The sequence below is a fragment of the Paraburkholderia sp. IW21 genome (assembly GCF_041321145.1).
In the GTDB taxonomy this organism is placed as follows: domain Bacteria; phylum Pseudomonadota; class Gammaproteobacteria; order Burkholderiales; family Burkholderiaceae; genus Paraburkholderia.
Genome location: NZ_JBGGWA010000010.1, coordinates 1 through 57671 on the forward strand (window position 1 = coordinate 1; position 57671 = coordinate 57671).

General features: G+C 59.5%; 50 protein-coding genes and 1 pseudogene (1 of these 51 running past the window's edge). 24 read left to right on the plus strand and 27 right to left on the minus strand.

Annotated features, from left to right (window positions below):
* From ACAX43_RS22565 to ACAX43_RS22575, 3 genes and pseudogenes are all read left to right on the plus strand, one after another.
* Positions 1-594 (plus strand): annotated as a pseudogene (locus ACAX43_RS22565) (hypothetical protein); the annotation flags it as partial.
* Positions 595-1259: 665 nt separating this feature from the next.
* Positions 1260-1895 (plus strand): hypothetical protein, encoded by a 636-nt coding sequence (locus tag ACAX43_RS22570; protein ID WP_370710636.1) that lies wholly within the window; start codon positions 1260-1262, stop codon positions 1893-1895.
* 772 nt (positions 1896-2667) lie between these two features.
* Positions 2668-3156: a hypothetical protein gene (locus ACAX43_RS22575; protein WP_370710637.1), complete on the plus strand. Its 489-nt coding sequence runs from the start codon at positions 2668-2670 to the stop codon at positions 3154-3156.
* Positions 3157-3384: 228 nt separating this feature from the next.
* Here the strand turns inward: ACAX43_RS22575 and ACAX43_RS22580 are convergent, their stop codons facing one another.
* Complete coding sequence (locus ACAX43_RS22580) at positions 3385-4608, minus strand: hypothetical protein (RefSeq protein WP_370710638.1); 1224 nt, start codon at positions 4606-4608, stop codon at positions 3385-3387.
* Positions 4609-4920: 312 nt separating this feature from the next.
* Between ACAX43_RS22580 and ACAX43_RS22585 the strand changes: the two genes are divergently transcribed.
* A complete protein-coding gene (locus ACAX43_RS22585; protein WP_370710639.1) occupies positions 4921-5169 on the plus strand; it encodes a hypothetical protein in 249 nt (82 codons plus the stop codon).
* A 574-nt stretch (positions 5170-5743) separates the two neighbouring features.
* Here ACAX43_RS22585 and ACAX43_RS22590 read toward each other — a convergent pair.
* From ACAX43_RS22590 to ACAX43_RS22620, 7 genes are all read right to left on the minus strand, one after another.
* The gene (locus ACAX43_RS22590; protein ID WP_370710640.1) at positions 5744-7216 is read right to left on the minus strand and encodes an alpha/beta hydrolase; all 1473 of its coding nucleotides are present in this window, start codon (positions 7214-7216) and stop codon (positions 5744-5746) included.
* A gap of 6 nt (positions 7217-7222) precedes the next feature.
* Positions 7223-7720, minus strand: a complete 498-nt coding sequence (locus tag ACAX43_RS22595; protein ID WP_370710641.1) for an ATP-dependent endonuclease — start codon at positions 7718-7720, stop codon at positions 7223-7225.
* A gap of 17 nt (positions 7721-7737) precedes the next feature.
* Entirely contained in the window at positions 7738-8886 is a 1149-nt protein-coding gene (locus ACAX43_RS22600) for a hypothetical protein (protein WP_370710642.1), read from the minus strand.
* A 41-nt stretch (positions 8887-8927) separates the two neighbouring features.
* A complete protein-coding gene (locus ACAX43_RS22605; protein WP_370710643.1) occupies positions 8928-9440 on the minus strand; it encodes a hypothetical protein in 513 nt (170 codons plus the stop codon).
* Positions 9441-9874: 434 nt separating this feature from the next.
* On the minus strand, positions 9875-10222 hold the full coding sequence (locus ACAX43_RS22610) for a hypothetical protein (protein WP_370710890.1): 348 nt from the start codon (positions 10220-10222) through the stop codon (positions 9875-9877).
* A gap of 53 nt (positions 10223-10275) precedes the next feature.
* Positions 10276-12837 carry a S8 family peptidase gene (locus ACAX43_RS22615; RefSeq protein WP_370710644.1) on the minus strand — a complete coding sequence of 854 codons (2562 nt, stop codon included), beginning with the start codon at positions 12835-12837 and terminating at the stop codon, positions 10276-10278.
* Positions 12838-12903: 66 nt separating this feature from the next.
* On the minus strand, positions 12904-13902 hold the full coding sequence (locus tag ACAX43_RS22620; protein ID WP_370710645.1) for an AAA family ATPase: 999 nt from the start codon (positions 13900-13902) through the stop codon (positions 12904-12906).
* 124 nt (positions 13903-14026) lie between these two features.
* On the opposite strand from ACAX43_RS22620, the gene ACAX43_RS22625 reads away from it, so the two are divergent.
* Positions 14027-14278, plus strand: a complete 252-nt coding sequence (locus ACAX43_RS22625; RefSeq protein WP_370710646.1) for an XRE family transcriptional regulator — start codon at positions 14027-14029, stop codon at positions 14276-14278.
* Between the two features lie 516 nt (positions 14279-14794).
* Here ACAX43_RS22625 and ACAX43_RS22630 read toward each other — a convergent pair.
* From ACAX43_RS22630 to dnaA, 6 genes are all read right to left on the minus strand, one after another.
* Positions 14795-15133: a hypothetical protein gene (locus ACAX43_RS22630; RefSeq protein ID WP_370710647.1), complete on the minus strand. Its 339-nt coding sequence runs from the start codon at positions 15131-15133 to the stop codon at positions 14795-14797.
* Positions 15134-15289: 156 nt separating this feature from the next.
* A complete protein-coding gene (locus ACAX43_RS22635) occupies positions 15290-16237 on the minus strand; it encodes a hypothetical protein (protein ID WP_370710648.1) in 948 nt (315 codons plus the stop codon).
* On the minus strand, positions 16237-17034 hold the full coding sequence (locus ACAX43_RS22640) for a hypothetical protein (RefSeq protein ID WP_370710649.1): 798 nt from the start codon (positions 17032-17034) through the stop codon (positions 16237-16239). Before ACAX43_RS22640 ends, ACAX43_RS22635 begins: the two co-directional genes overlap by 1 nt.
* Before the next feature lie 1070 nt (positions 17035-18104).
* Positions 18105-20576: a DNA topoisomerase (ATP-hydrolyzing) subunit B gene (gene gyrB, locus ACAX43_RS22645; RefSeq protein WP_370710650.1), complete on the minus strand. Its 2472-nt coding sequence runs from the start codon at positions 20574-20576 to the stop codon at positions 18105-18107.
* 113 nt (positions 20577-20689) lie between these two features.
* Positions 20690-21793: a DNA polymerase III subunit beta gene (gene dnaN, locus ACAX43_RS22650; RefSeq protein WP_172162131.1), complete on the minus strand. Its 1104-nt coding sequence runs from the start codon at positions 21791-21793 to the stop codon at positions 20690-20692.
* A gap of 219 nt (positions 21794-22012) precedes the next feature.
* A complete protein-coding gene (gene dnaA, locus ACAX43_RS22655; protein ID WP_370710651.1) occupies positions 22013-23620 on the minus strand; it encodes a chromosomal replication initiator protein DnaA in 1608 nt (535 codons plus the stop codon).
* A 384-nt stretch (positions 23621-24004) separates the two neighbouring features.
* On the opposite strand from dnaA, the gene rpmH reads away from it, so the two are divergent.
* From rpmH to yidC, 4 genes are all read left to right on the plus strand, one after another.
* A complete protein-coding gene (gene rpmH, locus ACAX43_RS22660) occupies positions 24005-24139 on the plus strand; it encodes a 50S ribosomal protein L34 (RefSeq protein ID WP_004198824.1) in 135 nt (44 codons plus the stop codon).
* A 29-nt stretch (positions 24140-24168) separates the two neighbouring features.
* Entirely contained in the window at positions 24169-24654 is a 486-nt protein-coding gene (rnpA, locus tag ACAX43_RS22665; protein WP_370710891.1) for a ribonuclease P protein component, read from the plus strand.
* An 88-nt stretch (positions 24655-24742) separates the two neighbouring features.
* Positions 24743-24973, plus strand: a complete 231-nt coding sequence (yidD, locus tag ACAX43_RS22670; RefSeq protein ID WP_370710653.1) for a membrane protein insertion efficiency factor YidD — start codon at positions 24743-24745, stop codon at positions 24971-24973.
* 30 nt (positions 24974-25003) lie between these two features.
* Positions 25004-26662: a membrane protein insertase YidC gene (gene yidC / locus ACAX43_RS22675; protein ID WP_370710654.1), complete on the plus strand. Its 1659-nt coding sequence runs from the start codon at positions 25004-25006 to the stop codon at positions 26660-26662.
* Positions 26663-26765: 103 nt separating this feature from the next.
* Here the strand turns inward: yidC and ACAX43_RS22680 are convergent, their stop codons facing one another.
* Positions 26766-27230: an XRE family transcriptional regulator gene (locus ACAX43_RS22680; RefSeq protein WP_370710655.1), complete on the minus strand. Its 465-nt coding sequence runs from the start codon at positions 27228-27230 to the stop codon at positions 26766-26768.
* Between the two features lie 346 nt (positions 27231-27576).
* Between ACAX43_RS22680 and mnmE the strand changes: the two genes are divergently transcribed.
* The 3 genes from mnmE (at position 27577) to ACAX43_RS22695 (ending at position 30640) form a co-directional block, all read left to right on the plus strand.
* On the plus strand, positions 27577-28971 hold the full coding sequence (mnmE, locus tag ACAX43_RS22685) for a tRNA uridine-5-carboxymethylaminomethyl(34) synthesis GTPase MnmE (protein ID WP_370710656.1): 1395 nt from the start codon (positions 27577-27579) through the stop codon (positions 28969-28971).
* A gap of 174 nt (positions 28972-29145) precedes the next feature.
* Positions 29146-30357 (plus strand): tyrosine-type recombinase/integrase, encoded by a 1212-nt coding sequence (locus ACAX43_RS22690; RefSeq protein ID WP_370710657.1) that lies wholly within the window; start codon positions 29146-29148, stop codon positions 30355-30357.
* 121 nt (positions 30358-30478) lie between these two features.
* Complete coding sequence (locus ACAX43_RS22695; protein WP_370710658.1) at positions 30479-30640, plus strand: hypothetical protein; 162 nt, start codon at positions 30479-30481, stop codon at positions 30638-30640.
* A 99-nt stretch (positions 30641-30739) separates the two neighbouring features.
* Here ACAX43_RS22695 and ACAX43_RS22700 read toward each other — a convergent pair whose 3' ends face one another.
* Together ACAX43_RS22700 and mdeB are read right to left on the minus strand one after the other, a co-directional pair.
* A complete protein-coding gene (locus tag ACAX43_RS22700) occupies positions 30740-31066 on the minus strand; it encodes an ecotin precursor (protein WP_370710659.1) in 327 nt (108 codons plus the stop codon).
* A 223-nt stretch (positions 31067-31289) separates the two neighbouring features.
* Positions 31290-34040: an alpha-ketoglutarate dehydrogenase gene (mdeB, locus tag ACAX43_RS22705; RefSeq protein ID WP_370710660.1), complete on the minus strand. Its 2751-nt coding sequence runs from the start codon at positions 34038-34040 to the stop codon at positions 31290-31292.
* Between the two features lie 152 nt (positions 34041-34192).
* On the opposite strand from mdeB, the gene ACAX43_RS22710 reads away from it, so the two are divergent.
* The gene (locus ACAX43_RS22710; RefSeq protein WP_370710661.1) at positions 34193-34720 is read left to right on the plus strand and encodes an Lrp/AsnC family transcriptional regulator; all 528 of its coding nucleotides are present in this window, start codon (positions 34193-34195) and stop codon (positions 34718-34720) included.
* 87 nt (positions 34721-34807) lie between these two features.
* Positions 34808-35233, plus strand: coding sequence for an HIT family protein (locus ACAX43_RS22715; RefSeq protein WP_370710662.1), 426 nt, complete (start codon positions 34808-34810; stop codon positions 35231-35233).
* 69 nt (positions 35234-35302) lie between these two features.
* Here ACAX43_RS22715 and ACAX43_RS22720 read toward each other — a convergent pair whose 3' ends face one another.
* Positions 35303-35506, minus strand: coding sequence for a hypothetical protein (locus ACAX43_RS22720; RefSeq protein WP_370710663.1), 204 nt, complete (start codon positions 35504-35506; stop codon positions 35303-35305).
* Between the two features lie 254 nt (positions 35507-35760).
* Between ACAX43_RS22720 and speG the strand changes: the two genes are divergently transcribed.
* Together speG and sap1 are read left to right on the plus strand one after the other, a co-directional pair.
* Positions 35761-36303, plus strand: coding sequence for a spermidine N1-acetyltransferase (gene speG / locus ACAX43_RS22725; RefSeq protein ID WP_370710664.1), 543 nt, complete (start codon positions 35761-35763; stop codon positions 36301-36303).
* Positions 36304-36755: 452 nt separating this feature from the next.
* Positions 36756-37097, plus strand: a complete 342-nt coding sequence (gene sap1 / locus ACAX43_RS22730) for a surface attachment protein Sap1 (RefSeq protein ID WP_370710665.1) — start codon at positions 36756-36758, stop codon at positions 37095-37097.
* A gap of 250 nt (positions 37098-37347) precedes the next feature.
* Here the strand turns inward: sap1 and ACAX43_RS22735 are convergent, their stop codons facing one another.
* From ACAX43_RS22735 to ACAX43_RS22755, 5 genes are all read right to left on the minus strand, one after another.
* On the minus strand, positions 37348-39081 hold the full coding sequence (locus ACAX43_RS22735) for an IlvD/Edd family dehydratase (RefSeq protein ID WP_370710666.1): 1734 nt from the start codon (positions 39079-39081) through the stop codon (positions 37348-37350).
* Positions 39082-39141: 60 nt separating this feature from the next.
* Positions 39142-40146 (minus strand): L-arabinose ABC transporter permease AraH, encoded by a 1005-nt coding sequence (araH, locus tag ACAX43_RS22740; protein WP_370710667.1) that lies wholly within the window; start codon positions 40144-40146, stop codon positions 39142-39144.
* 48 nt (positions 40147-40194) lie between these two features.
* A complete protein-coding gene (gene araG / locus ACAX43_RS22745) occupies positions 40195-41727 on the minus strand; it encodes an L-arabinose ABC transporter ATP-binding protein AraG (RefSeq protein ID WP_370710668.1) in 1533 nt (510 codons plus the stop codon).
* A gap of 86 nt (positions 41728-41813) precedes the next feature.
* Positions 41814-42818, minus strand: a complete 1005-nt coding sequence (locus ACAX43_RS22750; protein WP_370710669.1) for an arabinose ABC transporter substrate-binding protein — start codon at positions 42816-42818, stop codon at positions 41814-41816.
* A gap of 179 nt (positions 42819-42997) precedes the next feature.
* The gene (locus ACAX43_RS22755) at positions 42998-44446 is read right to left on the minus strand and encodes an aldehyde dehydrogenase family protein (RefSeq protein ID WP_370710670.1); all 1449 of its coding nucleotides are present in this window, start codon (positions 44444-44446) and stop codon (positions 42998-43000) included.
* A 178-nt stretch (positions 44447-44624) separates the two neighbouring features.
* On the opposite strand from ACAX43_RS22755, the gene ACAX43_RS22760 reads away from it, so the two are divergent.
* Entirely contained in the window at positions 44625-45602 is a 978-nt protein-coding gene (locus tag ACAX43_RS22760; RefSeq protein WP_370710671.1) for a LysR family transcriptional regulator, read from the plus strand.
* 151 nt (positions 45603-45753) lie between these two features.
* Positions 45754-46308, plus strand: a complete 555-nt coding sequence (locus tag ACAX43_RS22765; protein ID WP_370710672.1) for a YaeQ family protein — start codon at positions 45754-45756, stop codon at positions 46306-46308.
* A 3-nt stretch (positions 46309-46311) separates the two neighbouring features.
* On the opposite strand, the gene ACAX43_RS22770 is transcribed toward ACAX43_RS22765, so the two are convergent.
* Complete coding sequence (locus tag ACAX43_RS22770; RefSeq protein ID WP_370710673.1) at positions 46312-46737, minus strand: VOC family protein; 426 nt, start codon at positions 46735-46737, stop codon at positions 46312-46314.
* Positions 46738-47132: 395 nt separating this feature from the next.
* On the opposite strand from ACAX43_RS22770, the gene ada reads away from it, so the two are divergent.
* The 4 genes from ada to ACAX43_RS22790 all read left to right on the plus strand — a co-directional run bounded on the left by ada (position 47133) and on the right by ACAX43_RS22790 (position 51879).
* On the plus strand, positions 47133-48311 hold the full coding sequence (gene ada / locus ACAX43_RS22775) for a bifunctional DNA-binding transcriptional regulator/O6-methylguanine-DNA methyltransferase Ada (protein ID WP_370710674.1): 1179 nt from the start codon (positions 47133-47135) through the stop codon (positions 48309-48311).
* Positions 48308-49225, plus strand: coding sequence for a DNA-3-methyladenine glycosylase (locus ACAX43_RS22780; protein WP_370710675.1), 918 nt, complete (start codon positions 48308-48310; stop codon positions 49223-49225). Before ada ends, ACAX43_RS22780 begins: the two co-directional genes overlap by 4 nt.
* A 327-nt stretch (positions 49226-49552) precedes the next feature.
* On the plus strand, positions 49553-51169 hold the full coding sequence (gshA, locus tag ACAX43_RS22785; RefSeq protein ID WP_370710676.1) for a glutamate--cysteine ligase: 1617 nt from the start codon (positions 49553-49555) through the stop codon (positions 51167-51169).
* A gap of 209 nt (positions 51170-51378) precedes the next feature.
* Positions 51379-51879 (plus strand): hypothetical protein, encoded by a 501-nt coding sequence (locus ACAX43_RS22790; RefSeq protein ID WP_370710677.1) that lies wholly within the window; start codon positions 51379-51381, stop codon positions 51877-51879.
* 370 nt (positions 51880-52249) lie between these two features.
* On the opposite strand, the gene ACAX43_RS22795 is transcribed toward ACAX43_RS22790, so the two are convergent.
* On the minus strand, positions 52250-53812 hold the full coding sequence (locus ACAX43_RS22795; RefSeq protein ID WP_370710678.1) for a DHA2 family efflux MFS transporter permease subunit: 1563 nt from the start codon (positions 53810-53812) through the stop codon (positions 52250-52252).
* Positions 53813-53946: 134 nt separating this feature from the next.
* Positions 53947-54489 carry a MarR family winged helix-turn-helix transcriptional regulator gene (locus tag ACAX43_RS22800; RefSeq protein ID WP_370710679.1) on the minus strand — a complete coding sequence of 181 codons (543 nt, stop codon included), beginning with the start codon at positions 54487-54489 and terminating at the stop codon, positions 53947-53949.
* 252 nt (positions 54490-54741) lie between these two features.
* Between ACAX43_RS22800 and ACAX43_RS22805 the strand changes: the two genes are divergently transcribed.
* Both ACAX43_RS22805 and ACAX43_RS22810 read left to right on the plus strand, forming a co-directional pair.
* A complete protein-coding gene (locus ACAX43_RS22805; protein WP_370710680.1) occupies positions 54742-55104 on the plus strand; it encodes a hypothetical protein in 363 nt (120 codons plus the stop codon).
* Positions 55105-55361: 257 nt separating this feature from the next.
* Positions 55362-56930, plus strand: a complete 1569-nt coding sequence (locus ACAX43_RS22810; RefSeq protein ID WP_370710681.1) for an efflux transporter outer membrane subunit — start codon at positions 55362-55364, stop codon at positions 56928-56930.
* A 107-nt stretch (positions 56931-57037) separates the two neighbouring features.
* Here ACAX43_RS22810 and ACAX43_RS22815 read toward each other — a convergent pair whose 3' ends face one another.
* Positions 57038-57671, minus strand: the 3' portion of a protein-coding gene (locus ACAX43_RS22815; protein ID WP_370710682.1) for a type II secretion system protein N. It continues 146 nt past the right edge of the window; only the last 634 of its 780 coding nucleotides appear in the window; its start codon lies beyond the right edge, outside the window — the gene reads right to left on this strand; it ends in the stop codon at positions 57038-57040.

The window sequence follows — 57671 nt, forward strand, 5'->3', positions numbered from 1 at the left end:
AAAGGCGGGACAAACGAGCACGCGGGCAAGCGCGAAAGCGGCCGCGTGATACAGGACCCAGGTGGGTCAGATTTACTTCGGCGAAACCACGAAATGTGGGTCAGGTTTCAGTCGGCGTTGACAACTCACCACAACCTGCGAAATACAGGACGGCAGCCGCTGAATCTCGGGCATGGCGATACACCGAAATTGCCGCCGATGGATGCTGTCGGAAGCGGCTCCGTCCAGGACAAACAACAGGCGTTTCTCGATGAAATCATCGAGAAGGTTAATGGACTGTTCGAAGGTGAGCTCACGGACGATGACCAGCTCGTGTACGTCAACGGCGTCATCAAGGGCAAGCTGCTCGAAAACGCTACCTTGGTGCAACAAGCGATGAGCAACAGCAAGGAGCAGTTCGCCAGCTCGCCAGACCTGAAAAACGCGCTGCTTCACGCCATCATGGATGCATTCGAGGCGCACAGTGCAATGAGCACTCAAGCGCTTGGCTCTGAGCCAGTGCGCGAAGGGCTCAAGGATATTCTCCTTGGACCAGCGCAGCTGTATGAAGCGTTGAGAGCGCGTCACGACGGGGCACCGCCGGTTGCGCCTTGATGTGAAGGTAGGTCACGGCCACTGCGATACTTAAGTTACTCGACGCCCGATTATAAGTTGCCCGTCAAGAGCAATGACTCGCGACTTGGCATTCCTGACCGGGTATAAACGGTCTAACAGCAATCATACAAAGCACGGACTCGGTCTCAATTTGGCGGCGCACAGCGCGAATGCGCATCGGCACTGTCCGATGACGGTCTAGGCGCTTTGGCGCTTGGCACGGGTCCGCTATTGGTACTGGTCGTGGATGCCTCACAGATGCCTGCTGGCGGGTGCCACTGGCGGTGGCTGAGAAATAGACGGACGCCGGAACCACTGTGGCTCTTAGGTTTCACCAATTACCGAACAGTTTTTCGGAGATGATTTGGCGTTCACCCTCAGGCCGCACGCGCAACGCGGTTCGACAGGGCTGCGACATGGACGGTGGCAGCTCGCTTCTGTATTGAACAGAGCTCGGGCATCAGCGTCTCGCCCTCACTTAGCTCAAACCTTCGAACTGCAGTCGGAGCATCGATAATTTACCTAGGCCGATTTTTTAGTCGTGACTTCACGGCAACGTGTCACTTAAGAATCTAGTGGCATTTGCCGTTAAGGCTAAGGGTTGTCTCATTCCGAAAAATCGCCAATCGCGCGAGCACAGACGCACACTACATAAGTCGAAGAATATGAACTGGAAACCGTTTCTGACCCCTGCTGTAATCACATGTGTACTTGGTGGGCTTTTCGCATGGTCGAGCTACAACATCAAAAACACGCAAGCAATCGCGGACCAAAGGGTGCAGGTGGCCGACCAAAGAACTCAACTTGAGAAAGAGAAAGCACAATTCGCTGAGATGAGGTCGAAAACACATGACGGTGATGTCGAAGCGAATAGCCAACGTAGCATCGAACTGAACAAGCAAGCCGCAGAGCTCGACGAAAAGTCGAAGGAGTTGGCAAACCGCGAAGCAGAAATGACCGCAAAGTCCGCCGCGCTGCAAGCCGAGCAGGATGCGCTCGTCAAACGAGAGGCCAGCCTCGAGGCTCGCGAGTCATCCGTTTCTGCAAGTACTCAGCGGTCAGCCGCAGAAGAGCACATCCGGCAACGTATGACAGAATTCGACCATCTAGGAGTTAACGTAACCGGACCAGCCCCATGCGACACCCAACACCTGGCGCTATACAACCAAGCGACGAGTATCGTGGCCGAAATCGAGACGATATCGCGGACGTGGCACCTTGACGAATACATCCAATGGGCAGCTGACCACCAGCATTGGTCTCCGTCCACATGCAACAAGCAACAACATGCGATGGAATAGTACCCCGCAATAGATGAGCCCTTCTCGACGAGAGTGTTCGGTCAGTTAACTCATTGTGAACCTTGACTTCCTGATTCCACGGACTTATCAACACCTTGATTGAGCCACGCCGAGAAGGCCATCGCCAAGCACAGCGATGCAGGCCCGCTAACGCACAGAACAATGCGATTAGACCATCGCGCATTGACTCTCGCCACTGCGATGACGCCGGCGGACTGTCCCGTGAAGAGCGAACAGGAGAAAAGTGACATCGCGGTACCCCGAGCGGTCGGCGCCATCTGTGTCGCCTTCGTCATCACAACACTATGCAGCGCGTAAAACCCAAAACCCGCCGTCAGGCACGCAGGCAACGTCAGCCACCAGACCGGAGTCAACGCGAGCGCCACGAAAGCAATCGCGAGCAGTACACCGCGCAAGTTGCGCAAAGTCCGATTCGGCGAAGCTTCGCTACAAACTTGGGGCCGAACGGCTGTAAAGCAATCCGCCAATAGCGGAGAGGACGCTGCGAGGTACGCGCCGTGGTCTTCCTGGTGGCGGACTACCTGTCATTGCCATCCAATTCGGCGTCGCATGCTACTTTCGTCAGGAGCAGTCAGAGTATCCCAAATCGCTTTGAGCTAGCCAACCAACTGGGTAATTCAGTCCGCTTTCGTCCGTCCATTTTGAGCTCGCTCCTTGAAGCTGGCCGTAACAGACAACGACCGCAGGGCGAATAGACCGGAGATGCGCTATCCTCGCTTCTCTCCCGTAAAACGCAGTCCTTCAGCCATTCATGCCGATTCAACCCAAGTTGCATGGCCCAATCGAACTCGGGCCGGAGACGGTTCTGTACCGTGGAGTCAGTCGCGCGATGCACAAGCAAGGCATCGGCCTGCGGCCGAGAGATGCTGGCAAGCCGTTCGCGCGTAATGTTTGCCACGACGGGACATGGAAATTCGATGGTTCGGTCACTTATGGCCCTCCGCGCAGCCAAGCTGTGCACGCTCACCAGTGGAACAGCGAAGGGTTCAGCGGCCCCGCTCTGTCGTTTAGTACGCTCGAGGCAGTCGCAAGACGATTTGCGACAATGGACGGACTCGAAGACGGCGTAATCTATGCGGTGACCGTCGGAGAGTTGGTCGCGGCCGGCTGCACATTGGAGGACCCGCGTCGGCACACGTCGACGTTGCAAAACCCAGAAGAGCACGAAATAATCGTGGTGCCACAGGCGGGGCGAGAACTAGGAATTCACTCAGTGACCGTGGTTCTCGTCGAGCCGTGACCACTGACCGCGTGGCGCCGCTAACGCGTTGCGGGAATCGACAATTCGGCAGGTGCCGATTACCCGACAATGTCATCGTGAAATGGGCATGTTTCTGACTTGCCTTACCAATTGAAATGCTCTATCGACGTCGTCGCGCAACGGTGTACGCGACGAGGTGCACCTCCTGCATTGAGCGAATACCACAGATGCGCGGAGCGCATCGAATGAGTGGCGGCGCATCAATTATCACTTTATCTCGTTTTCCAAGTAGTGGAAGAACGAAACTTCGCGGCCAGGTGCTTTCATCTCTGCTTCGGAAAGCGACGCTGGCGTTACGACAAGCGAAAAAAATCTTCCAAGTACGTTTCCCGCATTCATTTTTAGACCGTCTGCCGCTAAATGGAAAAGCGAACTCACTCCAGACAGACCATATTTAACCTTAATCTTACGCAGATAAGTCTCGTACTGATTTCTTAAACTCAAAAGCTCCTCTTCGATTTCAGGCACGGACGCCGACCCTGAGGTCGCCTTATTCGCCCAAACGCGTAGCCCACCTTGTCTCTGTTTAAACTCATCTTCGTCGCGTAGAGAGAGAAGGTCCTGAAACGATATGGTTTGGTCAATTTGCGGAAACTGTGCAATGAGCAGCTTGCCAACTTGGACACGCTTCATTTCACGCGCCTCATGTTCCCAGGCGGCGGGACTGAACATTGCAAACGCTCTCGAACTGCTCGTAGCTCGCATGACAGCTGCCGATGCTCGAGACAGATGAACTCGAGCATCATGATAATGGTCGAAGGAATTCTCAGCGGGCTTTCGGCCTGCTTGTTCTCGTTCGCGCCATTGTGTAAGGTCGCTTGGATGTTCGTAGTCAAATCGCTTTTGGGCGTCGTCTGCCTGTTTCAAATGCTCTGATATCCCCGGGTAGCGTTCCGAGTCAAACGTGTTGTCGGGTTCGAAAACAACTCCAATTTCCTGGAGTGCCTCGTACGTATCCGCTCGCTCAGCCTTCACCGAGCTATAGCCGCGTAACATATGTTTTGCGGCCTCTAGCGTGAGAAGTCCAATCTTGTCGTATAGCATCAGATACTGTTTCAACCAGTCCGTTCCGCCCATGTGAAGCGAGGCGTCGGAAATACCGATATACTCAACTGAACGGACATTTGTTGGATTATCCATATTCGCCCCCGGGGAAAATCGTTTTGGTTGAAATTTTCTCATCGGTCGTCGCCCCGAAAAATGTTGCATGGTCTGCGACGGTAATCGCGACTGACCGTGAGATTTCTTACTGCGGCATATTTTAACAACAGCGCGCCAATCAGAATGCAGTTTTCTGCCGAACATTTCAACAAACTTAGGGTGGCGGGCTGCTCCCAACGCTTCGCAATCGCGTTTCGCCCACTTATACGTGTATTCATCGCCTATTGACGGAGCGGCTGTCTGGCAGAGATTTAGGTCCGGCGCGCCCATGCGCCAGAGAACCTCAGGCCTGGCGCAAACTGTGCTTCACACGCGTCGCAACGTCGCGCCGTTCAGCCCGAACGGGAACCATTATTCTCGTCTGAGCCACGGGACTGCCCATGAACGATACTGGACTGCATCCAAGTATCGTAACGGGCCGCGAAAGATTCAATGTAGGACATATTTGAATGACAAGTTTTCTGAAAACTTTTTGCGAAGAGAAGTGAACATGAAAAACAAAAGAATAGGCAGACCATCTTTTATCCGCAATTGAATGATTTTTGTCGAAACCACCTTGACTCATCGAGGTCCGTCAGCGAGATGGATAATAATTTGTTTGCTCAACGATTGGGCGATGTCAAAAAATCCATTTTTGAACATTTTTTACTGTTCGACCGAGTCTCCTTCGGCGTGCATGGAGAAAATATTCCACTGGCAGTGCTAATCAACTTTTTTGGGCGAAAAGGTTTCGAAGCTTTGGTCGTACAGGGAGCGGTCGGCTTCCTTCTGCGCACGCAAAATATTTTGCACTTCGTCGATGACTTGAACGGAATTAATCCGTTGGGCTGAGTGCCCTGCACATCGGAGAAAGGGAGGCCGTCAAAATCTTGGACGAAGTCCTTGTGTCCAGCCAGCGCGTAACCATGTCAGATTCGACTGAACGCGACGAAATTCAGGAATTCAGTTTCGCGCTTCGGGAGATGCTCGACGAACACCGCGAGGCGGCGCACGCATGGGATGCGCCTCCTGCGAAGCCCGTTGTAACCTACAAGAAGCGGCATAGGATGGCTCCCGATGTCGTGCCACCCGGGGTTCACTAGCGACTTGCTTCCCTGTCAACTGCGTCTCGCGAGAAGGCGAAAGTCCATCAACCCTCGCGGGTTTGGCCTCACGTCGCGAAGACATGGTGCAGCGCCCGCGGGCGCTGCACCTCCCTCTCAGTGAGCAACCGTATGGTTGGATGAGAACGCGACCAGGATATACAAGCTCCGGTCTTTGGAAAACTGCCCAGTGCGTGCTAACACCGTTTCATACTCCACCTGCGAGCGTCCAATTGGGATTGGACAGGGCCTTGGCGGTCTATGCTCAATATAGACGGTGAAGCGCGAAAGTAGCGAAGTCGTCGTGCAAGACAAACCATACTTCAAACGCGGAATTTCCAGTACGGCAAATGACTTTTTATTGCTTCATCGAGGCCATTACGCTGCTTCACAGGTGTCGAAGTGCGAATCACATAGTGAAGGTCAGAAAGCACGGGCCTCTGGTCAAAGGTATAAGCGTGACACGCGTCAAACGCTGCAATAGAAACGTCCGATGCGTCTAATGTCTCGACACCGTGCGTCACATAAATGTTTTCTCCCCCATCACCCAGACGGGGACGGTCGCCGCGCAGCGTCTTTGAAAGTAGCAAAGCTTTATCCTTATCGGACCCATAGAGTGTATAGCGCTTCGCTTTGGACTTTATTTTAGGAAACATTTGTTCGAATGCGTCACAGTCGACGTCGGGCGCGGCCATCACTACTTCACGCAAGTGTCGAGAATCCGCACGACTCAATTCTTTCAGCGCACCAAGTAAAACACGATTCCCCATACTATGAGCGATTATGTGCGCTGAGCTGACCCGAAGCTCGGATGTAAGTGTCCGCAGGAATTCCGCTAGACGAGGAGCACTTTGGTCAGCATTGTCCAGGTCGGCTAGGTAACGACTCGGTTGATGGTCCGAAGACCAACTAAAGCACGTGAGGAGCCCTTCAAAACCTATGTCGAACCCGATTTGCGCAGTGCGTCGAATCGCCTCATCGAAGCCTACGTTGTACCCGTGAATGAAGATAAGCGCATTCCGATTCTCAGCTTCCTCAAATCGAGATTCGGCCGATTGCTTCCACATTGACAGAGAATCTACTTTGCAGGACTTGATTGTGACATGCTTCCGGTCGTCCTCGCTTAACTGTAGTTTCCATACGGATGGCCTCTCTATTTTTCCGATTTGATGATTTGCGGGGAACGAGACCTGCGCCTGGCCATACGATAAGGTGTTTGAGCCACGGCCATCGTCGAATCGTGCAATGTGTTTCGCGGCTTTGCCTTTCTGACTCTTCGCGGGGTATCGGTCAGTTGCGAACCAGACAGTCGTCACCCCCCTCTGCACTTGTTCCCTTTCAGGTGCAAGCAAACGAGCGACCACGAATTGCTGCTCATGTGGCGGTGACACCTCAAGTTTAACGATGAGTTCCTGCGGGCTGGAAGCGAGAGCCCTAATTTCCGCAACGTTAATTTCGCTTCTTAGCTCTTTCAATTGCTCGATGATACCGGTCGAGAGCAGCTTTCCAGACGGCGAATTCAGATAGGCGTGTAAAAGCTGGACGTCTGTCCGCGCAATTGTGTCGGCCGCCTCCTTGAACTTGACCAGTGCCTGGCGTGCAAATGCTCTATCAATATCGCTCGCCGCAGCCTCATGGACCGGATTTGATAGCAGGTCAAACGCGTCATCGCAGAGGGCCCGCATACGTTGAAGTTCAAGTCTGAAATTTTCTACGTCGCGAGCTAGCAGAAGCTGCTGTACGCGGGCAGACAGGCTCTCAAGTTCGCGAATGATATCTGCAAGTATTTTGCTCATATACCGTTATCCTTGGGGAAAGGTATGTTCTGCGAGAGCACCGATGCGAGTGGGCGAGAGCCGCTGCCGGTCTCTCCACGACAGGCCGCGTTCCACACCCTGCGCTGTTGCACGGTCCGACCGCAAAGTCCAAACCGGCTCCAGGTCGCTTTGGATGCATAGGTTCAGCGAAAGCACCGTTTCTAATCCACGGCGTGGTTCATCCTCGATTACCCCGCTGGTAGGGGTGATGCTACGGTGGAAGATGCCATATGCATCGAGACTCAGTAGCTCGTCATCTAGGTTGCCCAGCGTTAGCGTGACGCTAATGGGGTGCTCTACGTCCAACTTATTGAAGTCGGAATCCGCAATTCCGATATTCCGGCGGGCGCCGAGGCGTAGGTCGATAGCGTCAAGCACCGTCGACTTCCCCGTGTCGCCCGGGCCTATCAGGCAGTTGATACCGGAATCGAGCTCACGAATGCCTCGGAAGTTTCTGATTTCAATCTTTCTAATTTTCGTCATATCCGCTCGTTTTTTCGTCAGCGTTGTCCGAATTTCGGCATGACCGCTTGAGCCTTGGCGATTGATGCCAACAGGATGTGCATGAGGACTTTCGTTTCTTTCCGAACGTCACCTCGCGTGGCGTTAACCAAAACGGTCGTCAACGAGCCATACGGCAGGAACTCGTCTTGTGCCAAGGACACGACCTGGCCGTCCGTCAGCCGTTGCTCGAGAGCGGCACCCAGCCATCCGCTAGGTAATGGATGCAAAGCGTGCGGGTTATGAATCAACACGGTACCCTCGCCCCACGTTTCAGGGGCTTCGTTCGGGTCACCTACTTCATATACAAATGGGCGCGGCATGCTTGCATTGGGCGTGTGGTCATAGCACGTCCCCCATCTGAGCATGCGGACCCCTTTTGTCTTGTATCTTCCCTGATGCCCCATTCTGTTGAATTTCGGGATGGTCCCGGTGTTGCAGAAAAGCACGGCAGATATGTTTTCGGCACCATCCTGACGGAAAAATCCCGAAGGGATTTCCTTGTCACCGAGTTTGTGCGACGTCAATTCGTGGTTCTCAATCGTGAGGTTGCCTTCCTCGTCGTGCCACCAGCGCTGACCGAGACCGAACAAATAACGCATTAGCGGCGTATTCGTCGAGCCTAGCGCTCCTGCGACGTGAAAGTCCTGAATCGCGAGGACCAGCGGACGGCCTTTCACGTGGGGCAACTTCCAGTACTCCTTCCGCAGTTTGGAAAAAAGCGGGCTGCCCAGTCGGATTGGTAGCGTATGTTCAATATCCAGTTGCGTCTGCTCTAACGCCTGTTCTTTGGAGAAAATATCGTAAGGCTGAATATCTTTTCGCGGGGGTGGGTTTGCGGTGACTGCTTCGATTGCTGCTGTGATGCCATTCTTGGCGACAAGGAAATCAGGGCGGTCAGCACTTCTGTCAATTTCGTGCCCCACGTTGGACAGCATGGTGGACAGAAACAGTTCGAAGGTTCTCGAGTCAAACCCGAAGGTCTGGAACTGCTCAACGAAATTACCATCAGGGTCGACAAAGCTTTCTTGCAACTCGCGAAGCAACCCGCGAGCGGGAGCATAGCCTGGGAGGTCACGAAGGTGCTTGAATTGCGGGTGCAGTTCTTCGTCTTGCTTGCCAGTGTCTGCAAAGAGGTCGATGGCCATTGATATGTTCGAGCGGTCAAGACGTCGAATGGACGCGAGGGTTACCATTCCATTGCGGCGGCGACGAGCGTGCAGGTGGTCGTGAGAATCATCGATGCTTCTCGTCGGCTGTAAATTTCGGGACGCCCGAGTTCGTCGACGTGATGTGCGAGGTGGCTGTAGTTGCGAACGGACTCAAAGAGTGCGAGCGCTCTCTGAAGTTTCGAGTGCTCCCGAGCCCGTGCGGGTTTGCTCGCGCGAGCCGTAGTCACCGAGTCTCGACTTTCGACTACGACTGCAAGGCTGTCCAACGCCTGGCGGCAGACGCTCACTACTGCATCGTATTCTCCCGCAGCTAGGTTACGTCGCGCAGCTCGAAGAAACTGAAGAGCGGGAGTGAATTCGGGAGCTGAATTGGCCGGAATCTCGACACCAACCACGAACGCGTCGCGAAACTCGAGTTGTCCCATAACCTCGGTCCAGTGGCTGAGGTTGAGCCGGTATTGCAATACGTCCTCGACTGCGTGCGAGTCTTGCGGCGAATGTGCCATCCCCTTGAGGGTGACCTGGAACACTATGCCGCCCCCGCCGCTAAATTCGTCGAGCGATACCAGCTGATTTTCGCTAAGGTCAAGCCGAAGCAGGGAGGTTAGTTTCCCACTGTACGGTAGTCGACGCAAAATGTGCGGCCCCTCGAACTCACCGGCTCCAAGGTAGCGGGCCCCCCCCGATGCGGGGAGAACAGAGACCGTAGCTCGTAGCCCGTCGATGTACATAGCGGGGTCACCCTCAGTGCTATTGACCAACGTAAACATGACACTAAATCTGAGCGAACCAATGCCGAGGCCCCGCTCTCCGAAGAGTCCGACGATTTGTGGTTCCGCTATTACATATGAGTGAAAGTTCAGGCTCATGCGCATCTTGCCCCGTAGTCGGGTACAACAGGGATGTTGAGGAGTAAGGCACGATTCGCTGCTTAGATACACCTTTGCCGAATGTCGGGCGTGAATCAGGAGCGCTTTGTCCGAAGTTGCTTTGGTAGCATGTATGTCTTGCGGATTGAGTTCTTGACGAGTGCCAGCAATGCGGACTGACCGTTTCCAGCACGTCCGTGGTATTGCTGATAGAGCTCGTACGGCAACTCGTACAGAAGGTCGACATCGCTAACGCTTGGTATGGCAGTACTGCGGCCGTACGAGCCAACGTAGAAACGGTACGCGGTCTTGGAGTCCAATTTTCGAAGGTCCGAATTCAACTGGCCTACGATGCGTCCGGTCCGGTATCCGATTGATGTTCGTTTCTCGCCGGTAATCCGAAGCGAAGTGCAAAAATCTGAAAACCATTCCCCGACACTCATGTTCAATCGCCCCTGCTTGTAGTTTTGTCGAATTTCCCTGAGCTTCCCACCCGCTAGAGCGCGCGCCCGCCACCGTTGATGTCGATGTCTACGATTGCCGGCAGTCCAATTGCCACTGCGACTGGGGTGTAGATGTCGGCATCGACTTCTTCGCTTACGCGCAAAGAGACGACCAAAGCGTATCTCGCTTCGGTGGCATGTTGCTTTGCCTCTTTCCAGTATTTCCACCAACCCCCAACGGGAATGACCGCAATCTGCGACTTCAGTGCGAGCTGTTCGGCTGTGCCCGTCCAGACATCCGAGTGGATTGAGCCTCGGGCGCGAATTTGAGGACCAAACCGCCAGTTCTTTACGTCTGGGTCAGGAAATTTCTCCTCGCTTTCCTCGTCCACTTCCTCATCGTCGGAGGTTTCACGTTCGAGTTTGTTAATTCGTTGCAGGAACTGTTCCTCATCTTCGGATGCGGCCTTAACGGCGAAACGAAGTCCGAACGACTGGTAACGGAATTTGCTCTGCCAGCCACGAGCGCTGGGATTTGGCTCTACAAAATATGAGAGCGTGACGCGCAATTCAACCTGAGTCTCACTCAGTCGGTGGAGCTCATCCGCGGGCCACGGAAGGTCGTGGAGTTGCATCGCACCAAACCCGATGTAGCCGCCGGGCTTCCGCAGATATGGGTTGAATCGTCGTTGCACGACGAGCGTCGGTCGATGCGCCGTGGAAAAGTGGGCGGTATCGGCGTTCACCAGACCGTAGCCATAGGTCCGCAACAGATTGTTCTTTTCGTCTCGCTTGAGTTCGTCGGGGAAGTGCGCACGCATCGCAGACGTGTGGTCCGCCCCATGCACGATTAACGCGCGAATGGTCTCCGGCCAGTAATCAGGATATTGAGACCGCGCGTGAGCACACAATCGGGCAATCTCCGCAGCTGCAGCGCTTGTATCTCCCGATGCCGACAGCAAGGTCGCCATCGGCGTGCTGGAAGTTGTCAACACACGCAGCGATTCCGGACCGATGTTGACCGAAAAGGCGTCTCGAGTTGCATTTCCGCCTTCCGCGACAACGTCCGGTTTTAGCGGCCATGATGACCTTGCCCAGAGTACCGAAGTCGTGGAGGCTGGCGACAGGTCGCCGGCCTCCGCTATGGGCGACAGGTCCGGATGCTGCCGCGCGTCGACCTGCGCTAAGGACGTTGTGGCCCCAACCGTTAGGGCGTTCCACGCTTGGCCCGGATTTTGTATCGGGCTCCGGCTATTTGACCTTGGGTAATCGGCCCAGTCAGGCCATGGCACGTTGCCGGCCGAAAGAACAAATAGACGAGGAACTCGGACGGCTTCCTCTTCGTCTTCTAGTTCATTCTCGGCGATACAGAGTCCGGAGCGACCGAATGCCAGTTGGTCAATAGTTGCCGACCACTCGGAGGGGGCGCCGAGGAGGTGACCGACAGATGTGGTCATCATTGCAAAAACGCGTGACCGCCTCGCAGCTGTCACCTCGACCCTGTTTACCGACTCAGATGTGACGGTGCCCCACAACTTGGGAGATGTTGCCCCATCGGGCGGAAGTACTTTGACCGATTCCAGGCGATGCGGAACGTGAAGCTCTTCGGCCGAGCTGAGCGGTGCTACCAGGTCACCGTATAGCGCAATGCCAGCCATTTCGCTTCCGTGGCCGGCATGGTCATTTTTATGCCACGACGGGTCATACGTGTGCAGGTCGTCGTCATGCAGTGCCGGCGCGAGAAGCGGATGCCCGTGATTCACACCTGTGTCTAGCAGGCATATGTGCGGGGCTTCACCGTCTGCAAAGCTCGTGCGGGCGAGCAGGTCATTTACCCACTGGGCCTGCTCGGCGGGTGTGAGGTCGCTCAGGAAAAATTCTGCGTTGGGCTCGATAGGCCGAACTTCAGCAATGAGGTCGAGCAGTTCGATTGCCTGTTCAAAGGCCGTTCTTGCGCCATAGGCTGCGATGACTATTCGCCCCGGAAATACCAGGTGTCCGGGTTCAATTTCAATGCCGACAATCTCAGCTTGCCTAGCGAATTCCGCAACGACTTCTGCAGCCCGCCCGCTAGAGTGACGCAGCCATATCTGAAACCAGTGAGGTTCAGTGTCGCCCGGTGGGTCGCCGGGCCCGAACCACATCTGCTCGAAGGCGGCGCGGCGAATATTCTCAATAGCATTCACCAATGCGGCTTGCTTAACCGCACCCTCGTTTTCGCTTTCAACGTATTCCTTAATCCGATTAACGAAGGCAGAAAGCCTCCCGTCTGGAACATGAAGAACGGCGATGTCGGAGTTTGTGTGAACTTGGACAGTCAACAATTCGATACCGTCGCGTTTCCATTCGACTTTGCTGCAATCGAAAGCACCGTGTGGAGCGAATTCGACAGCGATGGACATGCCTCGACGTAGGGGAAGGTCCAAAGCTTCTCTGGCTGCCTCAAGCTCATCAATCGTGTCGGCTAGCTCTTGCAATTGAGCGAGCAGCCGCTGACCGTGAGCGCCGATGTCTCTCTTTGGAGTCTTATTTTTGCGACCAGCTACAGGTGCCTGAAACGGAAGTCCCGTGACATGCCCATTGATGAACAGGTGGCTAACGAGTTGGTCTGCCATTCTCTCAAGTTCTTCATGTAGATTTTGCTTGAGAGTCTACAGCAAGATTTCCAGTTTTTACCTGTGTTAGTTGTGACCCTGCGCTCGTTCTTCCAAATGGCGTGCGACGCTTGATTCACTCACAGTTTTCTGGCCTTCCATAATCGCATCCTTCAATGCGTCGAGACAGGCTTTAACGATATCTGCATGCGATTCACCCCTCCCGGTGAGGGCGAGTCGGTGAAAATCGATATCCGCTGTCGCGAACACACCAAGGCTGTTCTTCAATAGCGACTCAATCTGCCGTTCGTCCGGCGCCTCGTACTTGATGACGTCATCGAATCGGCGGAACAAAGCTGTGTCGAGGTCCTTGCCGTGGTTTGTGGCTGCAATCAGGAGGCTGTCGGAGGCGTCTTGCTCAATAAGCTGCAAGAACATGTTCAGCGTCCGGCGCATCTCGGCTACGTCGTGCTGGCTGCCGCGCTGGAGCCCCAGCGAATCGAACTCATCGAAGAAATAGACGCCGCGGGTCGACTTTAGCGCTTCGAACACCAGGCGCAGCTTTGACGCGCTCTCGCCCATGAACTTGGTGATTAGGCTGTCGAACCGTGCCGTGAATAGCGGCAAACGCAGTTCGCCGGCCAGGGCGGCGGCTGACATGGTCTTGCCTGTGCCGGGCGGCCCCGTGAGGAGGAGTTTCCTGCGCGGGCTCAATCCGTGCGCGCGCAATTGTTCATGGTGGCGTTGTTCGCGGAGTACGCGATTTAGCTTCCAGCGAACAGCGTCTGACAACACCATCTGCTGCAGGTGCTCGTGCGGGTACTGCACTGTCAGCAATTCCGACAGTTCGCCCTTCGGCTGCGCAAGTGGAATCGGACGCTGTGCCACTTTGCTGCGCACCGTCGAGAGGCCCGGTTTCTTTCCAGCCTTCGCTGCGTCAACGAGGTCGCGCAGTTCTGCCGCCAACTTGGTGTGGCCGCGATGCGCTTCGTCCGCCGCCATTTGCATGGCGACCGCGTAGAAATGCTCGTGATTGTCACCAGCATATGCGCGCAGTAGTGCCTTCACTTGGTCGGAACGGGCCATCAGGAACCTCAAAAAGTCTCGAAACGAAGTATAGACTTCATACCGATTTGATGGTGCTATTATAGCAACTCGATGCGATTACAGCACCAAAACTAGGATGATTCCACCCAGAACCCAAGGCGAGTTGATTCGGTGGGCGCGCGGCAAAAGTACTCAGGCCGAATTCGCCGCCGCTCACGGCGTCAACAAGTCCTCCCTATCCAGGTTCGAAGCCGAGAAGGCAGGAGCACCGACGCACCTGATTAACGACTGCCTTTCGCAGCTCGCCGACTTCCTGATGGCCAACCCCGGCGCGACCGATGGAATCAAAGGCGCCTTGGATAACGCGCGGAAGACGGTCACGTTGCTCGAAGGCCTTGCGGGCGGTGACGCGTAAGAACGGCGGGATACTGTATGTATATACAGTAAAAATTGAATTTGCTAGTCAGGTAGGCCAGACGTCCTCACAAAACGGGCGTGGCGCCCGAGGTCAGTTGCGCGCCGGTGCCGGGCGCCGTGCGCCGGTGCCGTTTAGACAAGGTCGCTTTGCGGGCAATGGATTGCTCCAATATTCTCTCGTCTCCGTTCCCGACCATGTTAGTGTTCACCGACTTCGACGGCCGAGCGGTCGAACTGCTGTCGATTCTGCTAGCAGACGTTGCCAACGGCGTGGAAGTTGAGGCTCAAGACGCGGGATTTCTGATGCGAGCTTTGTCCGCAGTCGACGGGCGATGGACCGGCTTGCTGACGCTCAAGGCTGACGGAAGCTTAAGGAGCATCCGAATGAGCAACGCGACTGCGGAAAGCGAAGCTTGGCTAAATGCATATCAACCGAATCTCCGCTGGCCCGGTTGGTTGTATCTGGCGGCGGCTATCGCCCCTGCGCTTCGGCGAGTCGTGGAAGAGCGCAGCGTTATTCGACCGTCTCGACACGCGGCCCATCCACAACATCCCATCGGCGCACTACCGTCGGGTCCAGCCAGTCTGCCGCGCGGCGAATCCATTCGGCATCAATTACCCCATCGGTTGAAGACAGGCCATTGCTTTCAAATTCGTCGGCCAGGCTCCTAAGGCGAGTTGCTCGCTCCAACTTCACAGCCCGGTCTTCCACGTACTTGAATCGTTCGAGCGCTTGCCGCCGCAGTTTAGCCTGTCGTTGCTGCTCTGCAGCCTTGGCTTCGGCGATGACCCGACGCTCCGCATTCAACTCGGTTTGTACCTGACGTCGTATCGCCGGCTCACGGAGACGCACGAGAAATGCGGGTAACCGAAACTAATGGCACGCGTTAACCGAAACTAATAGCGCTCCCCACGCGGCTCAAAAGAACGGCGGTACGTGCCGAGAGCCGCATCAAGCCCTACGTCCCTGACACAGGAATCGGTCAACGCTCCTCTCGAAACTAGCTGCCTACAGCTGCCTGCGACTCAGAATAGGCGCAATTCCTTTTCTCTCTATCGATTCTTTGAGGCCAAAAAGTCGAGCAACATAGGCTCTGTCTGCATCGACCTCACCTTCTTTCGGACGTAACCGACGCATCCAGTCCCTGAGTGAAGAAACCGAACGAAATAGCTCCATTTCTACTTTCCTATTTCGCGTTGCGGCAAATACCAAGCCCAGATAGTCTAGCTCTCGAGCAGCGTTCGGCTCTCCCACTACAGCAACGTGCGAGACAGTCTCAAAGCGGTCCTCCATGGCCCGCCAAAACCACCTCTCACGATTCTCTGATGGCATCGTGTCAGCCCACTGCATCAACTGGGAAAGCGGAATAATATTGACGTTCCCATGTTCTTTTGAGAGTTTTCGAATATAGGCGCTGTCTGCCTGACTCAGTTCGCCAGCAACAATCACGTCTATGCGCCATGCACCTCGAATCTTCTCGGGGATTTGCATCAGCTCCGCCCGAGCTGCTCGAGCGCTCCGAGCAACCAGGTCATCCGTGAATCCATGGAAAGAATCGTCAACTTCAGAGCCTCGAATAAAGTCCAAATAAAAATCTGCGGCCTCGATTAACACGTACGGAGTCTTTTCCAGGCGCTTCTTGTTATCAAGCAGATAAGCGGCCATTGAGATTTCCCTATCACAATGCCAATCTTTTTCCGCAAATGCAAAACCGAATAATTCCGGTGAGCCAACCCAAGCGTCCCTCTCTATACGAGACTCGGATTTAACCAGTTCGTTGACTGCTCCCTCGTCGTCTTCACACACTTGATAAAAATCGCTAATCTTCGAGTGTTCGATAAGTTGCGCCCAGACTCCGTCCCGTCCTAGCAGCTGAAATGCAGGGACAACGAATGCTGGATATGAGGGCACGGTTCTGAAAAATCCGACAACGCGAGCAACGATTTTAGTTTTCATCACAGCGCTCCCACAAGGGCGTGGTATTCTTCAATTTTAAATTCTAATAACGCTTGATATTCGATTGCCGGTTTATTCTTACTTGCACGGTACTGCATAACATGCAGACCCACCTCGTTTTTGAATTTCCTAACAAAATCGGCATCGGCCAAGGTCGTTGGTATCAACATCGCCTCGACGTAGTCGGACGTCATCGGAATTTCATCTTTTATTATGAGTTCAATGGATAGACGACGGTCGTCCGCGTCTCCTTCCGATGGCGCAGCTTGAATCATAGATTTGACAACTTCGACCTCGAACTCACCCGCGATGCCTTTTATCTCAATTCCATCTCCGTGCCAGTAATTAGAGTTCTCCCCGTAGAACGCTGTCACGTGCCGACCTTGCATATCGTTGTTCGTTGGATACTCGAAAGAGTCGAGCTTCATCTGCTCGTCAAGCCACTTCTTGTAGCGACCACCGTCAAAGGCCCCGGTGTCGAACGGAAATAGTCGTGAACTAAGCGCAAGCACCTCTTCCTTGAACACCAGGACCACAGGCGACGCAAAGCTCTGCTGCATGTAAACATGGCCCTTGAATCGATAGGCCGGTCTTCCGTAAAACATATATGTCAACGGCGCTTTGAAGACCGGGCATTGTTGAGGCGAGAGGACCCCCGATTTCAAGATGGTACGCAGTGCAAGTGCGTTGGTCGTATGCACCCACCGTAGACTCTTGCCCTGCGGGGGAAACTGCTTCACCCAGTCGTTGAGTGGATAGTCCGGCAGCGTTGATGGTCCTGCGATGACAGAAGACACGCGTCAGTCTCGTTGTATTAGGTAACGCCGCTAGGGCGGCGCTGAAAGCAATTTTGGCGATGGGTCCCCTAATTTTATCAAGAATTTTGACGCTTAGACCTGCACGGTTTCCGCACGACGAGGCGTCTAGATTGGGACGCGAGGAACCCCGGCTACTGCGACTAAAGCGGGTGGAGAGCATTGAACAACTTTGCTGCATCGTTGCGCGGCCACAAGTTATCAAAAAACTATCTACAGCTAACGCCCTCGTTCTACCGAAGCTCTCCAAAGGAAGCTGTGGACAAAGCGAAGTCGCGGTGTTCACATCGACGATGTTGTCGAGACTTCGACCTTCAAGGAGCCTTCACTATTGACGAGCCGCCAACGAGGCACCGCCTTCCAAGAGCGAGCAAACTGCGAAGGGGAAATCGAGAGTGCGGGCGCAAAAAAAAGCGCTGGAAAAAGCTCCAGCGCCCTTCGGACATTAATTCTGGTTGCGCCTTGTCAGATACGGCTCAGCGGCAGGTAAGAGCCCCGTAACCGAAACAAATTCGAGCTCTCGTAACCGAAACTAATGCAACTCAGCAAACACACCTGCCCCAGCCGTCCACTCACTCCACCATCACCGACTTCGCCAGATTCCACGTTTTTGCCGGCGTCCGATAGGAGCGCATCAACGGCCACCGCCGCTTGTCGTCTTTGGGAGGCAGTGAGCACCGTGCGCCTTCAAGAGGCGCATTCGCTAGAGCAGCAAATAAGGGCACCCCGACTACGATGCTTGGCGGTCAACGAAGCCGCTGTGCGTGAACTGGACGATGCTGTCGCAGTTTGAATCGCTTTCAGTACATTGGGCTGGAGCACAGGCGAGAAGCGCGGACCAGCGAAGGCAGCAGAAGTCGGGCTGAAAAGCCACCCTATGATTGTTGCCCAGACCGAGAAAACGACGGCCATCTCAAACGCTGTGGCCGTCGTTCCTGCGGCTGTGACGTCCGCTGGGTGCCGTCATGTGAACTATCGGAGCGCATCCATCAATAAATGTCTCAATGGATGCTTCCCAAAATCTCAGGTTATGGCTCCCGCTACACAGCTCCTCAAACATCAATATTCCCCGCCCGCAACGCATTCGACTCAATGAAAGCTCTCCGCGGCTCCACATCATCCCCCATGAGCGTCGTAAAGATGCCATCAGCCGCGATAGCATCCTCAATCTGCACACGAAGCAAGCGACGCACGGTCGGATCCATCGTAGTCTCCCAAAGCTGCCCAGGATTCATCTCACCGAGACCCTTATAGCGCTGCTTCGAAATATTCCGTTCAGCATCAGCCAGCAACCACTTCATAGCGCTCTTGAAGTCGGTAACAGCCATACTCCGCTCACCACGCTTGATCACCGCACCAACCCCAATCAACCCCTTAAACGTATTAGCGGTATTGATCAGCTGTTGGTAATCAGCGGTCAGCTGAAAATCCTGATCCAGCACAGAAATCTTCTGGTTGCCGTGATGAGTCCGCGCAACGCGCAGCGAGCGCAGCTCACGCACCGGGTCATACATCGTCGTGACCTTAACCTCAGGCTTCAACGCATCATCACGCAACTTGGCTTCGAGAGCCGCCGCCGACACTGCAGCCGCTTCCTCACTGGTGAGGTCAATCACAACCCCATCCATCACAGCCTCAAGCGCCCCAGCGTCATACAACCGGCTCAAACGGTTAACCACACCTTGCGCAAGCAAATAAGCCCGAGCCAACTCCCCCAACGCATCCCCAGTAATCGGCGTAGCACCTTCAGAAGCCAACAACTCCGACCCCTGCAACGCCAGCTTCAAAATGTGAGCATTAACCTCAGCCTCATCCTTCAAATACCGCTCATCCTTACCCGCCTTGATCTTGAACAGCGGCGGCTGCGCGATATAGATATACCCACGTTCGATCATGTCCGGCATCTGACGATAGAAGAACGTCAGCAGCAGCGTGCGAATGTGCGCGCCGTCCACGTCAGCATCGGTCATGATGATGATGCGGTGATACCGCAGCTTATCGAGGTTGTAATCCTCTTTGCCAATGCCGCAGCCTAAAGCCGTAATCAGCGTCACAATCTGCTCCGAAGAAAGCAGCTTGTCATACCGCGCCTTCTCGACGTTAAGCACTTTACCCCGCAGCGGCAAGATCGCCTGAAACTTCCGATCCCGCCCCTGCTTCGCCGACCCACCTGCCGAATCACCCTCGACGATATAAATCTCTGACTTCGCCGGATCCTTCTCCTGGCAATCCGCCAGCTTCCCAGGCAACCCAACACCATCCAGCACACCCTTCCGCCGCGTCATTTCACGCGCCTTCCGAGCCGCATCCCTTGCCCGCGCAGCATCAACAATCTTGCCGCAAATGATCTTCGCGTCGTTCGGCGTTTCCTGCAGGAATTCTTCGAGCGCCTTCGCGACCACATCTTCCACCGGCGCGCGCACTTCCGACGACACCAGCTTGTCCTTGGTCTGCGCGCTGAACTTCGGCTCCGGCACCTTCACCGACAGCACGCACGAGAGCCCTTCGCGCATGTCGTCGCCGGCGGTCTCGACCTTCGCTTTCTTCGCGACGTCGTGATCGGTGATGTACTTGTTCAACACGCGCGTCATCGCCGCACGCAAACCGGTCAAGTGCGAGCCGCCGTCGCGCTGCGGAATGTTGTTCGTGAAGCACAGCACGTTTTCGTTGTAGCTGTCGTTCCACTGCATCGCGACTTCGACGCCAATGCCGTCTTTCTCGCCGCTGACGTGGAAAATGTTCGGGTGCAGCACGGCCTTGTTCTTGTTGATGTACTCGACAAAACCCTTCACGCCGCCCACGAACGCGAAATCTTCTTCCTTGCCCGAGCGCTGATCGGTCAGGCGAATCCGCACGCCGTTATTCAGGAACGACAATTCGCGAATTCGCTTGGCCAGAATGTCGTAGTGATATTCGACATTGCCGAAGATCGTTTCGTCAGCCAGGAAGTGGACTTCGGTGCCGCGGTTTTCGGTATTGCCGATCAACTGAATCGGCGAGACAGCCACGCCGTCGACCTCTTCGATGATGCGGTTCTGCGGCACGCCACGGTGGAATTCCATGAAGTGCTTCTTGCCGTCGCGGCGAATCGTGAGGCGCAGCCACGCCGAAAGCGCGTTCACGCACGACACGCCCACGCCGTGCAGGCCGCCGGACACCTTGTAGCTGTTCTGGTCGAACTTGCCGCCGGCGTGCAACTCGGTCATCACGATTTCAGCGGCGCTGCGCTTCGGATCGTGCTTGTCGTCCATCTTCAGGCCGGTGGGCACACCGCGGCCATTGTCGGTGATCGAAATCGAGTTGTCCGCGTGGATGATCACCTGGATATCGTTGCAGTGCCCGGCCAACGCTTCGTCGATCGAGTTGTCCAGCACTTCGAATACGAGGTGATGCAAACCGGTCCCGTCTGACGTATCCCCGATGTACATCCCTGGCCGCTTGCGCACCGCCTCCAGACCTTCGAGGATCTGAATCGAGGAGGCGCCGTAGCTGTTGTCGGGTTGCGAATTGTTCGTTTCAGTCATGGATTTTTTCCGGTTCTGCGTTACTGCTGGGTTGCTGCTCGGGACTTTTCAAAACACCATAAAAACGCCAAAGGGGCGCTGCGCCCCTTGGTGTGTTCTAGGTATTGGACGCGTTAGATGCGCATCGGCATCACCACGTATTTGAATTCGTCGTTCTCGGGAATCGTGATCAACGCGCTGGAGCTGGCGTCGCCCAGGCTCACTTGCAACATGTCGACCTTCAGGTTCGCGAGCACGTCGAGCAGATACGTGACGTTGAACCCGATATCGACGCTGTCGCCGTCGTACGCGATTTCCAGTTCTTCTTGCGCCTCTTCCTGATCGGCGTTCGTCGACATGATCTTCAACTGGCCCGGCTCGATGATGCAGCGCACGCCCTTGAATTTGTCCGACGTCAGAATCGCGGCGCGTTGCAGCGAACGCTGCAGTTCTTCACGGCCGATCAAAAATTGATTCTTGTGCGACTTCGGAATCACGCGCTGGAAGTCGGGGAATTTGCCTTCCACCAGCTTCGACACCAGTTCCACCTGGCCGAACGTGAACTTCACCTGCGTCGGCGCGATGTCGATCTTCAGCGTGTCGTCGATGTCTTCCAGCAGACGCTGCAGTTCGAGAATCGTCTTGCGCGGAATGATCACTTCCTGACGCGCGAACGAGCCTTCAATCTTCATCGACGAGAACGCGAGGCGGTGGCCGTCTGTCGCGACCGCCATCAGCTGGTCGCCGTCCACCACCAGCAGCATGCCGTTCAGGTAGTAGCGAATATCTTGCTGGGCCATCGAAAAATGGACCATGCCGAGCAACTGGCGGAACGTCTTCTGGGGAACCACCAGATTCGCGCCGTAGTCTTTAGCTTGAGCGACGGTCGGGAACTCGTCGGCCGCCAGCGTTTGCAGCGCAAAGCGGCTCTTGCCGGATTGCACGGTCAAACGCTTGTCGTTCAGCGTGAGCGTGACCTGACCGTCGGGCATGGCGCGCAGAATGTCGAGGAGCTTTCTTGCTGCCACCGTGGTCGCGACCGAATCGCCGCCCACGCCGAAATCGGCACGCGTGGCGATTTGCAACTCGAGGTCGGTCGACAGGAACGACACGTCCGGGCCGTTCTTGGTAATCAGCAAATTGGCGAGGATCGGCAACGTATGGCGGCGTTCGACGATGCCGCTCACGGTTTGCAGCGGCCTGAGGAGGTTATCGCGTTCGGTCTTGACCAGTTGCATAGAGTTCCTTCGTTGATATGACGGCCCGCGCGCCTTGTCTGGCAGCTTTCCCGCGCGCACCCGCGACTCCCCGCCGGCGCCACGCAGCGCCTGTCACGGCGTGAATTCCGCCCGCGGCCGCCGGGCGGTTAAACCTGTATTGTGCCTGAAAACAGAACCGCTCCCCTAAAATGGGGGCGAGTTCCGAAATAAACAGGTCGATTTTTCCGTCCGGGCGGCTTAGCCCTTCAGTGTCTGCTCCAGCACGTGCAGTTCGTGGTTCAACTGCGCATCCGTGCTGCGCTCAGCGGCAATCTTGCGCACCGCGTGCAACACCGTGGTGTGATCGCGCCCCCCGAACAACTCGCCGATTTCCGGCAAACTTTTCTGCGTCAACTCTTTCGCCAGATACATCGCGATTTGCCGCGGCCGCGCGATATTCGCCGGACGCTTCTTCGAATACATGTCCGCGACCTTGATGCTGTAGAAGTCAGCGACGGTCTTCTGGATGTTTTCCACCGAAATCTGCCGGTTCTGCACGGTCAGCAGGTCTTTCAGCGCTTCTTTCGTCAGCTCGATCGTGATTTCGCGGCCGTGGAACTTCGAATACGCGAGGATCTTGCGCAGCGCGCCTTCCAGTTCACGCACGTTCGAGCGCAGGTGTTTCGCGACGAAGAACGCGACGTCCTCATTCAGGCTCACGAACTCCGATTGCGCCTTGCGCATCAGAATCGCGACGCGCATTTCCAGCTCGGGCGGCTCGATCGCCACCGTCAGACCGGAGTCGAAGCGCGAGATCAGGCGATCGTCGATGCCGGAAATTTCCTTCGGATACGTGTCGCTGGTGATGATCACCTGCGCCTTGTTCGCGACCAGCGCCTCGAACGCGTAGAAGAATTCCTCTTGCGTGCGGGACTTGCCGGAGAAAAACTGAATATCGTCGATCAGCAGCAGGTCAAGCGAGTGGTAGTAACGCTTGAATTCGTCGAACGCCTTGCGCTGGTAGGCCTTCACCACATCGGACACGTACTGTTCCGCGTGGATGTAGCGAATCCGCGCGCCGGCCTTGTCCATCAGAAGCTGGTTGCCGATCGCGTGGATCAGGTGGGTCTTGCCCAAGCCCACGCCGCCATACAGAAACAGCGGGTTGTATGAGATGCCCGGATTGTCCGCGACCTGAATCGCCGCAGCGCGCGCCAACTGGTTGGCCTTACCGGTCACGAAGTTGTCGAAGGTCAGCACGGGGTTGAGCTTCGAACGTTCGTACATCGAGTCGTTTTCGCCGTTGCCGTTCGAACTCGCGCTTTGACCCGGACGCCAGGTGCGGCGTGCAGCGGCGGCTTCGTTCGCGTCGAGGCTGGGGAGATCGAGATCGGCAGCTTCTTCAGCCGCAGCGCGTGCGTTCGCGTTGAGGGTCGCCATCGCGCCGTTGGCGCTGTTCGCGCGCGCAGCGTGTGCCGATTGCACGGCGCCAACGGCCGCGTCCACTGCAGCACCGCCGCCGTTCGAACCCGATGAATGGCCGCCGCCCATGGCGCCTGGTGCGGAAGAAGGGCGCGACGGGGCTGGCGACGAAGACGCTGCCGGCGCGCGCATGCCGGCTTTCGGGTCCAATACAAATTGCACATCGACCGGGGCCTGCCAGAAATCGCGAGCCATATCGGAAATGCGGCCGGAGAACTGGCTCTTGACCCAGTCGAGCTTGAAACGGTTCGGCGCCGCGATGCTCAGCGTGTTCGCAGCGGCGTCGAAGGCGACCGGGGCCAACGGTTTGATCCACGTCACGTACTGCTGGGGCGTGAGCTCACGCTCCAGCAAGGCGGAACAGTGTTGCCAGAAATCGTTCATCGAGTTGCTGTCGTTATGATTGCACGGCGGTCTGCCGCTGCCCCTGTCGCGCGCACGCAACAAGGCCCTGAGCAGCCAGGCGGAACGGCTCCAGGCGCTTGTGCCACAAGGGATTGCGGGGCAAGCGAGCCGGAGCGGCGTGCAGGATTTTTGGGAAGTAAGGCGAGATTCTAACGCCAAAACGGTAGCGCAAGGGAGTTATCCACAGGGACGGATCATCTCGCAAAGCGTGCGCGGGGCGCCCCCGAACCAGGCTAAACTATTGACGACCAAAAGAAAACGGGTTTAAATAGCGGGTTCCGCGAAAACCAATTCTGCACGACCTCCGGCCATTGCGCTTTCAGCGATGATCGCGCGGTTATTTTTCGATCAAGTGAGAGCAACATGAAACGTACTTACCAACCTTCCGTTACCCGTCGCAAGCGCACCCACGGCTTTCGCGTTCGCATGAAGACCGCTGGTGGCCGCAAGGTCATCAACGCACGTCGCGCGAAGGGCCGCAAGCGCCTCGCCATCTAAGGCAGGCGAGCGGATTGCGCGCTCCGTCTGTGCCTACAAGCGAAGCTCGCGGTGAAGCGGGAGCGGCTGGGGCGCCGCAACAGGGCTCGGTTCCGTTGCGAGCACAAGCCGCCTTCCCCAAAGCCGCAAGGCTACTGAAAACGGATGAATTTTCATCCGTTTTTCGTTTGCGCCCGTGGCGCCGCACCCCGCACTTCGTGGTGTACGGGCGGCCCACCGGCAAGGACGCTCGCCTGGGTCTCGTGATCGGCAAGAAGTATGCGCCGCGCGCGGCCACGCGTAATCTGGTTCGTCGAATCGCGCGTGAAGCCTTCCGGCTGCGTCGCGCGGAATTCGGCGGTTGGGATGTGCTGCTGCGTCTGCACACGCGCTTCGACAAGAAGGCTTTGCCGAGCGCCTCGTCGCCCCCGTTGAGGGCGCTGTGCCGTAGCGAGATAGAAGCGCTGCTCGACAAGGCAGCGCGCGAAATTGTCCGTCGCGAGGCGCCGCCCGCGGAAGCGCCCAAGACGGAATGACGCTCAAGTGACCGCCCGCCTTGCAGCCATGCTGCGCGGGCGTCGCCCGGTACTCCACGTTGCGCGGCGCCGTCCGGCCGCACCAGCCATGCAAACGGTACTCATCGCTTTATTGCGTTTCTACAAGGTTGCTGTGAGCCCCATGCTCGGCAACCGGTGCCGTTTTTACCCTTCCTGTTCTGATTACGCGCGCGAAGCAATCCAGTATCATGGCGCCGCGCACGGGACTTATCTCGCCGCCAGGCGTATTTGCCGCTGCCACCCGTTTTCCGCGGGCGGCATCGATCTCGTCCCGCCTCCCACTTCTGAAAAGCGCTGACGCGCCGTTCCATCGACACTGAGACAACGCATGGATATCAAACGCACCGTCCTATGGGTCATCTTCTTCATGTCAGCGGTCATGCTGTTCGACAACTGGCAACGCGACCACGGACGCCCGTCGATGTTCTTCCCGAGCGCCACGCCGACCAAGACCGTCGGTAGCGCCGCCCCGGGAACCACAACGCCGGAAACCCAACCCGCCGATTTGCCGGCCACCAACGCCGCAGCGCCGGGCAATGCGCCGGCAGCGGCCCAAGGCCAGCTGATCCAGTTCAGCACCGACGTCTATAACGGCGAAATCGACACCCGCGGCGGCACGCTGTCGAAGCTGTCGCTCGTCAAGCAAGGCGACGGCAAGCAGCCTGATCTGGTTATCACGCTGTTCGACCGCACCGCCAATCACACGTATCTGGCGCGCACGGGCTTGCTCGGCGGCGATTTCCCGAACCATAACGACATCTACACGCCGGTGCCGAACCAGCAGCACGATCTGACGGGCGACGCCAAGTCGTTCCAGCTCAGCTTCGAGTCGCCGGTCAAGGGTGGCGTGAAGGTCATCAAGACCTACACGTTCACGCGCGGCAGCTATGTGATCGGCGTCGATACGAAGATCGAGAACGTCGGTACCGTGCCGGTCACGCCGTCGGTCTATATGGAACTGGTGCGCGACGACCAGCCGGTGGAAACGCCGCGCTTCTCGCACACGTTCATCGGACCGGCTGTCTACACCAGCCAGCACCACTTCCAGAAGATGACGTTCGGCGACATCGACAAGAACAAGGAAGACTTCGTCAATTCGGCCGACAACGGCTGGATCGCGATGGTGCAGCATTACTTCGCGTCGGCCTGGATTCCGCAGGAAGGTGCGAAGCGCAACATCTACGTCGAGAAGATCGATCCGACGCTGTATCGCGTGGGTGTGAAGCAACCGGTGCCGACCATCGCCCCGGGCCAATCGGCTGACGTTTCCGCACGCCTCTTCGCCGGTCCGGAAGAAGAGCGCATGCTTGAAGGTGTCGCGCCGGGTCTGGAACTGGTCAAGGACTATGGCTATGTGACGATCATCGCGAAGCCGCTGTTCTGGCTGCTCCAAAAGATCCACAGCTATGTCGGCAACTGGGGCTGGGCAATCGTGCTGCTCACGCTGCTGATCAAGGCCGTGTTCTTCCCGCTGTCGGCTGCGAGCTACAAGTCGATGGCGCGCATGAAGGCGATCACGCCGCGTATGCAAGCGCTGCGCGAACGCTTCAAGGGCGATCCGCAGAAGATGAACGCCGCGCTGATGGAGCTGTACAAGACCGAGAAGGTCAATCCGTTCGGCGGCTGTCTGCCGGTCGTGATTCAGATTCCGGTGTTCATCTCGCTGTACTGGGTGCTGCTGTCGTCGGTTGAAATGCGCGGCGCGCCGTGGATTCTCTGGATTCACGATCTGTCGCAACAGGATCCGTTCTTCATCCTGCCAGTGCTGATGGCCGTCTCGATGTTCCTGCAGACCAAGCTGAACCCGACGCCGCCGGACCCGATTCAAGCCAAGATGATGATGTTCATGCCGATCGCGTTCTCGGTCATGTTCTTCTTCTTCCCGGCCGGTCTGGTGCTGTACTACGTCGTGAACAACGTGCTGTCGATCGCCCAGCAGTACTACATCACGCGGATGATGGGTCAGTCGAAGGCGAAACCGGCTTGATTGATGCGTTGCCTGAGGCGGGCGGTGGTGGTGCCCGCTGACTGAACACGCTGAAGTTCGCTGTCAAAAAAGCCGCCCGGTGTAAAACCGGGCGGCTTTTTTACTACTCGGCCAATGGATCCTTATCTTTCGATGCGTCTTCAGGCGCGGCGCCGGTTTCCTGTTGCGTGCCGCCGTCAAATTCCGTCATCAGTTCTTCCACCAGATTGCGCTGCTTCGGCGACAAACCCACGAACCGGTTTGCCATCCGCGTAACCAGCTCGATCGTTTCCGGCGCGAGCGGATATTTCTCGCCACGGCCAAGCGGTTTAGCCTTGCCGGATGGGGTCGGCCCGTAATGCAGCCAGTGAACATCTTTTTGCAGCCATGCGGCTAAAACCTGCAACTTATCGCGCTTTGGAATCGTCGTACCTGCGAGCCATTTGTGCGCGGTTTGCGGTGAGACCGCAGGGCCGCTTCGATAAAGCAGATTGAATTCCCTGGCTAAATCGGTCCCACCCTTAATGTCGTTGGGGAGTGAGTCTTTCAGCCGTTTGGCGAAAGCTGCTTTTTCTTTGGAGGTCGGCATGGGCCCGATTGTGCAATTCGGCGCATAATCAGTGGACAACCAATCGCGCTATTTTCTAGCGTAAATAAGCTATTTTTAGCTTGAAATCGCCACCTAATAACGTGTTCAACGATTTAACCGAATTCCGTCTTTTCCTTGCGTAGCATGCGGTTTAAGCATCCTGGCGCGCGAACCAGTCGCAAATGAGTCTTAGGCTATCTTAGCTTGTGTGAGATAAATCCTTATTTGTCTGATGTGAATAAGTTCGCGTTAGGAATTTGGCCCATTCCAAGGCCAGAGGATGCCCGCGTTACAATGCCCGGCGCCCATTCCTGCGCATTCAATTCCTTCTGACAGCTTCATTTCCATGCTCGCCACCGACTCCGATCCGATCGTCGCCATTGCCACCGCACCCGGCCGGGGCGGCATCGGCGTCGTGCGGATTTCGTTCGGCCGCGCAGGAGAAGCCGCCGCGCAGCCGCTAATGCATGCGCTCACCGGTCAGGCACTTGCGTCGCGGCACGCCAGTTACGTGCCGTTTCTCGACGACGGCGGCAAGGCCCTCGACCGTGGCATCGCGCTCTACTTTCCGGCGCCGCATTCCTACACCGGCGAACACGTGCTCGAGTTGCAAGGCCACGGCGGTCCGGTCGTGCTGCAACTGGTTCTGCAGCGATGCATTGACGCTGGCCGCGCGTTCGGTCTGCGTCTGGCCGAGCCGGGTGAATTCACGCGCCGCGCGTTTCTCAACGACAAGCTCGATCTGGCGCAAGCCGAAGCCGTCGCCGATCTGATCGAGGCCAGCACCGAGGCCGCCGCGCGCTCGGCGGGACGCTCGCTCGACGGCGCGTTTTCGCGCGACATCCACGCATTGGTCGAAGAGGTCATCACGCTGCGAATGCTGGTCGAAGCGACGCTCGATTTCCCGGAAGAAGAAATCGACTTTCTCGAAGCCGCCGACGCCCGCGGCAAGCTCGTGCGGATTCGCGAGCGGCTCGCGCATGTGCTGAGCGAGGCGCGTCAGGGAGCATTGTTGCGTGAGGGTTTGTCGGTGGTCCTCGCGGGGCAGCCGAATGTCGGCAAGTCGTCGCTGCTCAATGCACTCGCCGGAGCGGAACTGGCGATCGTCACTCCGATCGCCGGCACGACGCGCGACAAGGTCGCGCAGACCATCCAGATCGAAGGCATTCCGCTACACGTGATCGATACGGCCGGCCTGCGCGATACCGAGGACGAGGTGGAAAAGATCGGCATCGCGCGCACGTGGAGCGAGATCGAGCGCGCGGACGTGGTGCTGCATCTCCTCGATGCGCGAACCGGCATGACCGTTGAAGACGAAACCATCGCCGGCCGTTTCACGGGCGGCGTGCCGGTGGTGCGTGTGCTGAACAAGACGGACCTGACCGAACTCGCGCCGGCGGTGACATTGCTCGACGCGGATCCCGAGTTGAGCGAAGTGCGGCTGTCGGCGAAACAGGGCGACGGTGTTGCGCTGCTGCGTAGGGAATTGCTGCGAATCGCCGGCTGGCAGGCGGGCGCGGAGAGTGTTTACCTCGCGCGCGAGCGGCATCTAATTGCGCTGCGGGCGGCCCAGGAACATCTGGCGACGGCTGCGGCGCACGCCGATCAGAACGCTCAAGCGCTGGATCTGTTCGCCGAAGAGCTGCGGCTCGCGCAGGACCAGCTGAACTCGATCACGGGCGAATTCAGTTCGGACGACTTGCTCGGGGTGATTTTCAGCCGGTTTTGTATCGGCAAGTAGAAAAGACTCGCTTGGCTTGTACGTAAGTCTTGTCTTATAAGACTAAGCTGGATTTTTAGAAAGCCCGCAGATCACGCGCCAAGCCCTCTATGTGTACCTAAATCCGCGCATTGCTTTGGTACACAGAAGACATACGGTTTAGAATCGCCACCGTCCGTGTATCAACGATCCGAGATGCCCAAACTCGCCGTCCCCCTCACCGAAACGCAGATCCGCGCGCTCGAGCCGCGCGCAACCCGCTATTGCATCGCAGACGGCAACGGCCTCGTCATCGAGGTCATGACGACGGGCACCAAGATCTGGCGCTTCCGTTATTCGCTGAACGGCAAGCGGCAGCCGCTCGTCACGATCGGCGACTATCGGATGCTTTCACTGCGGGTCGCGCGCGCCAAAGCGCAGAAGTACGCTGAGATGGTCGCGAGCGGCGTCTCGCCGGCGGCCACGGCGCGCCGCGATCGCGGTGCGGAAAGCAAGGCGGAGCTCCTGCGCGAGGGCGCGGCGCTCTATCTCGCGACGGAGATGGCCGGCAAGTCGGCGGAGTATCAGCGCAGCACGCGGCGCGCGCTCGAAAAGGACGTGCTCTCCACCATCGGCGCCAAGCCGATCAGCGCCGTGACGGACGACGACATCCGCGCAATCTGCGACCGCATCAAAAGCCGTGGCTCGCCCAAGATGGCGCTGCACACGCGCAACGCGGTCAAACGGCTCTACGAGTACCTGATCGCCCGGCAACTCGCTATGACCAACCCTGCCGAACGCGTCCCCGCCCGCTTCATCGCAACACCGGACAGCCGCACCCGCGTGCTCGCTCCAGACGAAATGGGCGCCATGCTGCGGGCGATCTACGCATCGAGTATTCGCCGGCCGCTGAAATTGGCTTTGCATCTGCTCGTGCTGACGATGGTGCGGAAATCAGACATCGTCGAAGCCGCATGGTCCGAATTCGACCTTGACGCCGCGCGATGGAAGATACCGGCCGCGCGGATGAACAAGGACCGTGAGCATGTGGTGTATCTACCGCATCAGGCGGTCGCCCTGCTTCGTGAGCTTCAGGACGCCAGAGCCAGTCGGAATTTCGTATTCCCGAGCGTCCGGGGCGACGATCGGCCGATCGCGAAGAGCACGCTCAATCAGGCCGTCAAGGCACTGGGGCTCGACGTGGAACATTTCGTCTTACATGACTTTCGACGCACCGCATCGACCCACCTGCGCGAGATGGGACAGCCCGCGGACGCAATCGAAAATGCGCTGGCGCATGCAGTCAACGATACGCCGAGCGTCGGCGACCCCGCTGAACATGCCGCCGCGCTGCGTCGAATCTTGCAACTGTGGGCGGACTTTGTGGACGCCCAGATCGAGAGCGGCCGAGAAGGCGTGATCGGGTAAGCGCGGCAGGTGCCGAGCCGGTTGCTATTGCTCGCCGGCGAACACCCCTCACGGCGTCCTTCCTTCCCGCCGTTCATCGCCTAAACTAAAACATGGACGAAAGCCGAGACGGAGGCTCCCCATGTCTGAATCGTTAATGGCTTATCTGCTGGGACCCTTGGTGATGCTGCTGGTCGGCGCGGTGATCTGGGCTACGTCCCACTCTCGCCACAAGAACAAGCCGGAGCGTCTCGAACGCTGGCTCGACACGCACTATGCGGAGTGGCTGCATCACAAGCATTGAGCGGAGACACCCCAACAAAAAAGGCCGTCGCACCACGCGACGGCCTTTTCTCTGGTGCACGCGCGCATCGGAAAAGATGCGCGCGCCAGCGCATTTCATTTACCAGCCGCGTTGAGGCTGCTGCGGATATCCGTATTGTTCCGGCGGCGGCGCCGCGCAGGCGACGTACGCGCGCTCGTACTGGTCATAGCAGTATCCCGGCGGGGGGCCGGCATAGACCGGCGCTGGCTGGTACATAGGGGGCGCGTACACAGGCTGCTGGTAAGCGACCGCAGGCGCCGGATTCAACACGGACGTCACCACCGCGCCCAGCAGAGCACCGCCGATCAGCGCACCGACCACATCGCCGCCATTGCCGTGCGCCGACGCTTGCCCCGCCACGCTCAGACTTCCGGCCATCAACAATGCCACCGCAATCTTTTTCATGTTTTCACTCCCGCCGTTAGGCATGGAATGGATTGTGTATGGCGCGCGCGGAAATAGATGCTGCAGTTGGTAACGGGGCATTACCGTTGTAACGCTTGAGAAAAGCGCCCTCCTTGCCTAACGCGCCCTCGCAGTGGATTGCAGTTGCCGGCCGAAAAGATCCGCACTGCAATCGAGGGGCTCGCCACGTCGCATGCAGGCTCGACGAGCAGTGAGCGGCTGATCAGCATTGCCACGAAGCCGCGCCTACCGGCGTGTCGCCTCGGTATTGGCTGCGCGCTTCGGCGAGCACGCTTGCGTCGATTGCGGCTTCGTCCACCAGCGCCTTCAACGCCGCGATCACAATCGCTTTGCGGTCCACTTCGAAGAACTCGCGCAACGCCTCGCGCGTGTCGCTGCGGCCGAAGCCGTCGGTGCCGAGCGTCACATAGCGGCGCGGTACATAGGCGCGAATCAGTTCGGGCACGGCGCGGACATAGTCGGTCGCGGCGATGATCGGGCCTTGGGATGCTTCGAGCGCTGTCGTGACGTACGGCGCTTTTGCCGCCTCGCCAAGACGCGCGTTTCTCTCCGACGTCATCCCATCACGCTGCAGCTCGGTGAAGCTCGTCACGCTCCATACCGCAGCATCGATCTGCCATTCGTCTTTGAGCATCTTTTGCGCCGCGATCACTTCGCCGAGGATTGCGCCCGCGCCGAGCAATTGCACCTGCGCTGAAGCCGCCGAAGTTGTCTCCTGCGCTTCCGAGGCGAGCAGATAGATGCCCTTAAGAATGCCCTCGCGCAACGTCTGCAACCCGCCACCCGGCGCTGAAGGCTGCGCGTAGTTCTCGTTCATCACCGTCACGTAATAGAACACGTCGCGCTGTTCCTCGACCATCTCGCGCATGCCCTCGTCGACGATCGCGGCGACCTCATAAGCGAACGCCGGATCGTAGGCGCGGCAGTTCGGAATCGTCGATGCCGCCAGATGGCTTGAGCCGTCCTGATGTTGCAATCCCTCTCCGCCAAGCGTCGTCTTGCCCGACGTCGCGCCGATCAGGAAACCGCGTGCGCGCTGATCCGCCGCCGCCCAGATCAGATCGCCGACGCGCTGGAAGCCGAACATCGAGTAGTAGATGTAGAACGGCAACATGGGCAGGTTATGCACGCTGTACGAAGTCGCGGCCGCGATCCACGACGACACCGCGCCTGCTTCGGAAATGCCTTCCTCGAGAATCTGCCCTTTGGTGTCCTCGCGGTAGTACAGCATCGAGCCGAGGTCTTCCGGCTCATACAACTGCCCAAGGGGTGAGTAGATACCAACCTGACGGAACATGTTCGCCATGCCGAAGGTGCGTGCTTCATCGGCGACGATCGGCACCACGCGCGGGCCGACTTCGCGGTCCTTGAGCAGCGCGGTCAGCATGCGGACCAACGCCATCGTCGTGGACATCTCGCGGCCCTTCGCGTCCAGCGCGAATTGTCCCCAGGAGGACATCGGCGGGACGGTCAGCCCCTTCGATGCCACTCTCCGCCTTCTGGGCAGATAGCCTCCCAAGGCAGCCCGGCGAGCATGCAGGTATTGCATCTCCGGGCTGTCGTCCGCGGGTTTGTAAAACTTCACCTGTTCGACGTCCTCGTCCGTGAGCGGCAGGCGAAAGCGGTCGCGAAACGCCTTGAGGTCGTCGAAGCCGAGTTTCTTCTGTTGATGCGTGGTCATGCGACCCTGGCCCGACGTGCCCATGCCGAAGCCCTTCATCGTCTTCGCGAGAATCACCGTCGGCTGCCCGCGATGCGCGAGCGCTTTCGCATAGGCCGCGTGCAGTTTGCGCACGTCGTGGCCGCCGCGGCGCAGGCGGTCGATGTCGTCGTCGCTCAGTTGCGCGGCGAGCGCCGCAAGCTCCGGGGTCTGACCGAAGAAGCGCTCGCGGTTGTACGCGCCGTCGTTGGCCGAGAAGGTCTGGAACTGGCCGTCGACGGTATGCGCGAACGCACGCAGCAACGCGCCAGTGCGGTCGCGGGAGAACAGCGCGTCCCAGTCCGAACCCCACACCACCTTGATCACGTTCCAGCCGGCGCCGATGAAATGCGCCTCGAGTTCGTCGATGATGCGGCCGTTGCTGCGCACCGGGCCATCTAGGCGCTGCAGATTGCAGTTGATCACGAATACGAGGTTATCGAGCCCTTCACGTGCCGCGAGCGACAGCGCACCGGTCGATTCCGGCTCGTCCATCTCGCCATCGCCGAAGAAGCCCCACACCTTGCGCCCGTCCGTCTGGGCGAGGCCGCGATTGGCGAGGTAGCGCATGAAGCGCGCCTGGTAGATCGCGTTGATCGGACCGATGCCCATCGACCCGGTCGGGAACTGCCAGAAGTCCGGCATCAGCCACGGATGCGGATACGAGCACAAGCCCGGTCCAGCGATCTCGCGACGGTAGTGTTGCAGATGCTGCTCGCTCAAAAAGCCTTCGAGGTACGCCCGCGCATACACGCCCGGCGACGAATGCGGCTGGAAGTACACGAGGTCGCCCGTGCCCTCCTCGCCGCCTGGCGCCGCGGCACGAAAGAAATGATTGAAGCCGACCTCGAACAGATCCGCGGCCGACGCATAGCTCGCAATATGGCCGCCCAGTTCGCCGTACGCCTGGTTCGCGCGCACCACCATCGCCAGCGCATTCCAGCGCAGCGCGCCGGCGAGCCGTTCTTCGAGTTCGAGATTGCCCGGATAGCGCGGCTGCTGCTCGAACGGGATCGTGTTCTGGTAAGGCGTGACGTTGGTCCGCGCCGATTCGACACCCAGCGACAGCGCATGCCCCGCGAGTTTGTCGAACAGAAACTGGGCGCGATCACGGCCGACATGCGCGACCACGGCATCGAGCGCCTCCAGCCATTCGGCGGTTTCCTGCGGGTCGGTATCCTCACGCTCCGCGCGTTCGGCGCGTTGAACATCCAAAGACTGCAACTGTTCGCTACCGTTGGACAAATCCGTCATGGCACCACTCCCGCATCGACGCGTTCGGTTCAAGATCGAGTGAGTTAATGGTAACCACGTACTCGCAAAATGAGGCTCTCATTTGCTTGCGAACCCGCGCTACGATAGGCTATTTATTCCGAATTTCGCCCCTGCCACGGAATATTTCATCTATGACCACGCCACCCAGGCGGCTCGACCGCATCGACATCGGGATCCTGAGCCAGTTGCAACAGAACGCGCGCATCACCAATGCGGATCTGGCCCGCTCGGTGAATCTGTCGCCCACACCGTGCTTCAACCGCGTGCGCGCGCTCGAAAAGCTCGGCCTGTTCAAGCAGCAGGTCACGCTGCTGAATCCGGAGCCGCTCGGGCTGCGCATCAACGTGTTCATTCAGGTGAGTCTGGAAAAGCAGGTGGAAGACGCGCTGCTGCGTTTCGAGCAGGCGATTTCCGAGCGCCCCGAGGTCATGGAGTGCTATCTGATGACGGGCGACGCCGACTATCTGCTACGCGTGGTCATGCCCGATATGCAGGCGCTGGAGCGCTTCATCGTCGATCATCTGACGAAGATTCCGGGCATCTCCAACATTCGTTCGAGCTTTGCGCTCAAACAGGTTCGCTACAAGACGGCGCTGCCGCTGCCGTCGTCGGGACTGACGCTGGTCGATCCCGACGACGTTGCGACCGACTGGCGCTAAGCCATGCGCGGTGTAACAGATGTGGTGGACAATACCGGCAACCCTAGAAACACCTTGATACGTACTGGCAACCAGAGAGGACACGCGATGAACTACGACGACAGCAATCCCTTCGCGAGGATTCTGCGCGGCGAACTACCCTGCATCAAAGTGGCGGAAAGCGATGCCGCACTGGCCTTCATGGACCTGATGCCGCAAGCCGACGGTCATGTGCTGGTCGTACCGAAGGAAGCGGCAGTCGAGATTTTCGAATTGTCGGATGCATCGACGGTGGCCTGCATACGCATGGCGCAGAAACTCGCCATCGCCATACGCGCGGCCCTGAGCCCGGACGGCGTGTTCATCGGACAGTTCAACGGCAGCGCGGCGGGACAAACCGTGCCGCACGTGCATTTTCACGTGATCCCACGCTGGGAAGGACAGCCGCTGCGCATGCACGCGCGCGAGGTCGCCGATGCGGCCACGCTCGAAGCGCTGGCCAAACGGATTCGCGGTCATTGGCGTGCCCACTGAGCGGATCGCTCTCGCCTCGCCCCCCCGCGCCTGCAGCGCGATAACCCTGCAACGCACCGGATGGATGACTCAAAGCCGATGCCGCGTGCGGCGCAGCGGATGCCGCCAGTCGATGCGATGAGGTTTCGCGTGCATGGGTTGAATGTCGTGCAGGTGCCGATGCTCTTGCCACAATTCGTCGGAGAAAAGGAACGTGACGATCAGTAGCGGGATGACCAGAAAGGCGCCCAATATCAAGTGCTCGATCACGGTAGCCTCCAATCGCAAGAGCATGATTTCATTGTAGAGCACCGCACATGCCCACACGGTGCCGGGCCGCTCACAAATTTGCGATAACCTGACTGCGACAACGCGACGCCCCACCCTCGCCGAACCCGCGCGGCGGCTCGCTGCTTGCAAAAACGCGCCGCGCGGGATTCCCGCATTGCAAGAACTCCCTGCGCGGGGGCCGGACTAACAAGGAAACGCGCGCCCAGGCTTGCACGTTGAGCGCGCAATTCAAATCAATAGTTCTCAAGGGGAATCCAATGACTATCGAACGCAGCAGTGAACTGACCCTGCGCCCGCTCGAGCGCACCGATCTGCGCTTCGTCCACGAGGTGAACAACAACGCGAAAATCATGCGTTACTGGTTCGAAGAGCCTTATGAAACGTTCTCCGAACTCACCCAGTTGTACGACCAACACGTGCACGATCTGCGCGAGCGCCGCTTCGTGGCCATCGACAACGATGGTCAAACCGTCGGCGTCGTCGAGTTGATCGAACTGGACTATATCCACCGCCGTGGCGAGTTTCAGATCATCATCGCCCCGCATGCGCAGGGCCACGGCTACGCCACCGTCGCCACCCAGCTCGCGATCGACTATGCGTTTTCAGTCCTGAATCTGCGCAAGGTCTACCTGATCGTCGACAAAGCGAATACCGCCGCCATCCACGTGTATGAGAAGTGCGGTTTCAGGCACGAGGCCGAGTTGATCGAAGAATTTTTCGGCAATGGCAGTTATCACAATGCGTTGCGCATGTGCCTGTTCCAGTCCGAGTTCTTCAAGACCGATCAGCACAGGGAGTAACCCGCTACTACGTCGCCCAGGGACGCCATGCCGCGTCACCTGGCTCACCTGGCTCACCTGGCACCTTTTATCTTCTGCAAACACACCGTTATTTCGCGATCTTTGAGTGGTCGAGCGAATGACTTAGTGTGCAATGCACCAAATGCATTCGTTAATTGTATTAAATCACTTAATTGTTGCCCCTCGTTTACGCCAATACGCACCGCAAAGCTTTACTGGTTAAAGCGACGCGCCCTCCCCGTCTTTTATTTATTCGTTGAATTTCATCTATTTAAGCGACTGCCTAAGGTTTAAGCACCTGCGAAGGGTGGTGCGACAATTCGCCGCTGTTGCGACCGCACACAAGATGTGCTTGTTGTTCTCTCGCATTCTCCTAAAGTGGGCGGTGCGGGTTCGACGTTAAAGTTAAATACATAGCTAACCCGAGTCTTCAACCCGCACCGGAGGAAAATATGAAAATGCGAATCGCCCTTGTTTTCGCCATTGCGGGTTTGGCTGCCGCTTCCGTGCAGGCGCAAGACATCATGGTCAAGCCGCTGCAAACCATCCAGTTCAAGCCCAACGCGTATGGCTGCCTGTCGAAGGACAAACTCGACGCCGCCGATCAGCACGCGCTAGCGGGTGAACAGCAAAAGATGCAGGAATTCTTCTCCGGATATCAGTGCGTTTCCGCGCCGGAAAATTCAAGTTTCCGCGTCGTGCGTGTGGTCGGTCATGACATCGAATTCGTGAATTCCGCCAATAGCGATACGGAAGGCCTGTGGGCTAACGATCGATTCATCAAGCATCCATAAGCTAAACGCCAACGCTCCGGCGACGCGCCGGAGTTTGATTTGCGCCATAAATCCTCTGGCTTAAAAAAGCCCGGGTTGTGGATCTGTGACTTAAAAACGGCCGGGCAACGCAAATGCCCGGCCGTTTTTATTTCTGCGCATTTCTGCTTTGAAGCAGATGTAAAAAAACCGATGTGGATTTTCACAATCCACATCGGCAGTACGCCTTCTCGCAAAGCGCAGGAACAACCGTTAGCGGGTCAAGCGCCGATCAATGCGAATCGCGCGGCACCGGCGCGCCGCTCGATCCAACCAGGAAGTCGAGATCCGCGCCCTGGTCCGCCTGGAGCACGTGTTCGACGTAGAGCTTGTAGTAGCCGCGCGCAGGCGGCGCAGGCGGCTGCCATGCGGCGCGCCGGCGCGCCAGTTCTTCGTCCGTGACGTCCAGATGCAGGCGGCGTGCTTCGACGTCGAGTTCGATCATGTCGCCGGTTTGCACGAAGGCCAGCGGCCCGCCTGCCGCCGCTTCCGGCGACACGTGCAGCACCACCGTGCCGTAGGCCGTGCCGCTCATGCGGCCGTCGGAAATGCGCACCATGTCCGTGATACCTTTCTGCAGCACGTTTTTCGGCAGCGGCATGTTGCCGACTTCCGCAAAGCCCGGATAGCCCTTCGGCCCCGCACCCTTGAGCACCATGATGCAGTGCTCGTCGATGTCGAGCGACTCGTCGTCGATTTTCGCGTGCAATTCTTCGATAGTCTCGAACACCACCGCGCGGCCGCGATGCTTCAGCAGATGCTGGGTGGCCGCCGACGGTTTGATCACCGCGCCATTCGGCGCCAGGTTGCCCTTCAGCACCGCAATGCCGGCCTTCGGCTTGAACGGCTCGGCAAACGTCGTGATGACCTTCTCGTCGTGATTCGGCGCGTTGCGCACGTTGTCCCAGATCGTCCTGCCGTTCACCGTCAACGCCTCGCGATGCAGCAGGCCTTGCTCGCCGAGTTGTTTGAGCACGGCCGGCAAACCGCCCGCGTAGTAAAAGTCTTCCATCAGGTATTCGCCTGACGGTTGCAGATTCACCAGACACGGCACGTTCGAGCCGAGCTCCCAGTCTTCCAGCGAGAGTTCCACGCCGATGCGCTTCGCCAGCGCGATCAGATGCACCACCGCATTGGTCGAGCCGCCGATCGCCGCATTCGTGCGGATCGCGTTTTCGAACGCCTGGCGCGTGAGGATCTTGTCCATCGTCAGATCCTCGCGAACCATATCGACGATGCGCCGGCCCGCGAGATGCGCGAGTACTTGCCGGCGTGCATCGACTGCGGGAATTGCCGCATTGTGCGGCAAGCCCATGCCGAGCGATTCGACCATCGAGGCCATCGTCGAGGCCGTGCCCATCGTCATGCAATGGCCGCGTGAGCGGTTCATGCACGACTCGGCTTCGGTGAACTCTTCCTGCGTCATCGAGCCCGCACGCACTTCCTCCGACATTTGCCAGACGCCGGTGCCCGAGCCGATATGTTTGCCGCGAAACCGTCCGTTCAACATCGGGCCGCCGGACACCGCCAGCGACGGCAGATTGCACGACGCCGCGCCCATCAGCAGCGCCGGCGTGGTCTTGTCGCAACCCACCAGCAGGATCACGCCGTCCATCGGATTGCCGCGAATCGACTCCTCGACGTCCATCGACGCCAGGTTGCGAAACAGCATCGCGGTAGGCCGCAAATTGGTTTCGCCCAGCGACATCACCGGAAACTCGAGCGGCAAGCCGCCGGCTTCATGCACGCCTTTTTTCACGTACTCGGCGAGCTCGCGAAAGTGCGCGTTGCAGGGCGTCAATTCGGACCACGTATTGCAGATGCCGATCACCGGACGCCCGTCGAATTCGTCGTGCGGAATGCCCTGGTTTTTCATCCACGAGCGATGCAGAAAACCGTCGCGGTCCTTGAGGCCGAACCACGCCTGGCTGCGCAGCGGCTTTTTAGTCTGGTGGGGATCAGCCATGAAATCTCCTGTTGGCAAGCATGTAGGGCGGGACGCCTAGCCCGGGGCGCGCGTCGGTCTTCAATGGACGCGCTTGCTGCGGCGGAACTGATCGAACAGCACCGCGAGCAGCAGAATCCCGCCGCGAATCAGGTATTGGTAGAAGGTCGGCACATTCATCAGGCTCATTGCGTCCTGCACGGAACCCATGATCAGCACGCCGACCAGCACGCCGGAAATCGTCGCGACGCCGCCCGTCAGCGAGACACCGCCGAGCACGCATGCGGAAATCACGCCGAGTTCGAGCCCGACTGACGTTTTTGGGTCGCCGAGACTCATGCGTGACGCGAGCATCACGCCTGCAAAGCCTGTTACGAGGCCCTGCAATACAAACACGGTGATCTTGATGCGCGTGACCGGCAGGCCCGCGAGCAATGCGGCCTCGCTATTGCCGCCGACCGCCAGCACGTTCTTGCCGAACACGGTCTTCTTCAGCAGAAAGCCGAACAGCACGAAGCCGACGATGTTGCTCCAGATCGGATAGGAAATGCCGAGGAACGAGCCGCCGCCGAGGTCGAAGAAACGCTCTTCGGAGATCATCACCGCGTCGCCGTTCGAGGTGATGTAGGCGAGGCCGCGCACAACTTCCATCATCGCGAGCGTCACGATCAGGGAGTTGATCTTGTAGCGCGCGACCAGCACGCCGTTGACCAGCCCGACCGCGCCACCCGCGACTACGCCGGCGGCAATGCCGAGCATGACGCTATGCGTGGCGGTGATCAGCGTCGAAGCGACCACGCCCGCGAACGCGACGATCGACGCCACCGACAAATCCACTTCGCCCAACGCGAGCACGAACATCATCGTTACGGATATCGAACCAATTAGCGTGACGGAAAGCAACAAGCCCTGGATGTTTCGCGAGCTTAAAAAATCCGGCACGGTGAACGACAAAGCCGCGAACAGGATGACGAACACCATCACGATGCCGGACTTGTTGATCAGGTCCCAGGTGCGTGCGGCGCGCGCGCTCAAGCCCGAGGAAGCGATGGCTGGCGCAGAGGAGTCGGTTGAGGGTGTGTTCATGATGTGTATTCCGTTTTCAATGGCAGCGTGTATCTGTTTCCGGCCGTATCAGCGGGGCAGCGCGAGCTTGATCAGCGCATCCGGCGTGGCCTGCGCCTTCGGCAGATCGCCGACGATGCGGCCTTCCTTCATCACGATCACGCGATCCGCCACGCCGATCACTTCGGCCAGATCGCTTGATACGACGATCACCGTGCGGCCCGCATCGGCAAGCCCATACAAGAGGCCGTAAATCTCGCTGCGCGCCCCGACGTCGATGCCGCGCGTGGGTTCGTCCATCAGAAACACGTCGATGTCCTCGGCAAGCCAGCGCGACAGAATCACCTTCTGCTGATTGCCGCCCGAAAGCGTGCCGATCGGCGTTTCGCCGTTACGCGTCTTGATCGCGAGCTTGCCGATGAACTCCTTGGCCGTCTGCGCTTCCTTGCGGCCGTTGAGCACGTTGAAGCGGCTGAAATGGCGGCGGCAACTAATGTTGAGGTTTTCCGATACCGAAGCGATCGAGACGATGCCTTCCTGCTTGCGATCTTCCGGGCACAGCGCGACGCCCGCGCGCACGGCATCGCGCGGTGTAGCGAAACGCACGCGCTTGCCTTTGAGCATGATCTCGCCGGCAGTCGGTTTGACTGCGCCATAGATCAGCTTCATCAGCTCCGAACGTCCCGCGCCGACCAAGCCAAAGAAGCCGAGGATTTCGCCTTTGCGTGCCTTGAAGGAAGCCGGTTCGCGCAAGCCACGTCCCATCAATTCCTTGACGTCGAGCTGCACGTCGCCGAGCTCGCGTGAACGGTAGCCGTACACATCGGCGATCGAACGGCCCACCATGCAACTGATCAGCCGATCGCGATCGAGTCCTTCACCGGCTTCGAACGTATCGATGCGGCGGCCATCGCGAAACACCGTCACGCGATCGCACAGTTCGTAGACTTCATCCATCCGATGCGTGACGTAGATGATCGCGCGGCCCTCGGCCTTCAACGCGCGGATGATTCGGAACAGCTGGGTGGTTTCGCGCGACGACAAGGAACTGGTCGGTTCGTCGAACGCGATCACGCGCGCGTCGCGCATCAGCGCCTTGCCGATTTCGATCATCTGCCGCTGGCCGATCGACAGATTCTTCACCTGCTGTGAGGGGGCGATCTTTTCGCCGAGCCTCTCCAACTCGCGCACCGCACGCGCGACCAGCGCTTTTTCGTCGAGCACGCCGAAGCGGTTGGGCAGGGCGCCGAGCATCAGGTTTTCGGCAACCGTCAGCTCCGGCACCAGATGCAGTTCCTGATAGATGATCGCGACGCCCGCCGCGATCGCGGCCTTGGTCGTGACGAACTGCTGCTCGACGCCATCGAGCGACAACGTGCCCGCCGCCGGCTGATTCACGCCGGACAGCACTTTGAGCAGCGTCGATTTGCCGGCGCCGTTTTCGCCCATCAAACCGTGCACTTCGCCGCGCCGCACGTCGAGCGATACCTGATCGAGCGCGAGCACGCCGGGAAAGCGCACGGTGATGCCGTCGAGTTGCAGATACGGGTCGGTCGACGTAAGCGTAGGCGAGGGCGCTTCGCCAGGGTGGGAAACCGTCATCGGAAGCCTCTTGCTGGTGGACAACTTGCGCAGGCCGAGCGCGCGTCAGCGTGATTCGGCCCGCAGCGTGCAGACTCGAATACCGCTTAAATTCCGAGTTCTTTACGCACGTCCTGCCAGTTGCTGCGCACCATCAGCTTGCCGGTGGTTTGCGTATCGGCGGGCGGCTGCTTGCCGTCCTTGATCCACTCGACGAGGTTCTCCGTGCTCTCCTTGCCGTGATTGGTCGAACTCACCGCGATCGTGCCGTAGAAGCCCGTCGGCTCCTTCTTCTGGAATTCGGCGAACGCTTCGCCCGCACCGTTGATACCCACGCCGATCACGTCCGCCGCCGGAATGTGCAGTTGCTCGGTCGCGCGCACGCCGCCCAGCACGCTTTCCTCGTTGAGCGCGAAGATCACCCACTTCTTGATGTTCGGATGCTGCGCGAGCACCGGCGACGATGCGTTGAAACCGCCCTCGTCATCGGTGGTCTTTTGCGGGGCATCGAAGATGTTTTCCTTCTTGAAGCCGCCGGCCAACAGCGTTTGCGTCGCGCCGTCGGTGCGCAGTTTGGCGGTCGGCAATTCATAGTTCGTGATGCGCAGCGCGCCGACTTCTTCCGGCTTCCAGCCGCGGCGTTTCATCTCTTCGGAGATCGCGGTGCCGACCTGATTGCCGATCTTGAACGCCGACATGCCGAGGTGCGGCACGTTCGGCAGCGGCTTGCCGGTGGAGTCGACCAGTTGATCGTCGACGGTGACGAACTTCATGTTGTAGCGCTTCGCACGCGCCTGGATCGCCGGCCCGAGCCGCACGTCCGGCGCGCAGATCACGAAACCCTTCGCGCCTTGCGCGCCGAGGTTATCGATCGCGGCCAGCACTTTTTCGCCGTCCGGCGTACCGATGTTGACCACCGAGAAACCGTCCTTCTGACCGAGCGCGGTGGCGGCCTTCTGTTCGTTGATGAACCACGCCTGTTCCGGCATTTTCACGAGGAAGCCGACTTTGAGCGGCTGGTCCGCATGCGCGGAGAGTTGCGCGGCAAAGGGCGCGGCGAGGGCGGCGGCGGCGATCGCGGATAGCGTCAAACGGCGAAGCTTGCTGGTCATGCTTGTCTCCTGTCGATCGGAGTTTGCGCTTAGCGCTTACTCCGATCCATGCAACATAGTTGCTGAGGTTGAAAGGCTGCATTGATTTCGTTTATTTGCAGCAGGGAATGCACGGCGGCGTCAGCCGGGGCGTGGATAAGGGTTGGGGTGAGCGGCAAAGGGGACGAGTCTCATGGCCATCAACCCGCGACGTAGGCCGTTTTCACGGCCGTCCAGAAGGCTGCATCGGTTGCGCCATAGGCCGACGCCTTGCGGCCGCCGGCTGGCGCGTGATACTCGACGGCGGTAGTCGGCAGATTGATCGTGACGAGGCCGCACTGCACGTGACGGCGGAAATGCCGTGCACGGCTTAACGAGCGCGTGCAGATGCCGGCGCATAGACCGTAGGCGGTGTCGTTCGCGAGATGCAGCGCGTGGTCGTAGTCATCGGCTTTCAGCACGACGGCGAGCGGGCCGAGGATTTCTTCTCGTGCGATGCGGTGTTCGGGTTCGCCGATAAAGAGCGCGGGTTCGAGAAAGTAGCCCCGTGTCGCGCGTTCAAGCTCACGGCCACCGTGCAGCAATTGCGCGCCTTCCTGCTGACCGATGCGCACGTAGTCGAGATGGCGCGCCAACTGCGCGGCGTTCGCGACCGGGCCGATATCCGTGCCGTGCTTCAATGCGTGGTCGACGTTTAGCCTGGCGAGCTTCGTCTGCAACGCGTCGACGAACGGCTCGAACACCACCCGTTCGACGATCAGCCGCGACGCCGCCGTACTGCGTTGACCGGCGCAGCCATATGCGCCGCTCAGCGCTGCGTCGACGGCGCCGTCGAGATCGGCATCGGCCAGCACCACGAACGGATTCTTGCCGCCCATTTCCAGTTGCACGCGCGCTTGCCGCGCGGCGGCGGCTTGCAAAACACGCGTGCCGGTCTCTGCCGAGCCGGTGAAGCTGATCGCCGCCACCAGCGGATGCGCTGCGATTCGTGCGCCCACCTGCCGGCCACTGCCCATCACGAGATTGAACACGCCGGCCGGCAGACCGGCGCGACTGATAATGGTCGCTAACCCCGCCGCGCAACCCGGCGCCGATTCGGCCGGTTTGAAGACGATGCAATTGCCGTGGGCGAGAGCGGCGCCGATCTTTGCAGCGGCAATTGCCAGCGGCGCGCTCCACGGCGCAATGATGCCGATTACGCCGAGCGGTTCGCGCGTCATATCGATCTCGACACCGGCGCGCGCCGACGTCACGGCCTCGGCAAACGCGCGCAGGGTCTCGGCGGCGAAAAACTTGAAGATCTGGCCGGCGCGCGTCGCTTCGGCCAGCGCTTCGGGCAGCGTCTTGCCGACTTCGCGCGCGAGCAGCCGGCCCAGTTCGTCGCGGCGCGCGAGCATCTCGCTACCAATCGCATCGAGCGCGTCCGAACGGCGCTGCGCCGAACCCAACGACCATTCGCGGAAGGCCGCGCTCGCCGCTTCGATCGCCATATCGGTCTGCCGTACGTCGGCTCGCACGTATTCGCCGACCGGTTCATCCAGGTCCGATGGATTGAGCGACACGCCCGTGGTCGCGCCCGTCTCCCAGCCGCCATTGATGTAGTGGCGGAACGGGCTGGCAACGAGCGGGACGAGCGGATCGCGATTCATCGACGGGATGGGCAACTCATGAGGAAGCTCAGAAAGTCCACGAATGGTATGAGCCGCCCCAATAACTTTCCAATCCCTTTTTAGGCTGTCCCGATATCAATTCCGGTATGGCATGATGAAGCCTTAACGACGGCAACCGGCTCGACAGCCGGCATCAAGCCGCATAGGGAGACAAGCCATGACGCGTAGCTACTCGAACTGGTTCGTACGGGCGCGGCTCAAGACGCGGCAGTTGCTGCTGCTCGCGGCGATGGAAGAGGAGGGCAACGTCCGGCGTGCCGCCGACGTGCTCGGCATGACCCAGCCCGCCGCGTCGCGGCTTCTGAAAGAGCTGGAGGACATGCTGGAAGTGAGTCTGTTCGACCGCACGCCGCATGGCATGCACGCCACCCTGTACGGCGAAGTGATGATCCGTCACGCGCGCATGGTGCTCTCCAATCTGAGCCACGCGCATGATGAAATCTCGGCGTTGCGCGCCGGCCTGGCAGGCCAGGTGCGCATCGGCGTGATCGCGGCAGCGGCCGCGACAATGGTGCCGCGCGCGATCGCCAGCGTGAAGGAACGTTATCCACAGTTGCAAATCTGGGTGGAGGTGGAAACCTCCGACGTCATGTTGCCGAGGCTCGCCGAAGGCGAACTGGACCTCATGATCGGCCGGGTACTGGAGCGGCAAAACCAGTTCAAGACCGAAGTCCGCTACGAACCGCTCGCCGACGAACCGCTGTGTGTCGTGGCGCGCCCCGGCCATCCTCTCGAAAATGAAACAGGTTTGACGCTGCGCGGAATCGTCAACGCGAGTTGGGTTTTGCACCCCCCGGGCAGCGTTTTGCGCCACCGCTTTGATCTGATGTTTTCGCAAATCGGGCTGAATCCGCCGCAAAACGTGGTCAATACCAACAATTTTCTGGCGATTTCGAGTCTGCTCCTGCAAAGCGATATGTTGGCAGTTTTACCTGATGAAGTGGCGCGTCAGTACCAACAGTACGGTGTTCTCAAGCAGGTACCGATCAATTTACCGTGCAGAATGGATACATTCGGTATCATCACGCGCCAGTCGCATCTGCTTTCGCCAGCGGCCTCCGTCGTGCTCGAAGCCTTGCGGCAAGCCGCTGCCGAGGTCTATGGCACCGCTTTCGAGTCGACATTGGCGCGATAAGTGCTTCTCCCATTGCAATAGGTGTAGTAGCAGCCGACGTTGGGCTCGGGAGGAACACGCGATGTACAACAAGCACGGAAAACGGCAACGCGCCGTCGACGATTCTTTTTCTGTTCGCTCCGGTGGGGCGAGCGCCTGGTTTAGTAACGGCATGGCTCTCAAATCGACGATTTACAAGGCGGAACTCCAGATCGCCAACATGGACCGGCATTACTACGCCGACCATTCCCTGACGATCGCCCGCCATCCCTCGGAAACCGACGAACGGATGATGGTCCGCGTCGCCGCGTTCGCGCTGTTCGCGCAGGAACGCCTCGAATTCTGCAAAGGTTTGTCGGACGTAGACGAACCGGACCTCTGGCAGAAGGACCTTACCGGCGCGATCGAAACCTGGATCGAAGTCGGTCAGCCGGACGAACGCCGCATCGCCAAGGCGAGCGGCCGCTCGAACGAAGTGATCGTGATCGCCTACGGCGGCCGCACGTCGGACATCTGGTGGCAAGGTGTGCGCAGCAAGGTCGAACGCATGCGCAATGTGACGGTATGGTCGCTCGGTGAAGACATCGCCGCCGCGCTCGGCTCGCTCGCCGAACGGACCATGCGTCTGCAATGCACCGTGCAGGACGGCGAAGCCTGGCTCGGCAGCGCCGAGGCGGATGCGGTGAAGATCGAGTGGACGGTGTTGAAGGCGCCCGCCAACGCCTGACAATTACAGCGACGTCATACGCGCCGCTTCGGGCGGCCCTTTAAGCTCGACCATATTGCCCTCCGGGTCGAACAGATACAGTGACTGCCCAAACCCGTCCGCGCCATAGCGCACAGCCGGTTCGCCGGGCCGCGCTCCGTGTTCCGTCAGATGCGTCTTGAGCGCCTCGGCATCGAACGGATCGATGCGCAAACATACATGATCCATATTCCGCCCCGCACCGGGCACGCCGTTTTCGGCGTGATCGAGCTTCGCGCCGACCTTTAACAGGTCGATCAGCGAGCGCCCGGCGCGCAACTGCGTCAAGCCTAGATCCGGCTGCTCCTTCTCGACGCTGCAACCGAGCACTTCGCAATAAAAGCGCCTCATTACCGCAACGTCCGACGCCCGAATGACGATGTGGTCGATCTCGCGAATGTGGATTTTCATGTCGAACGCCCCTCGGCGGGATCGCAGAACGGTTGGATAGTCACCAGTGTAGAAGAAAGGACGGCGTAACGAATGCGGCCGTGAACGGGTCGCAGGGGACAGTTCAGAAATGATCAGACGAAAAAAAGCCCGCTCTATGTGGAGCGGGCTGAATCCATATCAGGAGGAGACATGGAGGAGACAGGTACTAATATACACATGGGGTTGATGCGACGCAATAACTTTTTAAGGGAAAACCCGATATCGGGCCAAATTGTCGCAGTTTAAGGCGGAACGAGCGCCTGGCCGGGGCTTGACGCCTAGAGGAAGCGCAATGACAGAGCAAGAAGCGGAGCGTAGTGTGTCGGCATGCGGCCTACATTGGTGAGCATCGACACCCTCTTTCCGGGACCATCATGAACCGCACCGATCCTATCGATACTGGCGCCGAAACTGCCGCCGGCACCACCAGCTGGACCACCGACGCCGAGCGTTGGGAAGCTGTCAGCCGTCGCGAGCCACACGCCGACGGTGCGTTCTTCTACGCCGTCAAAACGACCGGCGTGTTCTGCCGCCCATCGTGCGCGTCGCGCCAGCCGCGCCGCGAGAATGTCGCTTTCTTCGTCGACGCCGATGCCGCGCGCGCCGCGGGCTATCGCGATTGCAAGCGCTGCCAGCCTGGCGGCCTGCCGCGCGAACTGGAAATCGTCAATCGGGCTTGCGCCGCACTGGATGCCGATCCGCAACAGCGCCTCACGCTCGCGCAATTGAGCGACGCCGTGCACGTGAGCCCGTTTCACTTGCAGCGTCTGTTCAAGCGCGTAGTGGGCGTATCTCCGCGGCAATATCAGGCCGCGCAACGGGGTGCCGCGTTGCGCGATGCGCTACAGAGCGGGTCGGACGTGACCCGCGCCACGCTCGACGCCGGTTTCGGCTCGCCATCGCGGATGTACGACAGTGCCTCGGCGGAATTGGGCATGGCGCCGTCCGCGTTTCGCCGCAAGGGCGCGGGGCTTATCGTGCGCTATGCCGTCGCGCCGACCTCGCTCGGCTTCGTGCTGGTCGCCGCTACCGACAAAGGGATCTGCAAGATCGGTTTCGGAGACGATGCCGCAATACTCGCCGACGAATTGCGCAGCGAGTTCGCCAATGCCGAGCTGGTCGAAGATACAGCGCGGCTCGCGCCGTTCATCGCGCAGATCGACGCCTATTTGCGCGGCACCCGTCAGGACTTCGATCTGCCTTTGGATATCGCCGCGACCGCGTTCCGGCAACGCGTATGGGACGCGCTGCGGCGCATTCCGTACGGCGAGACGCGCAGCTATTCGCAGATCGCCGAAGCGGTCGGCGCACCTCGCGCGGTCCGCGCGGTGGCAAGCGCGTGCGCGACGAATCCGGTAGCGCTGGCGATTCCTTGTCATCGCGTAGTGCAGAAGGGCGGGGCGCTGGCAGGGTATCGTTGGGGTTTGCCGCGCAAGGAGGCACTGCTCGATAACGAGGCCCGGCACGCAGGCGACACCTCGCGCGATGAACCTGAGCGCCGCAAAAATGCGGCCATTGCTGCAACCACCACCAAACTGGACCACGCCGCGTGAGTACGCCTGACGACGTCGCAACACTCGAACTGCCGTTCAAACCACCCTTCGACTGGCCGCGCCTGCTGCGCTTTTTTGGCGGACGCGCGACGCCAGGCGTCGAAGCGGTGGAAGACGGCGCCTATCGCCGCGCCATCGATTGGGCCGGCGACAGCGGCACGCTGATCGTGCGCCTGCATCCGCGCAAGCGCTGCATTGTCGCGAGCATCGAAGGTCCGGCGAGCCGTCACGCCGACGCGCTCGCCACGCCAATCGCGAAGATGTTCGACCTGCATGCCGATCCGAAGAAAATCGGCCGCGAACTCGCCGTCGACCCGTGGCTCGCGCCGTTGATCGAAGCCGTGCCGGGCTTGCGTGTGCCCGGCGCCTGGTCGGGCTTCGAGCTGGTGGTGCGCGCCATCGTCGGCCAACAGGTCAGCGTGAAGGCGGCGACCACCATCATCGGACGGTTGGTGCAGCGTGCCGGCGAACGCATCGAGGGCCATCCGCATGAGAACACCGCTTGGCGCTTTCCGACGCCCGCGGCACTCGCCGCTGTCGATCTCGCGCAGATCGGCATGCCGGGTAAACGCGTAGCGGCGTTGCAAGGCTTCGCACACGCAGTCGCTTCAGGCGACGTACCGCTCGACAGCAGCGCAGTCGACGCAACCAGCCTGCGCGCCGCGTTGCTCGCACTGCCTGGCATCGGCCCATGGACGGTCGAGTATGTCGCGATGCGCGCATGGCGTGACGCCGACGCCTGGCCCGCATGGGACCTCGTGTTGATGCAGTCGATCTGCGCGCGCGACCCGTCGCTGATGCGGCCCACGCAGCAACGCACCCGCACCGACGCGTGGCGGCCATGGCGAGCGTACGCGGCGATGCATCTATGGAATGAGGTGGCGGACCGGGCCGGCGCCGCGCGAGGCGGCTGAGGCCGTGCGGCAGTCGGGGAGCAGGGCCGCTCGCGGTGGTGAATGCGCAAGCGCCCCGTGCGGCGGTTGAAGCCGTACGGTGATCGGGGAGAAACGCGGATCACGCCCCGGGCGCGTGGCGCGACGAGGTATGGGGCAGGCCGATTCGTCCAGAAAATAGACGGAGTTGAGCGGTCCGAAGGGCCGCCGGAGCGGCCTCAAGCAGCCGCCGTGGCGAGATGTTAAAGTGCCCGCTACCTGAAAATTCCGCCGAACGTTGTCAACCGCGCAGTGCTGCATGTCGCAGCGGAGCGGCACATGGCGGCCGACAACGCCCGACTCGCATCAATGCCAAACACGACACCTTCCCGCACGCATGACGCGTTCTCGCACCGCCTGTCCGTGCTGACCTCAGGCCCGCAGCGCGACGCGCTGATACGTGGCCTGCGCGGCATCGAAAAGGAAAGCCTGCGCGTGACGCACGACGGTCAGCTCGCCTTGACGCCGCATCCGCGCACGCTCGGTTCGGCGCTCACGCATCCGTCGCTGACCACCGACTATTCCGAGGCGCTGCTCGAACTGATTACGCCGGCTGAGCACGACGTCTCGATCACGCTCGAAAAGCTCGATACGCTGCATCGTTTCGTCTACGCCGAACTCGGCGACGAGATTCTGTGGAACAACTCGATGCCAAGCCTGCTGCCCGAAACGGACGACGGCATTCCGATCGCGCATTACGGCTCGTCGAATATCGGCAAACTGAAGTACGTCTACCGCATTGGCCTGGCGCTCCGTTACGGCCGCACGATGCAGTGCATTGCGGGCATCCACTACAACTATTCGCTGAACGAAGAAGTATGGCGGGTGTTGCATGCCGATCAGCAATCCACCGCGAACGCGGTCGACTTCCAGTCCGACCGATACCTCGCACTGATCCGCAATTTCCGCCGCACCAACTGGCTGCTGATGTACCTGTTCGGCGCCTCGCCGGCGCTGGATCGCCGATTCCTCCGCGATCGCAAACACACGCTCGAAACGCTCGACGCCGACACGTTGTATCGCCCGTATGCGACCAGCTTGCGCATGAGCGATCTCGGCTACTCGAACACCACGGCGCAAGCCGCGCTGCACGCCGACTACGACACGCTGCCGGGCTACCTCGACGCGCTCGCGAAGGCCGTGAGCCAGCCGTATCCCGCGTATGAGGCGATCGGCACCCAGCGCGACGGCGAGTGGGTGCAGATCAACACGAACGTGCTGCAGATCGAAAACGAGTTTTATTCGACGATCCGTCCGAAGCGCATCACGTATCCGGGCGAGCGTCCGCTGCATGCGCTTGGCGCGCGTGGCATTCAATACGTTGAAGTGCGCTGCATGGACATCGACCCGTTCGAGCCGACCGGCATTTCGCTTGAGACGTCGCGCTTTCTCGACGCTTTCCTGCTGGTCTGCGCGCTCGACGACAGCGCGCTGCTCCCGCCGGATGCGTATGCAGAGGCGAATCAGAACTTCGGCCGCGTGACGATGGAAGGGCGCAAGCCGGGCCTCGAACTGACGCGCGACGGCCAGGCGGTCGCGATGGCAGATTGGGCAAACGAACTGCTCGTCAAGATCGACGCAGCGGCGGCAACACTCGACGCATTGCACGGTGGCGACGCACACGCGCGCTCAGTGGCGGTTCAGCGCGCGAAACTGGCGGATGCGTCGCTGACGCCCTCTGCGCGCGTATTGCAGACGATGCGCGAGAAGCAGCAGAGCTTCCTCGCATTCGGCCTCGAGCAAAGCGAAGCGCACGCCGCGTATTTCCGTACGCGTCCGCTGGATGCTGCGCAGACGAAGGAATTCACCGACCTCGCCGGGCAGTCGCTGGCAGAGCAAGCCAAGCTTGAACGGGAAGAAGAGGGTTCGTTCGACGCTTTCGTCGCGGCATACCGGGCGTACACGCTGAACCGCTTCAGCGTCTGAACACCGTCCGTAGGTGATGTTCAAAAAGCGGCCGTGACGGCCGCTTTTTTATTGCGCACGGGTAACGTCTACGCAAAGCGATGCTGGCCGACCAGCCATACCGGCAAAATCTCCATTGGTTTTAGCGATTCGCTGAGGCATATGCAACACCGTGCCGGGGATGCGGTCCAACCTGGATGACACGCTCCAGAGCGGGAGGCTTCACCGTGATGAAAAAAGGTCTGATGGCCGTGCTGTGCCTGGCGGCGGCGGGATGTTCGACGCAGGGGCAGGTCGACCCGGACGTCATGCAGATCGCGACAACGCCGTTGACGTGTTCGACCAAAGCCGAGTGCGACGTGTGGTGGCAACGTGCGCAGACGTGGGTAACGAGCCATTCGAAATACAAGGTCGAATCGGCGACTGACACGTTGATCCAGACAGGGGGGCCGGACGGCGGCAAGCGCGCGTTGGCGTATCAGATTACGCGCACACCGAATCCTGACGGCACGGCAACGATTGGTTTCGCCGCGCATTGCGACGGCTCCCTTGGCTGCAAACCGAACCCGTGGGAAGCCGGCGCCGACTTCAAGGAATTCGTGCGAGGCACGGCGGCGAGTGCGCCGCAGAGCGGCGCGAAGCCAACGCAACCGGCACCCCCGACGACACACCCGGACGCATTGCAGGGCCAATCGATGCCGGGAACGAGTGGGGAAGCGATAACGCAGTGAAGAAAGCAAGCGCCTTGGCGTAAAACGGCGAGACAAGCGCCGAGTGGTTTTAAGAAGTACCCTTCGGCGCGCGCAGCGCCGCCGGAAAAATGATGCCCTTGTCACTAACGCCGAATGTGCGAGAACACAGATTCCACGGGGCCACTACCGGTTGTTAACCGCGGTTCCCACTTAGCATTAGCGGTTTAAAGCCGCTTTCTTTTGCCCACTTTTCTTTGCCCACCAAGTGGACTTCCTTCGGGGCGCGGCAAGCAAAGAAAAGTGGGTGCCGCCCCGCACAGGGGCCACGCAAATCGACCACTAACAAAACAAGGAAAGGCCACCGCCCCAGGCACACCACCCAACGCCACCGCAAAACACAACCAAGCCCTCAATGCCCCATAGAAGGCCCAACCCCCTTCCGAGGCTTAGTCACCCAAACAAGCACAGCAAGCACAAGAAACGCCGCACAAGAGATCCGAAAAAAGTCATTAGTGGCCATCATATAAGCCTGAGCTGTAACGACCCGATTCAACTGAGCGACGACGCCATCCCCAGCAAGCCCAATCCCGGCCAACGCATTGGTATAAGCATTAGTATTAGCCGCATAAACATTAACCGAATCGGACAACATCGCATGATGGTAGATCGTATCGTTCTCCCAGTACGTCGTACTGATAGCCGTCCCAATCGCCCCTGACAAAGTCCGAAAAAAGTTAGACAACCCGGAAGCACTAGCAAGCCGCTCATCAGACACGCTGGACAGCGTAATCGTAGTCATCGGCACGAAGAAGCAAGCCACCCCAATGCCTTGCACCAACCGCGGCCAGATCACATGATTGAACGGCACATCGAGTGTGAAAGTCGAATTCCAGAACGACACGAACGCAAACACGATGAACGCGAAACTCGCCACCACGCGCAGGTTCAGCCGATGCATGTTCTTGCCGATCATCGGCGACAAAAACAGCGCAAGAATGCCGACCGGAGCGGTCGCCAAGCCCGCAAGCCCAGCGGTATAACCCATCACCGTCTGCAGCCAGAGCGGGAAAATCACCACTGACCCAAAGAACGCCATAAACCCGAACGAAATGATCACCACACCGAGCGCGAAGTTGCGATCCTTGAACAGCGAGAGATCGACGACGGGTTCTTTCTCAGTCAACTCCCACACCAGCATGAAGGCAATCGACACGACCGCGATGATCGCCAGCGTAATGATCAACGTCGAGTTGAACCAGTCGCGATCCTTGCCGAGGTCGAGCACCATCTGCAGGCACGACACGCCGATCACAAGCAACGCGAGCCCAACCGCATCGATACGCTGTTTGGTGACCTTGGTCTCGCGGCCGCGCAGCAGCAGGAACGCGCACACCGCCGAGAACAAGCCGATCGGCACGTTGATGTAGAAGATCCACGGCCACGTGTAGTTGTCGGTGATATAGCCGCCCATCACGGGCCCGAAGATCGGCGCGCAAATCACGGTCATCGCCCATAGTCCGAGCGCAAGCCCGCGCTTTTCCGTCGGGTACGAGCGCATCAGAATCGTCTGCGAGAGCGGGACCATCGGCCCGGAAACAAGCCCTTGCAGAAGCCGGAACGCGATCAACGACTCGAAGTTGTGAGCGAAGCCACATAGCGCCGAAGCGATCGTGAAAAGCAGTACGGACAGCGTGAAGAGCCGCACTTCGCCGACGCGCCGCGCGAGCCAGCCGGTCAGCGGCACCGCAATCGCCGAGGCCACCGAATACGATGAAATGACCCAGGTGCCTTGACTGGTTGCCACGCCGAGGCTGCCGGAAATGGTCGGCACGGCCACGTTGGCGATCGATGTATCGAGCACTTCCATGAAAGTGCCGAGCGCGAGACCGACAGTAAGCAACGCCAGCGTGCCGCCTTTGAGCGGGGCCAGTTCGGCGGCGGGTAGGGCAGCGGCAGGAGCCGTGGCAGCCATGTGTTTCTCCTCAGCCGGGGAAAGCTTGTCGCGGCAGCTTTATCGCACCGTTCGAATGGCGCGCTTACATGCCGGATCACTCTCTGCCCAGACAGACAATTTCAAACGATGGCGCTTTCAAAAGCGCCTCTTGGTTACGCCTCGCCGTGCTCTGGCGGCGACTGTTCGGGTGATTCTTCCGATGATTCCTGCGGTGTCCCGAGTCCGCAACCCGCGCTTGCTCCCCCGCCGATCCCGTTCGCAATGAAACGGCCCAGCAGATCGAGCAAGGTAGCGTGGTCCGCGGCCGAAAATCCGCGCAATTGTTCGTTCAACACGGCAGCGCCCAAGCTGGGCAATTGCCGAGCCGCTTCGTGACCTTGCGGCGTTAGCTCCAGCTTGACCATCCGACGGTCGGCGTCGCTGCGCGTGCGCACCACAAAGCCTTTCTTTTCAAGGCGATCCAACAGGCGCGTCATCGATCCACTGTCGTAGGACATGGCACGCGACAACTCGAATGGCGTGCTCGCGCGTTGCGCGGACAACAGCAAGATCACACCGATCTGCTGAGCGGTCAGCCCTAACGGTTTGACCGCACGGTCCATCCGCTCGACAAGCACATTTCGCGCTTTCGTCAGGTAATAGCCGAGACTCGATTCAAGGTGAATCTCGTCCGCGTTGTAGGGGCCGTCGGTCATCGTGTATCCGGGAACATCGTCGAGCAGAACGGATTCTAGCTGCCTAAGCAGACAAGTCAAACGTGATCTCGCGTAGCGCGAACCGCACAAAAACAACACCGCTGTCGCGCGTCAACCGAAGTATCTTGAAATTTGATTGCATAGTCAATATTATTGTAGGCAACGAGTTACGCGCGACCCGCGCCACCCGAGACCATGTTCTGACCGATTGTCTGCACGCTGCGATGGCGCCGTGCGAAAAGGATTTCCCCCATGCTGTACCTGAAAAACACATTTGGCGGCTTGAGCCGCTCCCTGACCGATTCCGCGCTGAGCAGTTTTCAAGGGCCGCATCGCTGGTGGAAACTGGCGTTGTTCGCCGTACTGTTCGTGCTGCCCGGTGGGTCGGTGGGGATGATGGTGTTCGCCTGGGTTGAGCATCGGCGAGGGCAGAAGGGGGCTAAGGCTGCGCCATCGGAATCGGTGGGATCCTCGGTTGCAGCGGGAAGTGTCGCTCCGGTTATCAGCGCTGCGGCAGGCCCTGCCGGCGCTTGCCAGGCGCGCTCAGGGGCGGCGTGTCGGGCTGCGGCTGGCAAGCTGGCCCGGCAGACCACTTCATCGGATTCGCGGGTTTAATTCGCTTCTGACCGTGCCGCCGTCGTTGTCTGCGCGGCGCATTTGCGACCGCCAGGGCAACGAAGCCGGTAATAGCACGTAACCATCCCGACACCCCAAGTAACACACCTCCGCCTCCCCGCGCATTACCCTTTCAGTTTCCCGCCCGAGCGGGCTCCAAGCGGGCTCATACGCTAACATTCCCGTACAGCCCTGATCTCGCCCGGCCGGCGGTGCCGCCATCGGCCGCATTGCGGCGTCCAGAAGGAATTCATTGCATGCAGTTTGATCGAATCTCGCGCGCGCGGGCGATTGCGCCCCGCGCCCTGACTATCGCGGTCACCGCGGCCCTTGCGACCCTGCTGGCCGGGTGCGCGGTCGGCCCCGATTACAAGCGGCCCGCAGCAGAGATCCCTGCTTCGTACAAAGAAGCCGCGCCCGGCTGGAAAGTCGCCCAGCCGGCCGATCAGCAAGACCGCGGCGACTGGTGGGCCATCTACGATGACCCACAACTCAACGCGCTCGAAGACAAGCTGAACGCGTCGAACCAGACCATCGCGCAATTCGCCGCAGCTTACCGCCAGGCGCGAGCGCTGGTCGGCGAGGCGCGCGCGGCGTATTTCCCGACCGTGGGCGCCTCGGCCGGCGCAACGCGTTCCGGCAGCGGTTCGTCGTCCAGCGGCAACTTGACCACGGCGTCGAGCCGCGCCGGCGTCAGCAATAGCTATAACCTGCAACTCGACGCAAGCTGGGAGCCGGACCTGTGGGGCTCGGTCACCCGCTCGGTCAACTCGCAGAAAGCCGGCCAGCAGGGCGCCGCCGCCGATCTGGCGAACGCTCGGCTGTCCGCCCAGGCCACGCTCGCGCAAACCTATTTCTCGCTGCGCGCGCTCGACTCCGCCCAAAAGCTGCTCAACGACACCGTCGCGGCCTATCAGCGCTCGCTGCAGCTCACGCAAAACCAGTACGCGGCAGGTGTCGCCGCGCGCTCCGACGTGATTCAGGCGCAAACGCAGTTGCAATCGGCACAAGCAGCGGCAATCGACAATGGCGTCCAGCGCGCGCAGGACGAGCATGCGATCGCCGTCCTTGTCGGCGAACCGGCGTCGACCTTCTCGATTCCATCGATGCCGCTCACCGCCACGCCACCCGCCGTGCCCGCGCAGATGCCGTCGGCGCTGCTCGAGCGGCGTCCGGATATCGCGTCGGCCGAGCGCAAGGCGGCGGCGGCGAACGAACAGATCGGTGTCGCGATCGCCGCATTCTTCCCGTCGCTGACGCTGTCGGCCACCGGCGGCTTCCAGAGTTCGTTGTTCTCTCAATTGCTGACCGCGCCGTCGCGCTTCTGGACGCTCGGCCCGCAACTCGCCGCCACGATCTTCGACGCCGGCTTGCGCGAGGCAAAGACCGAAGCTGCTCGCGCTGCCTACGATCAGAACGTCGCGACGTACCGTCAAACGATTCTGGCCGCGTTCCAGGACGTTGAGGACAACCTCGCCTCGCAGCGCATCCTCGAACAGGAAATCGTCGTGCAGCAGCAAGCGGTGGATTCGGCTCGCCAGGCGCTCGCCATCGTCACGAACGAGTACAAGGCGGGTACGGTGGGCTTCGTCAACGTGCTGACCGCGCAGACCACGGCCTTCACGGCAGAGCAGAAGCTGGAGAGCATCGCCGGGCAGCGGATGGTGTCGTCGGTGGGACTGGTCAAGGCGCTCGGCGGCGGCTGGGATGCGTCGCAAATGAACCGCGAAACGGGCGACGTAGCGGCGCCGGCACCGCTGCCGGCAGCGTCGGCGACGCCCGTGGCGCAAAGCGGGGCCGCGTCGCAACCGGCGCAGAGCAACTAGGCGCGCCGTTCTCAAAAGCAAATGCAAAAGAGGCATGACCGCGTCGCGCGGCCATGCCTCTTTTCTTCACCACACCGAAGCGTGCCGACTCGCGTGAGGCGGACGCCTCAATGCATGAACGTCAACGCGACCGTATCCGGTCCGCTTGGCCGCCCCAACAGGTTCAATAGTCCCGCGAGGTTGTCGCGCGCTTCCGGGGCAGCGCTGGCCGTCCCATGAAACGACGTCGAGGCTGCCGACATCGTACCGTTGCCGGTCAACATCAGCGGCCCTTTCATGGTCGTCAGATCCAGCGTGGACGACGCGCCTTGCGCCTGAAACAGCAGCCGGTACGATCCAAGCGGCTTGACCAGCGAGACGCGCGAGCTGACGTCGTTCAGCGTCACGGTCAGCTGGCCGAACGCTTCGTGATTGAAGCTGCGCCAATCCGACCATGACAACCGCACGTCGCCTTGCAGATCGAGCGTATTGAAAGGCGCGCCGAGGCCGCTCAGCAGCGACGCCGGCACGGCTATCGCGCCCGGCGTGACGGTCGCGCTGCGCGGCGTGGCGTCGACGGTGATCGGGTCGGGCATCGCTTCGCTATGCCGCATGATCATCCGCACCCGGCCGGTGAAGAGCGGCCAGAACGCCGTCCGCCATTCGATCCGCCCGGGCAGCAACGTCGCCGCGCTCATATCGGAACCGGCGGCGAGCATCAGCGTCGCCGAGCCGTGCCACAGCGAGCCGGCCGGATCGACG

Bases quoted from the DNA above. Each gene is read 5' to 3' on its own strand.
- ACAX43_RS22570 (WP_370710636.1), top strand. From the start codon at position 1,260: ATGAACTGGAAACCGTTTCTGACCCCTGCTGTAATCACATGTGTACTT.
- ACAX43_RS22575 (WP_370710637.1), top strand. From the start codon at position 2,668: ATGCCGATTCAACCCAAGTTGCATGGCCCAATCGAACTCGGGCCGGAG.
- ACAX43_RS22580 (WP_370710638.1), bottom strand. From the start codon at position 4,608: ATGGGCGCGCCGGACCTAAATCTCTGCCAGACAGCCGCTCCGTCAATA.
- ACAX43_RS22585 (WP_370710639.1), top strand. From the start codon at position 4,921: ATGGATAATAATTTGTTTGCTCAACGATTGGGCGATGTCAAAAAATCC.
- ACAX43_RS22590 (WP_370710640.1), bottom strand. From the start codon at position 7,216: ATGAGCAAAATACTTGCAGATATCATTCGCGAACTTGAGAGCCTGTCT.
- ACAX43_RS22595 (WP_370710641.1), bottom strand. From the start codon at position 7,720: ATGACGAAAATTAGAAAGATTGAAATCAGAAACTTCCGAGGCATTCGT.
- ACAX43_RS22600 (WP_370710642.1), bottom strand. From the start codon at position 8,886: ATGGCCATCGACCTCTTTGCAGACACTGGCAAGCAAGACGAAGAACTG.
- ACAX43_RS22610 (WP_370710890.1), bottom strand. From the start codon at position 10,222: ATGAGTGTCGGGGAATGGTTTTCAGATTTTTGCACTTCGCTTCGGATT.
- ACAX43_RS22615 (WP_370710644.1), bottom strand. From the start codon at position 12,837: ATGGCAGACCAACTCGTTAGCCACCTGTTCATCAATGGGCATGTCACG.
- ACAX43_RS22620 (WP_370710645.1), bottom strand. From the start codon at position 13,902: ATGGCCCGTTCCGACCAAGTGAAGGCACTACTGCGCGCATATGCTGGT.
- ACAX43_RS22635 (WP_370710648.1), bottom strand. From the start codon at position 16,237: ATGAAAACTAAAATCGTTGCTCGCGTTGTCGGATTTTTCAGAACCGTG.
- gyrB (WP_370710650.1), bottom strand. From the start codon at position 20,576: ATGACTGAAACGAACAATTCGCAACCCGACAACAGCTACGGCGCCTCC.
- dnaN (WP_172162131.1), bottom strand. From the start codon at position 21,793: ATGCAACTGGTCAAGACCGAACGCGATAACCTCCTCAGGCCGCTGCAA.
- dnaA (WP_370710651.1), bottom strand. From the start codon at position 23,620: ATGAACGATTTCTGGCAACACTGTTCCGCCTTGCTGGAGCGTGAGCTC.
- rpmH (WP_004198824.1), top strand. From the start codon at position 24,005: ATGAAACGTACTTACCAACCTTCCGTTACCCGTCGCAAGCGCACCCAC.
- yidD (WP_370710653.1), top strand. From the start codon at position 24,743: ATGCAAACGGTACTCATCGCTTTATTGCGTTTCTACAAGGTTGCTGTG.
- yidC (WP_370710654.1), top strand. From the start codon at position 25,004: ATGGATATCAAACGCACCGTCCTATGGGTCATCTTCTTCATGTCAGCG.
- ACAX43_RS22680 (WP_370710655.1), bottom strand. From the start codon at position 27,230: ATGCCGACCTCCAAAGAAAAAGCAGCTTTCGCCAAACGGCTGAAAGAC.
- mnmE (WP_370710656.1), top strand. From the start codon at position 27,577: ATGCTCGCCACCGACTCCGATCCGATCGTCGCCATTGCCACCGCACCC.
- ACAX43_RS22690 (WP_370710657.1), top strand. From the start codon at position 29,146: ATGCCCAAACTCGCCGTCCCCCTCACCGAAACGCAGATCCGCGCGCTC.
- ACAX43_RS22695 (WP_370710658.1), top strand. From the start codon at position 30,479: ATGTCTGAATCGTTAATGGCTTATCTGCTGGGACCCTTGGTGATGCTG.
- ACAX43_RS22700 (WP_370710659.1), bottom strand. From the start codon at position 31,066: ATGAAAAAGATTGCGGTGGCATTGTTGATGGCCGGAAGTCTGAGCGTG.
- mdeB (WP_370710660.1), bottom strand. From the start codon at position 34,040: ATGACGGATTTGTCCAACGGTAGCGAACAGTTGCAGTCTTTGGATGTT.
- ACAX43_RS22710 (WP_370710661.1), top strand. From the start codon at position 34,193: ATGACCACGCCACCCAGGCGGCTCGACCGCATCGACATCGGGATCCTG.
- ACAX43_RS22715 (WP_370710662.1), top strand. From the start codon at position 34,808: ATGAACTACGACGACAGCAATCCCTTCGCGAGGATTCTGCGCGGCGAA.
- ACAX43_RS22720 (WP_370710663.1), bottom strand. From the start codon at position 35,506: ATGCTCTTGCGATTGGAGGCTACCGTGATCGAGCACTTGATATTGGGC.
- speG (WP_370710664.1), top strand. From the start codon at position 35,761: ATGACTATCGAACGCAGCAGTGAACTGACCCTGCGCCCGCTCGAGCGC.
- sap1 (WP_370710665.1), top strand. From the start codon at position 36,756: ATGAAAATGCGAATCGCCCTTGTTTTCGCCATTGCGGGTTTGGCTGCC.
- ACAX43_RS22735 (WP_370710666.1), bottom strand. From the start codon at position 39,081: ATGGCTGATCCCCACCAGACTAAAAAGCCGCTGCGCAGCCAGGCGTGG.
- araH (WP_370710667.1), bottom strand. From the start codon at position 40,146: ATGAACACACCCTCAACCGACTCCTCTGCGCCAGCCATCGCTTCCTCG.
- araG (WP_370710668.1), bottom strand. From the start codon at position 41,727: ATGACGGTTTCCCACCCTGGCGAAGCGCCCTCGCCTACGCTTACGTCG.
- ACAX43_RS22750 (WP_370710669.1), bottom strand. From the start codon at position 42,818: ATGACCAGCAAGCTTCGCCGTTTGACGCTATCCGCGATCGCCGCCGCC.
- ACAX43_RS22755 (WP_370710670.1), bottom strand. From the start codon at position 44,446: ATGAATCGCGATCCGCTCGTCCCGCTCGTTGCCAGCCCGTTCCGCCAC.
- ACAX43_RS22760 (WP_370710671.1), top strand. From the start codon at position 44,625: ATGACGCGTAGCTACTCGAACTGGTTCGTACGGGCGCGGCTCAAGACG.
- ACAX43_RS22765 (WP_370710672.1), top strand. From the start codon at position 45,754: ATGGCTCTCAAATCGACGATTTACAAGGCGGAACTCCAGATCGCCAAC.
- ACAX43_RS22770 (WP_370710673.1), bottom strand. From the start codon at position 46,737: ATGAAAATCCACATTCGCGAGATCGACCACATCGTCATTCGGGCGTCG.
- ada (WP_370710674.1), top strand. From the start codon at position 47,133: ATGAACCGCACCGATCCTATCGATACTGGCGCCGAAACTGCCGCCGGC.
- gshA (WP_370710676.1), top strand. From the start codon at position 49,553: ATGCCAAACACGACACCTTCCCGCACGCATGACGCGTTCTCGCACCGC.
- ACAX43_RS22790 (WP_370710677.1), top strand. From the start codon at position 51,379: ATGAAAAAAGGTCTGATGGCCGTGCTGTGCCTGGCGGCGGCGGGATGT.
- ACAX43_RS22795 (WP_370710678.1), bottom strand. From the start codon at position 53,812: ATGGCTGCCACGGCTCCTGCCGCTGCCCTACCCGCCGCCGAACTGGCC.
- ACAX43_RS22800 (WP_370710679.1), bottom strand. From the start codon at position 54,489: ATGACCGACGGCCCCTACAACGCGGACGAGATTCACCTTGAATCGAGT.
- ACAX43_RS22805 (WP_370710680.1), top strand. From the start codon at position 54,742: ATGCTGTACCTGAAAAACACATTTGGCGGCTTGAGCCGCTCCCTGACC.
- ACAX43_RS22810 (WP_370710681.1), top strand. From the start codon at position 55,362: ATGCAGTTTGATCGAATCTCGCGCGCGCGGGCGATTGCGCCCCGCGCC.